Source organism: Sphingomonas sp. (genome assembly GCF_019749955.1).
Classification (GTDB): Bacteria; Pseudomonadota; Alphaproteobacteria; order Sphingomonadales; family Sphingomonadaceae; genus Sphingomonas.
In genome coordinates this window covers 56,390-112,214 of record NZ_JAIEPC010000016.1, presented here as the reverse complement: position 1 = coordinate 112,214, position 55,825 = coordinate 56,390, and the positions used below count along the sequence as shown (strand labels likewise).

Genomic DNA, 55,825 nt, shown 5'->3' with positions numbered 1-55,825 from the left:
CTGTCGAGCCTGAAAGTCGCGATCCACGCCGCCGCGCCCTGCCCGATCCCGGTCAAAGAGGCGATGATCGACTGGTGGGGACCGGTGCTCTACGAATATTATGCGGGGTCGGAGGGCAATGGCCTGACCACGATCGATTCGGCGCAGTGGCTCGCGCACAAGGGGTCGGTCGGCAAGGCCGCTTACGGCCAGCTCCATATCTGCGACGAAGCGGGCAATGAACTGCCGACGGGCGCCGAAGGCCTCGTCTATTTCGGCGGCGGCGGCGTGTTCGAATATCACAACGACCCCGAGAAGACCGCCGAAGCGCGCCACGCCGAGGGTTGGACGACGCTCGGCGACATTGGCCGGATGGACGACGAAGGCTATCTCTACCTCACCGATCGCAAGAGCTTCATGATCATCTCGGGCGGGGTGAACATCTATCCGCAGGAAATCGAGAACCGGCTGATCACCCACCCGCGCGTCGCCGATGTTGCCGTCATCGGCGGCCCCTGCCCCGACATGGGCGAGCGCGTGATTGCGGTGGTGCAGCCGGTCGACATGGCCGAAGCGGGTGACGCGCTCGCCGCCGAACTCACCGCCTGGTGCCGCGCCGAGCTGTCAGGCGTCAAGACCCCGCGCCAGATCGACTTCGCCGCCGAACTCCCCCGCGCGCCGACCGGCAAGCTCTACAAGCGGCTGTTGCGCGATCGCTATTGGGGCAATAGCGAGAGCCGGATTGTTTGAGCGCGTCGATCCAACCGCGTTCGTCCTTGCGATAGGGAAAGGCACCCGATGGAAAACCGCATCCGCATTACCGTTTCGGATCACGTCGCCGATGTGAAGCTGACGCGCGGCGACAAGATGAATGCGCTCGACCCCGAGATGTTCAGCCAGATCGCCAATGCGATCGACCAGATTGCGCATATGCCGCACGTGCGCTGCGTCGTGCTGTCGGGCGAGGGCCGCGCGTTTTGTGCCGGGCTCGACATGGCGAGCATGGCGAGCGGTGGTTCGGGCACGTCGCTCGCCGATCGCACCCATGGCGACGCCAACCTGCCGCAGCACGCCGCCTGGGGCTGGCGCACGCTCGCGGTGCCGGTCATCGCCGCCGTCCATGGCGTGGCTTTCGGCGGCGGTTTCCAGATCATGTCGGGCGCCGACATCCGCATCGCCGCGCCGCACACGCGCTTCTCGATCCGCGAAGTCCATTGGGGTCTCGTCCCCGACATGGCCGGGATCGCACTGTGGCGGGGAATCGCCCGCGACGATGTGCTGCGCGAGCTGACCTATACCGCGCGCGAATTCGACGCCGACGAAGCGCTCGGCTTCGGCTTTGTGACGCGGATCGCCACCGATCCCTATACCGAAGCACACGCGCTCGCGACGCAGATCGCCGCGCGCAACCCGCAAGCGGTGCAGGGATCGAAGAAGCTGTTCAACCTCCAGCCCGACCTCGACAGCGCGGCGATCCTGCAAGCCGAAAGCGATGTGCAACTCGGCGTGATCCGTCAGCCCAATCAGGTCGAAGCGGTGATGGCGAACATGCAGAAGCGCGCGGCGGTGTTCGCGGATTGAGGCTGGGCCGGCCGGTCGTCTGCGCAAATGGCGACCGTTCGACAATCGGGTCGACATGGGGCAACGTCGGGTTACTGCGTGCATCAACCCGTTGGTTTCCTGCAAAACCAACGGTCGTGATCAAGGGCGCAAGGGAGGCGCGCGATGACCGTGGAACCAGTCGTGCTGTTGCTGGGCATTGGCGTCGCGATCGGCGCCGTGATGGGCTATCGCTATCTGCGCGGGGAGCGCAATTCGCAGACGCTGGCGGGGGTGCATTTGCTGTTTGGCGCCGGAGGCCTTGAACTGCTGGTCATGCTGTTGCGCGGCGCGCCGAGCGGCGAGAAGGTGGCGGGCCATGCCACGGGGTCGACCGTCGCGTTGCTCATCGCCGGCGCCCTTTTGACCGGGCTGTTCGTGCCGATCATCGCCACATCGCGCCCCGGCATCATCGGCGGTTCGATCGCCGTGCATGCGTCGGTCGCGACGATCGGCTTCGGCATGCTGCTGCTCTGGGCGTTGGGCGCGATCGGATAGCGGATTAGAGCGGTTTGTGATCTGACGGAATCACTTGAGCCCCTCCCCTTTAGGGGAGGGGTTGGGGTGGGGTATCTCGACCAGCGCACCTCTTGCGGCCGTTCCTACCCCAGTCCCAGCATCGGGCCGGTCCGGCTCCCAGCCGGACCTGAAGCGCGCGGGGCGCGCTTCGCCCGATGCTCCTGAAGGAGAGGGGTGAGTTGGTGTGATCACAAACCGCTCTAGCCCCCCGCCTGCCCCTTTCAATGTCGGAAAACCTCTGCGATTCTCCGGTCAAAGCCCGCTCTTTGACAACCGAATCGCCTGCTCCCCGTCGTCCGCGAGAACGGCGCAGCTCGCAATGAATTCCGCCCCACCCCACCCCCGGGATGGTCGTAACTTTTGACACCTTTCGCGCCGCGCGCCTTCAGCCGCTGCGGACCTGCCACGCCTCCAGCGCCGCGCGATAGGCGTCGGGCAGCGCGGTCAGGCCCGCCTCGCGGTCCATCACCACCACCGTGTCGCAAGTGGCAATGGGGTGCCCGTGCTGGAACGCGGTCGAAAGGATTGTCCAACTGCGCCCGCCAATCGGCCCGATCCCGCTCGACACGACGACATCGGCAGGAAAATGCCCTTCGCCCAGATAGTTGATGATCACTTGCGCGACCAGCCAGCGCTGCTGCTCGCGCCACGCATCGAGTCCCGACGCCTTGTTGAACTTGACGCGCCCGCTCTCCAGGATCGCGGCCATGCCGACATTGTTGATATGCCCCAGCACGTCGAGGTCCTGAAACCGCGTCTGGATCGTCTCATGATGCGGATAGGCGTTGGGCGACAGCCGCCAGGGTTCGGGGCGCGCCATCCGGCTCAGATACCGGCGGCGAACAAGTCGAACTTGCCGAGCGGCACGCCCTTCATCCGCAAAATGCCATAGGCGGTTGACAGGTGGAACACGATGTTGGTCGTCGCGAATACGCTCAGCCACTGGCCGGCGGGGAGCGTCGGCGCCATCGTCGTGTTTGGCCCGAGCTGAACGGTGAGCGCCACATCATCACGACCCGCGAATTGCTCAGGGGTCAGCGTCGCGAGATACGCCTGCGCATCGGCAAAAGCGGCGTGGAAGCCTGCCGCGTCCAGATCAGCGGTGATTGCCTCGGGGATCGGCAGATCGGCGACGCGCGCGGGCCAGCTGCGGCTGAAATTGGCGACGACCATTAGCTGGAACGCCAGTGGGTGCATGTCATCGGCCAGCCGCCAGCCGAGCATCTCGGCCTCGCTGATGCCCTGCTCGGCGGCAAAGGCGCTCCCCTTGGTGAGCAGATGCCCGGCGGTGACGAGATGACGGCGGTAGAGGTCGACAAACGTGAAGAGTGAAACGGTCATGGGGGGCGGTCCTGGTGGGAGGGGGCACGCGACCCGGCAGTAAATGCCGGGTCGTCAGACGGCGCGGGCGCGCCGCTGGCCGCGCTGGGGTGAGTCCGGGCGCGGCGTGCGCCCGGCCACTCGGCGCGTCAGCGTGGCGCCATCCGGATCGCGCCGTCCAACCGCACATCCTCGCCGTTGAAATAGCTGTTCTCGACCATCGTCAGCGCGAGATGCGCGTACTCGGGCGGATTGCCGAGCCGCTTGGGGAAGGGCACCGACGCCGCCAGCGCATCCTTCACCGGCTGCGGCGCGCCGCGCATCAGCGGCGTTTCGAAAATGCCCGGCAGGATCGTGTTGATGCGAATGCCCTCGCCCATCAAGTCGCGCGCGATCGGCAGCGTCATGCCGACAACGCCGCCCTTCGACGCCGAGTAAGCCGCCTGGCCGATCTGGCCATCTTCGGCGGCGACCGATGCGGTCATCACCATCGCGCCGCGCTCGCCGTCTTCCATCGGTTCGAGCGTCAGCATCCCCGCCGCCGATTTGGCGACGCAGCGGAAGGTGCCGATCAGGTTGATCTGGATCAGCCAGTCGAAGGCGGCGAGCGGGAAGTGCTTGATGCTGCCATCTTCCTTCGATCGGCTCGCGGTCTTCACCGCATTGCCAGTGCCGGCGCAGCAGATCAGCACGCGTTCCTGCCCATGCGCCGCGCGCGCCTTGGCAAAGCCGGCGTCGACGCTCTCGTCGCTGGTGACGTTCACTTCGCAGAACACGCCGCCGATCTCGGCCGCAACGGCCTCGCCCTTTTCGGCCTGCAAGTCGAAGATCGCGACCTTGACGCCCTTCGCCGCGAGCGCGCGCGCGGTCGCTTCGCCAAGGCCGGAAGCGCCGCCGGTGACGACGGCGGCAACGGTTGAGTCGAGTTTCATGTGTTTATCCCCTCAATTTATCGCCGTTGGTCCCGAGCGAAGTCGAGGGACCGGCCACAAGCGGTGTGCCAGTGGCCCGTGTCTCGACTGCGCTCGACACGAACGGCTTGTTGGTTTCCCTTGGCTTACAGCCGCTCGATGATCGTTACATTGGCGATGCCGCCGCCTTCGCACATCGTCTGCAAGCCGTAACGCCCGCCGCGTGCCTTGAGCGCATTCACCAGCGTCGCCATCAGCTTGGTGCCGCTCGCGCCGAGCGGATGGCCCAGCGCAATCGCGCCGCCATTGACGTTCAGCTTGGCATGATCGCCGCCGACATGCTTCAGCCACGCCAGCGGCACCGGCGCAAACGCCTCGTTGACTTCATAGAGGCCGATGTCGTCGATGCTGAGCCCGGCGCGCTTCAGCGCCTTGTCGGTCGCGAACAGCGGTTCTTCGAGCATGATCACCGGATCGCCGCCGGTCACCGTCAGGTTGACGATGCGCGCGAGCGGGGTGAGGCCATGCTCTTTCAGCGCGGCTTCGCTGACGATCATCACGGCAGACGCGCCGTCGCAGATCTGGCTGGCGTTGGCGGCGGAAATGCTGCCGCCTTCCTGCAGCAGCTTGACCGAGCCGATCGATTCGAGCGTCGCGTCGTAGCGGATGCCTTCGTCGCTGCGGTGCTGTTCGGTACCCTCGGGGCCTTCGATCTCGATCGTGATGATCTCGTTGTCGAACGCGCCGCTCTGGGTCGCAGCAATCGCGCGGCGGTGGCTTTCGAGCGCGAATGCGTCGAGCATCGCGCGGTCGAAGCCGTGCTTCTTGACGATCATCTCGGCGCCCATGAACTGGCTGAACATGATGCCGGGATATTTCTCTTCGAGGCGCGGCGACTTGTAGTTGCCCATGCCCTCTTTCATGTGGAGCATCATCGTCGAGCCCATCGGCACGCGCGTCATACTCTCGACGCCCGAGGCGATCACGATGTCCTGCGTGCCCGACATCACGGCTTGTGCTGCAAACTGCATCGATTGCTGCGACGATCCGCACTGGCGGTCAATCGAGACGGCGGGGACGCTATCGGGCAGGTTCTTAGCGGCGAGCACGGCATTGCGGCCGACCTGGCCCGCCTGCTGCCCGCCCTGCATCACGCAGCCCATGATCACGTCGTCGACGGCAGCGCCATCGATGCCGGTGCGCGCAATGATCGCGTCGAGCACGCTCGCGGCCATGTCGACCGGGTGAACGCCGGCCAATTTGCCGCCGCGCTTGCCGCCCGCGGTGCGGACCGCGTCGACGATATAGGCTTCTGCCATTGATCCTCTCCCATGCTTGGATTTGGCGGCACCATTGCCTAATCGGCGCGGCTGGGCAAGGCTCAGGCGACATACCCGATCATCGAAAGGTGCTGTTCAATGGACGTTTCGGATGCCGTAGCGGCAAGACGGTCAGTGCGCGGGTTCTTGTCCCGTCCGGTGCCGCCCGAGCTGATCGAACGACTCGCGGTGGCGGCAGCACGGGCGCCGTCGGGCGGCAATCTTCAGCCCTGGCATGTCGATATCGTGACGGGCGACGCGATGGCGCGGCTGAAGGCACTGATGGCGGACAAGCTCGCGTCGGGGTCGCTCGAGGCCGCGCAATACGACATCTACCCGCGCGCGCTGTCGGGCGCGTACAAGGACCGGCGCTTTCAGGTCGGCATGGCGCTCTACGGCGCAATGCAGATCGAGCGCGGCGACACCGACGCGCGGCAGCGCGAGTTTCGCCGCAATTTCGACTTCTTCGGCGCGCCCGCCGCTCTTTTCTGCACTGTCGACCGGATGATGGGGCCGCCGCAGTGGAGCGACCTCGGCATGTATCTGCAAAGCTTCATGCTGCTCGCAGTCGAAGCGGGGCTCGCCACCTGCGCGCAGGAATGCTGGGCGATCTATCCGGAGACGGTCGACGCCTTTCTCGGCACCCCGCCCGAGCGGATGCTCTTTTGCGGGATGGCTGTGGGGTATGAGGACGAGACCGCCGCTGCCAACTCGCTACGTACCATCCGGGCGGATGGGGGCGAGTGGCTGCGGCGGCTCGACTAGAGTTTAGACGGCAGCCGCGCGCGGACCGCCGGGACGACCACCGCGACCACGACCGCCGCGACGGTTATTGCTGCCGGGACGCGCACCCTCGGGACGCGTACCTTCAGGACGCGGACCAGCGGGCCGCCCACCTTCTGGGCGAGCGCCCTGCGGCCGCGCGGCACCTTCCGGACGCGGACCAGACGGACGTGCCGCGCCCTCAGGACGCGGACCAGCCGAACGGCCGGCACCTTCGGGGCGACCGCCCGTCGGGCGCGCATGATGCGTTGCACGCGGGCGCGCAGGCCCGCGCTGCTGGCGCTCTTCACGCGGTGCCGGATCGGCCCCGATCACCTTGGCACGCTGCGCCTTCAGCGTATTGGCCTGCGTCAGGAAATTCTCGGGCAGCGGCTGGATCGTGATCTTTTGGCGCGTCAGCTTCTCGATATCGCGCAGATAGGGCCGTTCATCCTCGGCACAGAAGCTAATCGCGACGCCGCTGGCACCCGCACGCGCGGTGCGGCCGATGCGGTGGACGTACTGCTCGGGTACATTGGGCAGCTCGAAATTGACGACATGGCTGACACCCGACACGTCGATGCCGCGCGCGGCGATGTCGGTCGCGACGAGGATCTTCGCCCGGCCCGACTTGAATTCGCTCAGCGCGCGCTCACGCTGGCCCTGGCTCTTGTTGCCGTGGATCGCGTTCGACGCGATGCCGTTCGCCGCGAGCAGCTTCACGACGCGGTCGGCGCCATGCTTGGTGCGGGTGAAGACGAGCACGCGCTCGACTGCTGGATCCTGCAGCGTCAGCGTCAGCAGCGCCTGCTTCTCGGCCTGCTGGACGAAAGTGACGAACTGATCGACGCGCTCGGCCGTGGTCGCGACCGGCGTCACCGACACCGTCACCGGATCGGTCAGGAACTGGTCGGCCAGCTCGCGGATCGCCTTGGGCATTGTGGCCGAGAAGAACAGGGTCTGGCGGCTCTTCGGCACCAGTTTCACGATTTTCCGCAGCGCGTGGATGAAGCCGAGGTCGAGCATCTGGTCAGCTTCGTCGAGTACGAGGATCTCGATATCGCCAAGCGTCAGGTAGCGCTGCTCGATCAGGTCGAGCAGACGGCCCGGCGTCGCGACGAGAATGTCGATGCCGTTGACGAGCGTCGCGCGATCCTTGCCGACCGAGGTACCGCCGAACACGGTTGCAACCGAAAGCTTGGTGAAGCGGCCGTATTCGCGTGCGCTCACCGCGATCTGGCTGGCGAGTTCGCGCGTCGGCGCGAGCACCAGCATTCGGCACGCGCGCGGGCGGACATGCTCATTGGCGGCGCGCAGCCGCTGGATCGACGGCAGCATGAAGGCCGCGGTCTTGCCAGTGCCGGTCTGCGCGATGCCGAGCAGGTCGTTGCCTTCAAGCAACGGCGGGATCGACTGGCGCTGGATCGGGGTGGCGTCGGTATAGTTTTTGGCGGCGAGTGCGCGCACCAACGGCTCGGCAAGGCCGAGATTGTCGAAGGACATGGGTATACTTTCAATATGCCAGCGAGCCCGAACGGAGTCCGGGCGCGGCGGCGGGGTTTAACCCCCCGCGTGATTTGGGAAGCTTTGGGCTTGGACCGAAGCAGAGCCGGGGCAAGATGCCCGATCACGCTGCATGATGCCTCGATCACCGTTCAGATAGGTTGTGCGCTGCACAAAGTCAATCCCGCGCGAACTACTTGCAAGTTGCGATCATATGCTGATCCTGTCGGCCAGCACCAACGAGTGGAAGGCATGGCAATGGGGAACGACATCGCACCCGATCGGCGAACCGTGTTGAAGGGTGCCGCGTTGGGCGCGGCGGCGGCCCTGCCCGGCATGGCGATGGCCAAGGATGATATGGCGCCCATTCGCGCCGCCATCGCTGCAGGCCATGATGCCGCGATCAAACGGCTGCGCGACTGGATCGCCTTGCCGACGATCGCGGCCGAGGGGCGCAATACCGAAGCAGGCTGCGCCTATATGATGCAGCTCGCGCGCGACGCGGGCTTCCAGAAAGTGGAGCGCGTGCCAACCGACGGTGTCCCGGGTGTCTTCGCGACCATGGACAATGGCGCCAAGAAGACGCTGGCCTTGTATTTCATGTACGACGTCAAGCAGTTCGACCCGGCCGAGTGGAGTTCGCCGCCGCTCGAAGGGCGGATCGTCGATCGAGCGGGAATGGGCAAGGTGATGATCGCCCGCGGCGCGATCAACCAAAAGGGGCCGGAGGCGATCGTGCTCCAGGCGCTGCACGCGATGAAGGCGGCGGGGCGCAAGCCGCCGGTCAATCTGGTGCTCGTGTGTGAGGGCGAAGAGGAAATCGGGTCGCCACATTTCACCCAGATCGTGCGCCGACCGGACATTTTGGCGGCGCTCCGCAAATGCGTCGGCGCGGTCATTCCTTCGGCCTGGCAGAATCCCTCCGACGGTGGCGTGGTCGTCAATCTGGGCGCAAAGGGTATCATCGAATGCGAACTTATCTCATCCGGCGAAAAATGGGGGCGCGGCCCGGCGAAGGATCTGCATTCAAGCAACAAGGCGATCGTCGACAGCCCCGCCTGGCACTTGATCGAGGCGATGCAGACCCTGGTCAGCGATGGCGGCAACACGCCCGCAATCGATGGCTGGTTCGAAAAGGTGCGCGCGCTCACGCCCCGCGAAAAAGCATTGATCGCGGATTCAGCGAGCAAGCGTGACCCAGTGCAGGCGAAAAAGGCCATGGGCATCCAGCACTTTATCGACGACCTGCCCTGGCCCCAGGTGCTCGAACGCGAAGCCGCCATGCCGACGGTGAACATTGAAGGGCTGATTGCGGGCTATACCGGCCCCGGCGGCAAGACGATCCTGCCGTCGCGCGCGGTCGCCAAGCTCGACATGCGGCTGGTGCCTGATCAGACGTTCGACGATTGCGTCGCCAAGCTGAAAGCGCACCTCGCCAAGCGCGGCTACAGCGATATCGAGGTCAAGGTGAGCGGCGGTTATGATCCCACGCAAACCGATGAAAATTCTTCGCTGATCAAGGCCGAGCTGGCAGCCTATACCCGTGCCGGGCTCAAGACATCGGTTTATCCCCGCCTTTCCGGATCATGGCCGGGGTTCGTCTTCACCTCGGCGCCGGTGTCGCTGCCGGCGGGCCAGTTCGGCTTTGGCCATGGCAGCGGCGCGCATGCCCCCGACGAATATCTCGTGATCGACAGCGCCAATCCCAAAGTGCTCGGGATGGACGACGCCGCGATGGGCTTTGTTGATTTCTTCTACCAGATCGCCGCAACTGGCTGATCGCGCGAGTCAGAACAACCCCGGCACCTCGCGCTGGGCAGGCGTGGGATGATCCACCGACAGTAATTGCTGTTCGGGGCTGATCGTATCGGTGGCATTTTGCGAGCCGGTGGTGCCGCCCGGCGCGCTTGAAATCGGCGTGCAGCTTTGCCCGCTCAGGAAGTTCAGCGCCGCTCGAGTCGATGCTTCCTGTGGATCGCCCAGTGGCCGCGAAAAATCATCCGACGCCCGGCAAGTGACCGGAAACACGCTGGCCAGCCCGGTAAAATAATCGCCCTGTCGATCGGCATTCTGGTCCGCAAAGGCCACCACGCGCAGCCGGTCGTCACAAGCGGCAAGGTCAAGGCCGATCTGGCCGACCGGCTTGCCAAAGGTGTTCGCGCCGATCAACGCGGTATTGGTGCGCAGATAGGGCAGCATCGAATTGGCGACCAGTTCGCTTGCCGACGCGCTCGCACTCGTACCGATGAACGCGATCCGCATCGGCGAGATTGACTGGGCCAGTGGCCGGAAATTGCGGGTCGAGTTGTTGCTCGCTTTATCCGGGCGGAATGCAGTGATGTTGAACACCTGCGACGTCGAACGGTTGCCGCCAAGCAGATCGCCCATCAGCTCTGCGGTCGACACCAGCCCGCCGCCATTATAGCGGAAATCGATGATGATGTCGGTGATGCCCTGCGCGCGAAAATTGGCGAAGGCATCGCGCAACTGTTGGTCGGCAGTCGATATGAACGTGCGCAGATTGAGATAACCAACCCGCCGACCGCCGTCATTGATGATCTGCGCGCCGTAACGCGACGACACCGGCGTCAGCGAGAAGTCGGCCTTCGTGACCGTCACGGTGCGCGTACCCGCTGCGTCGGCAATTTGCAGCGCGCGCACCGTCCCGGCGGTGTTCGGGCCGAGCGCGTTGGTAACGGCACTATTGCCGCCGCTTGCGATCAGCGACGCGACCGTCTGGAGCGTGGTTGCGCTGCTGCCGATCGCGACGATCTGCGCGCCGCGATCGATCCCGGCGGCGAGCGCAGGTGCTCCCTCGAAACTTTCTGCGACAAAGAGGCGCGAGGCCGAATCAAACGCAAGGCGAACGCCGAACCCGGCACTCGACCCCGAGCTGAAAAACGCATTCTCGCCCGAGATCGAGGTGATGAAGGTGAAAAAGCGATCACGATTCTGCGACCGCGCGGTCGCCGTCAGCGCGTCGATATAGTCACTGACGGTCGTAAAGGGTGCCGGATCAAGGCTTGGGGGCAGCGTTTCGGGGAAGAGATACCATTCGCGCAATTGCGCGAGCGCCCAATCCTGCCGCGCGCGCAATGTGCAGGTGCCGCTGGTGGGGCTTTGTGAAGGCGAAGGCGCTGGCGCCGATGCGGTGCTGCTGGTCGATCCCCCGCTCGTCGCGGTGGGCCCGCCGCCGGAGCTGCACCCCGCCAAGAGCGCGATCACGCTCAGTGCCGTTGCCAGCCGCTGCTTCCGGATTGCCATCACGCCTTACTCCACACGCGCATCAATAGCGCGAGCCGCACGCCTCAGCGCTCATACGCCTTTGGTAGCGCACCTTCCTGCGGCTGGCGATAGCGTTTGAGCAATTCGCCCTGTCGCGTACCCAAGGGCTGTTTGACGCCATCGACATAGACGCCGACCGCCGCGCTGCTGAGCTCGAGCGGATCGCCGTCCCAGATCACGACATCGCCGCGTCGACCGGGACGAAGCGAGCCGATTTCGCCGCCCAGCCCAACCGCTTCTGCCGGTGCCGAGGTGATCGCGGCAAAGGCGCTGTCCCAGCTCAGCCCCGTCGCACCCGGCACATGATGCAACGCGACCAGATTGCCGGCATATTGCTTTTCCAGCCGTGCCTGACGCGCTTCATTGTCGTTGATCGTGCCGATGCCGACGAGCACACCGGCCGCCTTCATCCGCCCGACATTGGACTGCGTCGCGGCAAGCGATTCAAAGGATTCGGGCAAATCGTTGAGCGCCGACGCGATCACCGGAACCTTGGCGGCGGCAAGTTCGCTCGCAACCATCCAGCCTTCGGAAGCACCGACGAACACCATGCGCAGCGCCGGAAAATCCTTCCGAAGCGCTATCAGCGCGCGCATGTCCGACGCGCGCTCGACATGGATCAGCAGCGGCATTTTCCCCGTCACCACTGCGCCGAGCGCAGCGGCATCAACGCGATTGACGAGTACATCGCGCCCTTGATCGAGATAGGCACCGGGCGCGCGGGCATAGGCTTGCGCCGATTTCAGCGCATCGCGAAACGCCGTCATCGCCGCTGGACGGCTGCCACCGGCGGCACTGGCGCCCGACTCACCATATTCCATGAACTGGAAAGCGCGCGGCGTTGACACGCTATTGTTGTCGGCGCCGAGATCGATGATCGCCCCCTGCCCCGCGAAAATCGAGCCGCGCGTCGTCGGCGCGACCACGGCACGCGTAATCCCCTCGGCGCGGTTCAGCGCGATCGAGCTGGTGCGCGGATTGACCGCCGGGGCGACATCGATCCCAGCGTGGAACGGCGAATTGCTTGCGCCTGCGTCGTTGGTTTCATCAACGCCGTCGACTTCGATGATCCCCATGCGGGTGAAGCCCGCGACGATGCCCGGGGTGACAAAACGCCCGCCAGCATCGACTGTCTCAATCCCTTGCGGGACGGCGACATTCTTGCCCGCCGCAACGACCTTGCCGTCGCGCACGACAACGGTACCGCCTTCGATCGGGGCGGAGCCGTCACCGATGACGAGACGCGCGTTGGTGATCGCGACCGACTGTGCGGCGGCGGGGCTGGCGAGAAACGCCGCGGTGAGGAGCAGCAAGCGCTTCACTTCACATCTCCCGAGCCGGGCTGGCCAAGTTCGAAATCGGATACCGGTCGCCGTTTGGGATCATTGGCATCGTAGAGCAGCGCGCCATCGATCCACACCTTTTCGGGCCGCGCATAGACGCTGAACGGGTCGTTGTTCCACAGCACGACATCGGCCATCTTGCCGGGCTTCAGGCTGCCGGTCTTGTCGGCAATGCCCAGCGCCTTGGCCGGGTTATAGGTCAGCCACGTCCAGGCCTGCGCGTCGCTGATCTGCATGCCCGCGCGCCGGCCCGCCGCCAGCGCCTTGGCGACTTCCTGATTGAGCCGCTGGATGCCGTTGGCGTCGTCCGAGTGGATCATCGCGCAGGCGCCCGCATTTTCGAGCAGCGGCAGATTTTCGGAAATGGCGTCATAGGATTCCATCTTGAATCCCCACCAATCGGCCCAAACAGCGGCGCAAGTGCCGTTCGCCTTGAGCAGATCGCCGATTTTGTAAGCCTCGACCGCGTGATGGAACGCACTGACCTTGTAGCCGAACTCCTTGGCCATATCCATCACGATGGCCATTTCGTCGGCGCGGTAGCAGTGGTTCTGGACAAGAATTTCGCCTGCAAGCACGCCACGCAGCGTATCCATCGCGATGTCGCGCGTGGGGATATCGCCGCCGTCCTTCTCATACTTGTCCCATTTGCGCTTGTATTCGACCGCGCGCGCCCAAGTCTGGCGATCAACCGCGACATTGCCCATCCGGGTCGAGGGCTGACGGCCCTTGCTGCCATAGACGCGCTTGGGATTTTCGCCGCACGCCATCTTGAGGCCATAGGGCGCACCGGGGAATTTCATCCCCTGTTCGGTGCGCGCATAGACATTCTTGAGCACCACTGATCGCCCGCCGAACAAATTGGCCGAGCCGGGCAGGATCTGGAGCGTCGTCACGCCGCCATTGGCGAGCGCGCGGCTGAAACCGGGGTCCTGCGGCCAGACGCTATGTTCAGCCCAGACGTCAGCCGTGACCGGGCCGGTCGCTTCATTGCCGTCCGAATTGGCCTGGACGCCCGGCGAGGGATAGTCGCCCAAATGGCTGTGGATATCGATGATGCCGGGGGTGAGATATTTCTTCGTACCGTCGATCACGGTTGCTCCGGCGGGCGCCTGCACCGTTTGCCCAATCGCGACGATCTTGCCATCGGCGAACAGCGCCTGCCCGCGCTCGATCTTGCCGCCTTCGCCGTCAAAGATCGTCACATTGGTGATCAGCGTCGGTACGCCCGGATAAGGCTTGTAGGTCGAGGGAAAGGGATCGTGGTTGTACGATTTGCCGGGAGTTGGCTTGGGGGTTGGGGTCGCCGCTTCGGCCTTGGGCCGCGCGGCCCCATCGGTCGCGCAGCTCGCGAGCGCCAACGATGCGGCAAGCGCCCCGAGAAGAGCATAACCGCTCGGCAATTTCAGTGCCATGTAATGGATTCCCCTTTGCCCGGACGGCGTTTGTCGCGGGCAACATTCCGCCAACGCCGCCCGCTGTCAATCGCTCGTCAGAGCGACCGCCCGATCAGTTCCTTCATAATTTCGTTGGTGCCGCCGTAAATCCGGCTGACGCGCGCCGCGCGCCACATGCGGGCGATCGGATATTCGTTCATATAGCCAGCACCGCCGTGGAGCTGGAGACACTTGTCCATCACTTCCCATTGCAGCTCGGTGTGCCACAGCTTGGCGGCCGCCCCCTCGGTCGGGGTCAGCTCGCCCGCCAGATGCCGCTTGATCGCCCAGTCGAGATGCGCCCAGCCGACCTGCAGCTTGGCCTTCAGATCCGCGAGCACGAAGCGGGTGTTCTGGAAATCGAAGACCATCCCGGCAAAGGCCTTGCGCGTCTTGGTGAACTCGACCGTTTCGTCGAACGCCTTTTGCGCGCTTGCCTGCGTGCCGACCGCGATCGACAGGCGTTCCTGCGGCAACTGGCTCATCAGATAGATGAAGCCCTTGCCTTCCTCGCCGAGGCAATTGGTCATCGGCACGCGGACGTCCTCGAAGAACAACTCCGATGTGTCGGCGGCGTCCTGCCCGATCTTGTCGAGCTTGCGGCCGCGCTTGAAGCCTTCGCGGTCGGCTTCGACCAGAATGATCGACATGCCCTTGTAGGCGGGCTTGGCGTCGGGGTCGGTCTTGGCGACGACGAGGATTAGATCGGCGTTCTGGCCATTGGTGATGTACGTCTTGCTGCCGTTGACGACATAGTGATTGCCGTCCTTCTTGGCGCTGGTGCGGATTGCCTGAAGATCAGAGCCAGTGCCGGGCTCGGTCATCGCGATGGCGGTGATCGTCTCGCCGGAGACGAGCTTGGGCAGCCACTGCTTCTTCTGCTCTTCGCTGCCGTACTGGACGATGTAATCGCACACGATGTCCGACTGGAGCGAGAAACCGGCCGGCACACCGAGATAGCTCATTTCCTCGTCGACGATCGCGTTATAGCCGAAATCGAGCCCCAACCCGCCGTAAGCCTCGGGCACCGTCGGGCAGAGCATGCCGATTTCGCCCGCCTTGCGCCAGAATTCCTTGGGGACCAGGCGGTTTTCCTCCCATTCATTGACCTTGGGCACGCCTTCCTTTTGTAGGAAGCTGCGCACCGTCTGGCGGAACGCCTCATGATCCTCGTTATAGGCGAAGCGGCCGGGGAGCGTATCGAGCATGTCAGTCCTCTCGTGGTTCTTTTGCCGACAGGTTGCGTGTCGAAACCCACCGGGTCAATCCCTGCTTGCGGCCCCCTTCGATCGTCGATCATATTTCCGTTCGTGCTGAGCTTGTCGAAGCACCGCTCTTCCTTCTAAGCCGGGGCAAGATAGAACAGCCCTTCGACCAGCTCAGGGCAAAACGGCGAGAGGATTTTTCGATGAAATTGGCCAGCCTCAAGCACGGGCGTGATGGAAAGCTCGTCGTCGTGTCGAACGATCTCGCCTGGTGCGCCGACGCGACGCATATCGCGCCGACGTTGCAAGCCGCGCTCGACGATTGGGACAGGCTGCTGCCCGATCTGCGCAATCTGCATACCGATTTGCAGCACGAGATGATCCCGATGCGGCGGTTCCACGAACATGATGCCGCCGCCCCGCTGCCCCGCGCGTACCAATGGGCCGATGGCTCGGCCTATGTGAACCATGTCGCGCTGGTGCGGCAGGCACGCGGCGCCGAAATGCCGGAAACCTTCTGGCATGATCCCTTGATGTATCAGGGCGGGTCGGACGGTTTCCTCGGCCCGCGGGATGCGATCCCGCTCAAGGATGAAGCTTGGGGCTGCGATCTCGAGGCCGAAGTCGTGGCCGTCACGGGCGACGTCCCGATGGGCGCGACCCGCGACGAGGCACTGGCGGCGGTGCGGCTGGTCGGGCTGACCAACGATGTGAGCTTGCGCAACCTCATCCCCGGCGAACTCGCCAAGGGGTTCGGCTTCTTCCAGTCCAAACCGGCGAGCGCCTTCTCGCCCGTGTTCGTGACACCTGATGCACTCGGCACCTGGTGGGCCGACGGCAAGCTTCACCGCAAGTTGATGATCGACTTGAACGGCAAGCCACTTGGCCGAGTCGAGGCGGGTGTCGACATGACCTTCGATTTCGGCACGCTGATCGCGCATGCTGCCAAGACGCGCGCGCTGGGCGCTGGCACGATCGTCGGCTCGGGCACCGTATCGAACCGCGATGCCGACGGCGGGCCGGGCAAACCGATTGCCGAGGGCGGCGTCGGCTATGCCTGTCTGGCCGAAGTGCGCACGGTCGAGACGATCCGCGCCGGTGCGGCGGTGACGCCGTTCCTCAAGGCGGGCGACACCGTCCGCATCTGGGCCGAGGACGACAAGCACCACCCGATCTTCGGTGTGATCGAACAGACGATCGAGGCGGCCTGAACGCGATTGCGCGCCCTTCGCGCATTGTGACATAAGGCGTGCCATTAGAGCCGAATCGAGGACCCCCCATGCTCGACGCCAAGCGCACGCCCGATGACCGTTTTGCCAACCTCCCCGGCTTTCCCTGGGCGCCGCATTATGTCGACGACCTGCCCGGCTATGAGGGGCTGCGCGCCGCCTATATCGATGAAGGCCCGCAGGATGCCGATCGGACATTCCTCTGCCTGCACGGCGAGCCGAGCTGGAGCTATCTCTACCGCCGGATGATCCCGGTGTTCCTCGGAAGCGGCGCGCGCGTGGTCGCCCCCGATTTCTTCGGGTTCGGGCGCTCGGACAAGCCCGTCAATCAGAGCGATTACAGCTTCGACTTTCACCGCAATTATCTGCTCGCGCTGGTCGAGCGGCTTGACCTTCAGCACATCACGCTCGTGGTGCAGGATTGGGGCGGGCTGATTGGCCTGACCCTGCCGATCGCGGCTGAATTTGCCGCGCGGCTCGATCGGCTGATCGTGATGAATACCGCCATCGGCACCGGCCAGCCAGCAGGCCCCGGCTTCATGGCGTGGAAGAATTATGCGCTGTCGACGCCCGATCTGCCGATCGGCGCGCTGATCGCGCGCGGCACCCCGCATCTGACGCCCGAGGAGATCGCCGCCTATGACGCGCCCTATCCCGACGCAAGCTACAAGGCCGGCGCGCAGATCTTCCCGGCGCTGGTCCCGATCGAACCCGATATGGCCGGTGCCGATTATGGCCGCGCCGCCAGCGCGTGGTGGTCGACCGAATGGAACGGCGCGAGCTTCATGGCCGTCGGCGATGCCGATCCGGTGCTTGGCCCGCCGCAGATGGCTGTCTTGCGCAAGCAAATCAAAGGCTGCCCCGAGCCGATGATGATCGCGGGCGGCGGCCATTTCGTGCAGGAATGGGGCGAGCCGATTGCGCGCGCGGCGCTTGAAGCGTTCGGCGGGCGCTGACGCTTCAACATTGCCGTTGAAATTTTATAACAAAGTGCGCAAAGCCTGATCAGGGCTCGCGAAGCCTGAGCGACTCACTCGGGAGAAGATATGGCCGGCGATCACTTGCGCGCCAATTTGCCGCCGCTGACCCTGCATGTCCCCGAGCCGCGTTTCCGCCCCGGCGACGCGGTCGATTTCGCCGAAGTCGCGGTGCCCTCGGCGGGCGCTGCGGCGCGCCCAGAAACCGATGCGCACCCATCGAGCTTCACCGATCTCGCCTATTCGCTGGTCCGCGTTCTCGATGAAGAGGACCGCGCGGTTGGTCCTTGGGACCCCAAGCTTTCGCCCGATATGCTGCGCCGTATGCTGCGCAGCATGGCGCTGGTCCGCGCGTTCGACGAGCGCATGTTCCGCGCCCAGCGGCAGGGCAAGACCAGCTTCTACATGAAGTGTACTGGCGAAGAAGCCGTCGCGGTTGCCGCCGCCTATGCGCTCGACCGTGACGACATGTGTTTCCCTTCCTACCGCCAGCAGGGGCTGTTGATCGCGCGCGACTGGTCGCTGGTCGACATGATGAACCAGATTTATTCGAACAAGGGCGACCGGCTGCAAGGCAAGCAATTGCCGATCATGTACTCGGTGAAAGAGTGTGGCTTCTTTTCGATCTCGGGCAATCTGACGACGCAATATCCGCAAGCCGTCGGCTGGGCGATGGCGAGCGCGGCGAAGGGTGACACGCGGATCGCCGCGACCTGGTGCGGCGAAGGATCGACGGCGGAAGGCGATTTCCACTCGGCCTGCACCTTTGCGAGCGTTTACCGCGCGCCGGTGATCCTGAACATCGTCAACAACCAATGGGCGATTTCGAGCTTCTCGGGCTTTGCCGGCGCCGAATCGACGACTTTCGCGGCGCGTGCGGTCGGCTATGGGATCGCGGGGCTGCGGGTCGACGGTAATGATGCGCTCGCGGTCTATGCGGCGACGGCCTGGGCCGCCGAGCGCGCGCGCACCAATGCCGGACCGACCTTGATCGAGCTGTTCACTTATCGCGCCGAAGGCCATTCGACGTCGGACGATCCCGGCGCCTATCGCTCGGCGGGCGAGCCGACCGCATGGCCGCTCGGCGACCCGATCAAGCGGCTCAAGGATCACCTCATCGGCTTGCGCGAATGGGACGAGGAACGCCACGCCGCGCAGGACCTCGAACTCGCCGAAGCGGTGAAAGCCGCGCAGAAGGAAGCCGAGAAGAACGGCATCCTCGGCCACGGCCTCCACCAGCCGTTCGACACCTTGTTCGAGGGCGTGTTCGAGGAACTGCCCTGGCATTTGAAGGAACAACAGGCGCAAATGATCGCCGAAGAAACCGCGAGCGGCCGGCCATGGGCGCAGAAATGAGCGACACCCTCGCGCCCTCCGGCGACACCACCCGCATGAACATGATCCAGGCGATCAACAGCGCGATGGACGTGATGATGGGCCGCGACCCAAACGTCATCGTGATGGGCGAAGACGTCGGCTATTTCGGCGGCGTGTTCCGCGCGACCGCAGGCTTGCAGGCGAAATACGGCAAGACCCGCGCGTTCGACACGCCGATCACCGAATGCGGCATCATCGGGGTCGCAATCGGCATGGGCGCTTACGGCTTGCGCCCGGTGCCCGAGATCCAGTTCGCCGATTACATTTATCCCGCGCTCGACCAATTGGTGTCCGAAGCCGCGCGGTTGCGCTACCGTTCGGGGGGCGAGTTTACCGCGCCGATCACGGTGCGCTCGCCCTTCGGCGGCGGCATCTTCGGCGGGCAGACGCATAGCCAGAGCCCCGAGGGCATCTTCACCCATGTCTGCGGCGTCAAGACCGTCATTCCCGCGACGCCCTATGACGCCAAGGGGCTGCTGATCGCGGCGATCGAAGACAATGACCCCGTGCTCTTTTTCGAGCCCAAGCGGCTCTATAACGGCCCGTTCAACGGCTATTGGGATCGCCCCGCGCAGAATTGGTCGCAGCATCCGGCGGGCGATGTGCCGACCGGTTACTACCGGATCGATCTGGGCAAGGCGCGGATCGCGCGCGCGGGCGAGGCGCTGACGATCCTCGCTTACGGCACGATGGTTCATGTGTGCGAGGCAGTGGTGGCAGAGGCCGGGGTCGACGCGGAAATCATCGATCTGCGCACGCTCGTGCCGCTCGATATCGACGCGATCGAGGTATCGGTGAAGAAAACCGGCCGCTGCATGATCGTCCACGAAGCCACCCGCACCGGCGGCTTCGGCGCGGAATTGTCGGCACTGGTGCAGGAACGCTGCTTCTACCACCTCGAGGCACCGATCGAACGCGTCACCGGCTTTGACACACCCTATCCGCACAGCCTTGAATGGGCCTATTTCCCAGGACCCGTCCGCATCGGCGAAGCGCTCAAGAAGATCATGAAGGACGCATAATGGCCCGCTTTACCTTCAAGCTCCCCGACATCGGCGAAGGCATTTCGGAAGCCGAGATCGTGACGTGGCACGTTGCCGTCGGCGACCATGTCGCTGAGGATCAGCAGATTGCCGACATGATGACCGACAAGGCGACCGTCGAAATGGAATCGCCGGTTTCGGGCAAAGTGATCGAGCTCGCGGGCGAAGTCGGCGATCAGATCGCAATCGGCGCGATGCTGGTAGTGATCGAGACCGACGGCGATTTCTCTGCCGAGGAAGCGGCAGCTATTGGGCCCGTCGAGACCGAGCTGAAGATGGTGCCGGCAAGCGCGGCGCAAGAAGAAGTCACCGCGCAAGATGAAGCCGAGACTCCGGAGGTGGAGGAACCCGAGTCACCACCCCTGCACTCTTCCCCAAGCGAGAAGGGGAACGCCGTCCTCGCCTCCCCCGCCGTGCGTGCCCGCGCCGCCGATCTCGGCATCGACTTGGGTCAGGTGAAGACCGACGGCGACCGCGTCCGTCACGCCGATCTCGATGCGTACCTCCGCTACGGCAGTGGCGAAGGCTACCACCCGCCGCACGCGAGCCGCGCGCGCGCCGATCAGCCGGTGAAAGTCATCGGCATGCGCCGCCGCATTGCCGAAAACATGGCCGCGTCAAAACGCGCGATCCCGCACTTCACTTATGTCGACGAAATCGATGTGACCGAGCTCGAGCGCGTGCGCGCCGATCTCAACAATAATCGCGGTGGCCGCCCCAAGCTCACGATGCTGCCGCTGATGATCGTCGCCATCTGCCGCGCGATCCCCGACTTCCCGATGATCAACGCGCGCTATGACGATGAAGCGGGCGTGGTGACCCGCCACGGCGCGGTCCATCTCGGCATGGCGACGCAGACCGAAGCCGGGTTGATGGTCCCCGTCATCCGCGATGCGCAGGATCGCAACGTCTGGCAGCTCGCGAGCGAAATCGGGCGCCTTGCCGAAGCTGCGCGGAGCGGCAAGGCGACGTCAGCCGAACTGAGCGGCTCGACGCTCACCGTCACCTCGCTCGGGCCGCTCGGCGGCATTGCGACGACGCCGGTCATCAACCGCCCCGAAGTCGCGATTATCGGCCCCAACAAGATCGTCGAACGTCCCGTCTTTGTGGGCGACGACATTGTCCGCGCCAAGCTGATGAATCTGTCGATCAGCTGCGACCACCGCGTCGTCGACGGCTGGGACGCGGCAAGCTTTGTCCAGGCGCTCAAGAAGCTGCTCGAAACGCCGGTGCTGCTGTTCGCGGATTGACGGATTGCGGCGCGCGCATCCCCAATCCGTCACACGGATGCGCTAAACATTGGAGATGCGCTTCGATCTCCTCCAGTCGCTCAGCATTGCGGGCGATGCCCACACCCCCAATGATGACCGCATCGGCGGCACCGGGCGGCTCGCCTGGGTGATCGACGGTGCGACCGATCTTGGCCCGCCCGGGCTGGTCGGCACACAAGGGGGCGCGGCGTGGATCGCCGATGCTGCGAACACCGCCTTCGCGCAGGTCGACGACGGATCGATCGACGCGATCTGCGCACACGTCTTCGCACAGGTTCAGCGCCGCTATGCCGCCGCGCAGCAGCGTGACGCGCTGGGGCGGTGGGAGCTGCCTTCCGCCGCCTTCCTCGCTGCGCGCGCAGGGCCGCATGGCATCGAGCTCGCCTGGGCCGCCGATTGCACCGCGCTGATCCGGCGCGGCGAAGAGGTGGCCCGCATCGGCCCGCGCGTCGACCGCGACCCCGAAGCTGCGAGCGCCGCCCGCTTCGCTGGCCATGGGCTCGGCGCCAAACAGCGTCCCGCCGAGATCACCGCGATGCTGCGCCAATCGCGGGCGCGGCTGCCACGCCATGTGCTCGGCGTCGAGCCGCTGGCGCGTGAGGACCTCGGCCTCGCGGTGGTGCCCGCAGCGCCCGGCGACGACGTGCTGCTGATGAGCGACGGATTCGCCGCGCTGGTCGACAGTTATGCCGCGCTCGATGCCGAGGAGCTGATGGCGAGCCTCGCCACACGGGGCCTCGTCGAGCTCGCCTTCGAGCTGCGCGCGATCGAGGCGGGCGACGCCGCCTGCACGCGCTTCCCGCGCTTCAAGCGATCCGACGACGCGAGCGCGCTGTGGCTGCGCGTCGCCGCCTGACGGATCGGATGCGCGGCGCCATATGCCTCGCCGCTGCCACCTGCTAAGCCAAGCACGATAACAGCAGGAGGCAGGCCCCATGCGCCGCGACGTCGATTTCACCAACGCCAATGGTCACCGCCTTGTCGGGCGGCTCGAGATGCCGCCGGGCCGCGTGCGCGCCGTCGCGCTGTTCGCGCATTGCTTCACCTGCACCGCCAACAGCCACGGCGCGCGGCGGATCAGCATGGCGCTGGCCGAACATGGCATCGCCACGCTCGCCTTCGACTTCACCGGGCTCGGCAAGTCCGAAGGGCGCTTCGCCGACAGCCATTTCGCGGCGAACGTCACCGACTTGGTCGCCGCCGCCGCGTATCTGCGCGGTACCGTCGGCGCGCCCGCGATCCTCGTTGGCCATTCGCTCGGCGGCGCGGCCGTCATCGCCGCCGCTGGCGAGATTCCCGAATGCACCGCCGTCGTCACGATCGGCGCGCCGTTCGACCCCGCGCATGTTCTCCACCAGCTCGGCGATCAGGTCGCGAAAGTCCGCAGCCAGGGCCAGGCCGAAGTGACGATCGGCGGGCGGCCGTTCGAAGTCTCCAGCGCTTTCCTCGACGCGGTTGAGGGGCATGACCAGGCCGGGCGGCTGGCGAAGCTCAAGCGCGCGCTGCTCGTGCTCCATTCGGCGACCGACGCGACCGTCGGCATCGAGAATGCCGGCAAGATCTTCGACGCGGCCAAGCATCCGAAGAGCTTCGTCTCGCTCGGCACCGCCGACCATTTGCTCACCCAGCCCGCGCCTGCCGCCTATGCCGCCGCGATCATCGCCGCCTGGGTCGAGCCCTTCCTCGCGCCCGCGCAGGCCGTCGATGCGCCGCCCGAAGGCCATGTCCGCGTCACCACCACCGACGCCAAATTCACGGCGATCGTCGATTCATCAGGCCACAGCTTCCTCGCCGACGAGCCGCTGCGCGTCGGCGGCAATGATCTGGGGCCGACGCCTTATGACTTGCTGCTGTCGGCGCTCGGCACCTGCACCGCGATGACAATCAAGCTCGTCGCCGAACGCGAGGGCATTCCGCTCGAGGGCGTATCGGTGCTGCTGCGCCACGACCGCTGCCATTCGGAGGATTGCGCGAGCACCGGCGAGGGCCGCCCGAAAATCGAAGTGCTGAGCCGCGACATCACGCTGGCGGGTGCGCTGACCGAAGCCCAGCGCACGCGGATGCTCGTCATCGCCGACAAATGCCCGGTCCACCGCACGCTGGAAAGCGCGCCGGTAATCAAGACGCGGCTGGTGTGAGGGGCGAAAGGTGTCAAAGGTTACGACCATCCTAGGGGGGGTGCCCCGGTTGGAGGTTGCGCGCGCGAGTGGTGCGACGGGGGTGATAGCAATGCGAAAGAGCGAGTCGGGGAGAGAGTCGCAGAGGTTTTCCTACTTTGGAAGGGGGAGCAGGTCATTAGCGTCCCGGCTGCTTTCAGATTATTTGACCTAATTTACGATTCTGCCGGGGAAAGGACAGGTCAATCTGCCCCATCAATTAAATGGCGTAACGCGCCCGGCTTGCAAGCCGCCATCAAAACCGAAGGCCAAGCTTAACCCCAAACTCATTGGTAAAATTGAACGGCTCGACCAGAACGGCACTCAATTGGGCTGGCTGGCCCGCAGTATTCGTAAACTGTATGATGGAGGTGTCGACCGACGATCTGTCGATGACCCAATGTATGAAATAGGGTTCGAGTGACCAGCGCCGATCCAGATGGACTTTGGCACTTGTCCGCAGCGCTCCTCCCAGCCGCTGATTGAACTTCACGTCGGTGGCGCTCAAAAAGGTGCCCGACGGCGGCAGCTGTGAGAAGCGCGTTTGCTGCCAGCCTTGCAGCAGAACGTCCGCTTCGAGTTTGAATTCAATTTTTCGCTTCAGCAGCGCCGATGTCTGTACGGAAATGCCAAATGGTAGGTAGAGATAGTCCTGCTGACGTTGGCCTTTGAGATTCGAGAGGTGCCGGAAGCCAACCCCGACATAGGGCGAGAGCACCCACCCGCGTTTGACAAAGTCCTTCCCAATCAGGGCCCGACCTTCGACATACCAGTCGCTTACGCCGAACTGTTGAACATCCGGGCCGACGGACCTTGTCACAACGGAACGCGATGGATCGGCAGGGTCGGACATAACCAAGGCGGTTTGAGTCGGAGACGTGTAAATAACGTCTCCTACTAAACCGCGCAAATTGGCAATAAAGAATAGGTGTCTTCTTTCATCAAATTTGAAGGTGCGGGAATAATCTACACCGATTTTCGGGCCTTCAAACCGCACATTTCCGCCCACTCGGTTCACATTAGGCTCTACGTAGGCATAATGGCTCGCCGAAAGCGACAATTCGCTGCCGGACTGAGTTTGCAGATCATTCTGTAGTGCGCGTGCCGGCGGATCTTTCGCTGGTTCACGTGCCGGCGCATCATGCTCGGATGCACGCGCCGAGGAACTGGCAAAAACCAGGATTGAGACAAACAGGAGCCCGAAAGGTCGCATACCGAATCACCTTTGACAGTAGATAATTCATGTCATACATGAATTTTATCGTTTTCAAGGTGATTATATTGTGACAGGCGAGACGTCGCGAACCAGCCCCCGCTCACTGCTGCTTGTCCGCATCGCCCAGGCGATCTGTCTCGCTGGCGCTGCCTTGAGGACAGTGTTCGCCATTCCGCTTGGATTCGACCGCGCCGCGATGGGAAGTTATAATCGTTGGCTGGCGCCAAATTTACCTGAGCTTATCAGCATCGAGACCTGGATTGGTTTCGGCATCGTGCTTTCGCTCGATCTTTTCCTGTCAGTCTGGGTTTTTCTGGAAATGTTCGGCTTGTTCGGCGCATTGGGGCGCGGTGAGACGATGACGACCGGGGTGGAGCGCAGACTGGTCCGGCTCGGCCTGGCGGCCTTTCTGGGAACATTATTCACCGTCTTTGCCGCGCCGCTCTACGCGCTCGCCGCTATGCTGACCGACGTTCCGGCACCATACAAATGGTGGTTCAACTTGCAGCAGGATACGCTTCTAAAGGCAATCGGAACGATCTTCTTGTTCCTCTTCGTGATGATCGTGCGTGAGCTTCACCGCGTCGACGCCGAAAACAAGACTTTTCTTTAAACATGGAAATCATCGTTAGACTCGATGTTATGCTAGCGCGCCGCAAGATGCGCTCGAAAGAGTTGGCTGCGCTAATTGGTATATCCGAGCAAAATCTGTCCCTTCTTAAATCTGGCAAGATCCAAGGGATGCGATTCAAGACCCTGGCCGCAATATGCGCGGCGCTCGATTGTCAGCCCGGCGATATTCTTGAGTTTCAGGCGGATTCTGATGCCGAATAAACGATGGAGACGAACCATGCTGAAAATATCATCTTACTGCCTGTTGCCAATTGCAGTTTTCGCTTCTCCTGCAATTGCGCAGATGACTGCGACTGACTCGACAAGGGTGACCATCCAGCAGGGCCAAATTACGGATTTGCAGGCCCGCTTCGCCAGGTTGCAACAGCTTGTGCGACCAGACGATTTGGCGTTCGAGCTGCAACTCGTCAATGCCGATCAATCCTTGCTCCAGCAACGTCGCGATGGGATAATCCGGCTGCCCCAGGATTGGGTTGCGGCAGCACCAGATCGGGAGACGCTCGACTTTCTGATGCTGTTGGCCCTGTCAGACGCGGTTACGCACGCACCGCCGCCTGCAGGACCAAGCGAGACAACGAAAGTCGTAACCAGTGTGATCGGTTTGATTGCCGTGAATGCGGCAAAAAACCAGGAACGCAGCGCGAGCAGGGATCCTGGGCTACATCTCCCAAGGGCTCGTTTCGCGTCGATCCCCTCGCCGGGGCAATCCGGCACTGCGCTTCGCGCCTTAGGCTGGGCGGTGGCATCGGGCAGCTGCGAAGCAAAGATCGTCTCCGGCCTTCGTCGGCTTGGGGCCGTCCCCGGCGCGATGGGGGTTGCTTCTCGTCAAATCGTCAAGGATCTCGGCCCAGTGGCGTGGACGCCGAATGATCGCTGTGGCCCGGCTGCGAACTGACGCCCGCAAACCCTCCCCGTCAAACCTCAAACAACCCCGCAGCCCCCATACCCCCCGCAGTACACATCGACACCACCACCCACCTAACCCCCCGCTTCCGCCCCTCGATCAGCGCATGCCCCACCAGCCGTGACCCCGTCATCCCGAACGGGTGGCCGATCGCGATCGCGCCGCCGTTGACGTTGTACTTCTCCGGATCGATGCCGAGCGTGTCGCGGCAGTAGAGGCATTGCGAGGCGAAGGCTTCGTTGAGCTCCCACAGGCCAATGTCCGCCACCGTCAACCCCGCGCGCGCGAGGAGTTTGGGGATGGCGAAGACCGGGCCGATGCCCATTTCGTCGGGCGCGCAGCCTGCCGCCTGGAAACCGCGATAGATACCGAGGATTTCCTTGCCCTCGGCCTCGGCGGTCGCGCGGTCCATCACGATCTGCGCGCTCGCGCCGTCGGAGAGCTGGCTGGCGTTGCCTGCGGTGATGTTGCTGCCGGGGCCGGTGAATTCGCCGCCGGGCCAGACGGTGCGCAGGCCGCTGAGGCCCTCGTACGTCGTGCCGGGGCGGATGCCTTCGTCCTGGCTGACCGTCACTTGCTCGCGGCCGGTTTCCTTGCCTTCCTTGTCGAGCAGCGCGCGCTCGACGGTGATCGGGGCGATTTCCTCGATGAAGGCGCCTGCCTCCAGCCCGCGCGCGGCGCGTTGCTGGCTCATCGCGCCGTAGCGGTCCTGCGCCTCGCGGGTGATGCCATAGCGTTCGGCGACGATCTCGGCGGTTTCGATCATCGGGATGTACGCGGCGGGTTCGTTGGCGATCACCGACTGGTTGATGTAGCGCGGGGCATTCTGCGCGGTCATGCTCACGCTTTCCATGCCGCCTGCGAGCGCCACGTCGATCTCGTTGCAGATGATCGAGCGCGCGGCGAGGGCGACGGCGGTGAGGCCGGAGCCGCATTTGCGATCGAGCGAGAAAGCGGGGACGCTTTGCGGCAGGCCTGCTGCGAACACCGCCATGCGCCCGGCATTGCCGCCCTGGCTGCCCCATTGGTTGCCGACGCCCCATAAGATCTCGTCGATGCGGGCGGGGTCGATCCCGGCGCGCTCGACCGCGGCGTTCATGACGTGGCCCGCGAGCACCGGCGCTTCGGTGACGTTGAACACCCCGCGCATGGCCTTGCCAATCGGGGTGCGGGCAGTGGCGACGATCGCGGCTTCGCGCATGGGGGCTCTCTCCTGTTGTGCTTTTGGCGGAGAGGCTAGCCGAGCGGGTCGGGCTTGTCAGGCCCCTTACGGACGGCGGCATACAGATACGCACCGCCGTCCGGTGACCCGGGAGGCCTGAAAGGGCAGGTCACATCCGGGGTTCGCGCGCACCACGGCATTGGTTACAAGCGTCGCGCAGTCGCGCTAAGCACGCCGATCGCACGACGTGTAACCAAGTCACTGGATCAACCGAATGGCTCTATCAGGAGCGCAAGGCAGAGCGAGCGAAGAGCAGCTGAAGGGCTGGATGGTGCGGGGCCTTGATGGCGACGGCGCTGCCCAGAACCGGTTGCTGACCGCGCTCGCGCCGCTGATGCGCGGTTTCTTCGCGCGGCGGCTGCGCGGGGCGGGTGATGATGTCGAGGATCTGGTGCAGGAAACGCTGATTGCCATCCACACGCGGCGCGCAAGCTATGACCGCGACCGGCCCTTCACCGCATGGGCCTATGCGGTCGCGCGCTACAAGATGATCGATCATTTCCGGCGGCAGCGCCAGCATGTGTCGTTCGAAGGGCTGGAGGAAATCCTGGTCGCCGAAGGCTTTCAGGAGGCAGCGTCGGCAAAGATGGATGTCGACGGGCTGCTCAGCGAGATTTCGGCCAAACAGGCCAGCGCGATCCGTCGCACCAAGATTGATGGCCTCAGCGTCGCCGAAGCCGCCGAGGCCGATGGCATCAGCGAAGCCGATGTGAAGGTTTCCGTCCACCGCGGGCTGAAGGCGCTCGCTGCACGACTGAAGGGTAAGTAATGCGTACCGAAGAATTGATCCAATCGCTGTCCGCGCAGACGCGGCCGGTATCTCAGAGCGCCGTCGAACAACGGCTGGCGATCGGGCTGGTCGCGGGCGGCGCGGTGACGCTGGCGCTGGTGGTGCAGACAATGGGGCTGCGGCCCGATCTGCCCGGCGCGATGATGAACGCGCGCTTCCTGATGAAGGCGGCCTATACGATTGCGCTGGGCGTGGTCGCGGTGCTGGCGGTGCATCATGTGGCGCGCCCCGATGCGGCGGGTAGCGGCGGGCTGTGGCGGATCGCGGTGCCGCTGGCGCTGCTGGCGGCGCTGGCGGGGGTCGAACTCGCGGCGACACCGAGCGAGCATTGGCTGCCGATGTGGCTGGGGAGTAGCTGGCGGCAATGTTCGATGCGCGTCGGCGTGCTGTCGCTGCCGATCTTCGCGGGGCTGCTGTGGTCGTTCCGCCAGCTCGCGCCGACCAATTTGCGCGCGGCGGGGGCGGCGGCGGGGCTGGCGGCGGGCGCGTTCGGCGCGGCGCTCTATGGCCTGCATTGCCCCGAGGTTTCGGCGAGCTTTGTGGTGACCTGGTACACGCTCGGCATCGCGATTCCGACCGCGATCGGCGCGCTTTTCGGCCCGCAATTGCTGCGCTGGTAATTGGTTGTAACCAGCGGCCACACCCTCACGAATAGCAGGGCATAGGGTCGCCCGGTGGCCACCTGAACATTTACGGAGTGATGACCATGCGTACGCTTCTTGCTGTTTCGACTGCCCTTTTCCTTGCAGCCTGCTCAGGCGCAACCGCTTCGCCAGCACCGTCGGGTGAAGGCGCTGGCGCGACGCCGACCACGCTCGCTGGCGATCCGGCGCATCCTGTTGTCGTCGAACTCTACCAGAGCCAGGGCTGCTCGAGCTGCCCGCCCGCGATCAAGGTGATCAACCGCCTCGCCGATCGTGGCGACGTGATCCCGCTGACCTTCGCGGTCACCTATTGGGATAGCCTCGGCTGGAAGGACAGCTTTGCGACCCCCGCCTATACCGCGCGCCAGTGGGACTATGCCCACACCGCCGGCCGCAGCCAAGTTGCGACGCCGCAGGTGATCGTCAACGGGCGTGACGCCGTGCTCGGCAGCCGCGAAGGCGAACTCAATGCGGCGATTGCGCGCAATGTCGTCAAGACCGGCCCGGCGATTGCTGCCGCGAACGGCAAGGTCACGATCGGCGACGGCAAGGCGGCCAATGCGACTGTCTGGGTCGTCCGCTATGATCCGCGCACGATCAACGTCGCGATCCAGGCGGGTGAGAATGGCGGCGTCACCCTTCCGCACCGCAATGTCGTCAAGCAGCTCGTCAATGTCGGCAGCTGGTCGGGCAAGGCCGCGAGCTTCGCGCTCCCCGCTGCGCCTGCTGGGCTGAAGACCGCGATCCTTGTCCAGAACGGCAAGGGCGGCCCGATCCTGTCGGCGGCGAAGATCTAACCCCGCTCCCGCCTACCTGCGCGTCCGTTTCCCCCTTTTTCGGGCGCGCAGGACCAACCTGAAAGGCGCGACAGGCATTTGCCGGTCGCGCCTTTTTTGGCGCTGATGTCGCTTGCGAATACAAGGCAGGCCGGTGGCGGCTTTCGCCCCAAACCCGGTAGTTTCGATGATTGCTCTGACCTCTCAGAAGCGGTCGTTTGTTCAGTGATGTCGAGCGCGGACGCTCGGTCCTAAAGCGTGTCGGCAACCCCGCCAGAGGTTCCCAATCGGCAAGGCACCAGTTGCGAGTCAAGCATCGGGCGGTAAACTTCACGCCAGAGTGAGCCGTGTTTTGGAAATGGCTTCTTCATTGCAGGAGAACGGGTTTGTCGTGGTCCAAGTTTGTCGTGCCGTCTGTTCTCGCACTCGGCATTGCCGGGGCAGCCTGCGGGCAGATCAGCAAACCCGATGCATCACAAGCCAAGGAAGTCCTGCCGAAGAACGAACGGCCCGGCGTCTGGCAGCCAACTAACGGCGGGGAGCAGATACCGCTATGGCCTGCAAGTACGCCTCTCGCCAAACCTGATTCTGGCGATCGTCCCGAGGGACTTGGAAACGGCACAGGTCTTGTTGGCGGGCGTAAATGGCACTGGGCGAGCTACGTCACTCGACCGACAATGACCGTTTACCGGCCGAAGGGGCGCAACAACGGCGCGGCGATGCTTGTCCTGCCGGGTGGTGGATTTGAAGTCCTGGCGCTCGATCTGGAAGGCACTGAAATTTGCGATTGGGTGGTGCAGCAGGGAATGACATGCGCCGTCTTGAAGTACCGAGTGCCGCAAGTATGGCCGAGGGAGAACGGCAAGCAAGTGCGGCCGAGGGTGCTTTTGGGGCTGGAAGATGCGCAGCGCGCGATGGGGCTACTGCGGCAGCAGGCAGCGTCATATGGAATCGAACCCCACAAAATCGGCGTAATCGGCTTTTCAGCAGGCGCCTATCTCGCAGCGAACATGAGCAACACTGAAGAGCGGACCTATCCGCTTACGGACGCGGCCGATCACCAATCGCCACGCCCCGACTTCGCGATCGTCGCCTATACAGCCCGTATGCTAGATGACAGCAAGGGTAAGAACAGCCTCGAACTAAAGCCTTGGGTCACTATCAGCCCCAAAGCACCGCCGACGCTGATCCTTCATGCAATGAACGATCCTATGGACAAGGTCCGGCAGCCATTGGCCTATGCGCTGGCTCTGAGCGATGCAGGCGTACCGGTCGATTTGCGCATCTATTCCAAAGGCGGCCACGCTTTCGGGATGCGGCCAACGTCCGATCCGATCTCCCGCGAATGGCCGGGACAGGTCAAGCAGTGGCTTCACAATCTTGGCATGCTGTGATTGCGGATGGCAGCTATCGCCACGTAACTCCTGAAAGCTGCCTGTCCGTTTTCCACCCAATCCCGGTAATTCCCGCTTTGTGTTTGCAAGCGACGCGACCGGCTTTTTTTGGCTCGCAAGCGGTTCGGGTAGAGCGTTCAGCGTCCGCGCGGCGGGCCGCGATGGGGCTTGGTCGGACGCACCGCGCCGCGATGCGCGGGCGGTTGGGCACCACGGCGCGGGCCGGTGTCGCTTGGTCCCTGCGGCGCGGGGACGATCTCGCCGCCGTCTTCGGACACGGTGCGCTTGAGCGCGTCCTGGAACTTGCCCGCAACGCCACGCGGAATCTGGAAGAAGGTTTCGTTCGGCCCGATCCGGATCGCGCCGATTTCCTGCTTGGTGATATGCCCGCGACGGCACAGCAGCGGCAGGATCCAGCGCGGATCGGCATTTTGGCGGCGGCCGATATCGATCTTGAACCACAGCACATCGTCGAAACCGGCGCGGTGATTGGCGGTGCCGCCGGGGCCAGCCTTGCCGGCCGGCGGCGTCGCGCCGCGCTCGATCAATTCCTCAGGCTGCGGCATCGCCGCGCGGTGCGCGCGCACGAGCAGCGCGGCAATATCCTCCGCGCTCTTGGTTTCGAGCAGCTTGGCACCGAGAGCGCGGTCGTCGTCGTCGATCTCGACCGGCGCGAGCAAGGTGGCGAGCAGCCGCTCACGGTCCTTCGCGCGAATATCGTCGGCGGTCGGCGGATCGGTCCATTCGGCGGCGATTTTCGCGCCCGCGAGCATCCGCTCGACCATGCGGCGGCGCTGATAGGGGACGATCAGCACGGCAGTGCCCTTGCGCCCTGCCCGACCCGTGCGGCCCGAACGGTGCTGAAGCGCCTCGGCATCGCGCGGCAGCTCGACATGGACGACGAGCGTCAGATTGGGCAGATCGATGCCGCGCGCGGCAACATCGGTCGCAACGCACACACGCGCACGGCCATCGCGCAGTGCCTGCAAGGCGGCGTTGCGTTCGTTCTGGCTATGCTCGCCCGACAAGGCGACCGCAGAAAAGCCGCGATCGATCAGGCTGGCGTGCAGATGTCGGACATTGTCGCGGGTCGCGCAGAACAGGATCGCAGTCTCGGCCTCGTGCAGCCGCAGCATGTTGACGACGACATTTTCGGTGTCCGACGGCGCGATGGTGACGCATTGATAGGCGATGTCGCCATGCCCGCGATCCTCACCCACCGTCGAGATGCGCAAGGCGTCACGCTGATAGCGCTTGGCGAGCGCGACGATCGGCTTCGGGATCGTCGCCGAGAATAGCAGGGTGCGGCGTTCGTTCGGCGTCGCGTCGAGGATTTCCTCAAGGTCTTCGCGAAAGCCCATGTCGAGCATTTCATCGGCTTCATCGAGCACCGCGACCTTGAGTGCCGACAAGTCGAGCGCGCCGCGCTCGAGGTGATCACGCAGCCGCCCCGGCGTGCCGACGACGATATGCGCGCCGTGGCTCAATGAGCGCCGCTCCTTCGAGGCGTCCATCCCGCCAACGCAGGTCGCGATGCGCGCGCCCGCCTTGGCATAGAGCCACATCAGCTCGCGGCTGACCTGCAGCGCGAGTTCGCGCGTCGGCGCGATCACCAGCGCTTGCGGAGCGATGCCGTGCGTGAGGCCATGCTCGCCGAGCAGCTGATTGCCAATCGCAAGGCCAAAAGCGACGGTCTTGCCCGACCCGGTCTGGGCCGAGACGAGGAGATCGCGCCCAACCGCATCGGTCGCAGCGACGGCGGTCTGGACGGGGGTGAGCGCTTCATAGCCACGCGCGGCGAGCGCATCCGACAAAAGCGGGGGGAGTTCGGAAAGGGTCATCGTCTTCCAGATTGGCAGGCCGCGAACCGGCGGCGGTCAGTTCGGGCCCCTTTAGTCCGGGCAGGGCGCCAAACGAGCAAGGGCGCGGCCATGCGCCCTTTGGGCCGCAGCGTCAAGTTTTGTGGGGTATGCAACCCGTGCGGTCGGCTCGGCGGCAGCGAGGGTCGCTGCTGGCCCGGTCAGTGCTGCCTGTGGTGGAAGTCAAACATAATGTCACCGCGAAACATGACCCGCTGCGCGCTGCACCCGCATCCACACATCATCTGAGATCGAGTTTTGCCAAACACAGCCGAGCGCCCATAGCATCCGGCGATCCCGTCGAGCGTCCGCTTCCACGGCCTCAATGAAAGCAACGCCATGAGCGGCGAGGAGGGTTTCCAGCGGGCCCGCAGCAGTGTTTGCGACGATACGTCGCGCCTCAGTAGCGGCCTCGGTGAAGAGCTCTTCTTCCGTGTAGTACCCGACGATGCACTTGATCGCTTCCCAAGCGAGAGCCGGGTGTAGCCTTGCCAGTTCAATCAGTAGCCACCCGCGCTGGAACACCCTGTCCGGAACCGCGCGAGGGTCGTAACGCGCATATCGAATCCAGCAGGCAGCGATTTGATGGGGCGTGGGGTGCATCCGGTCAATCCGCTTCCAGTTACCGAACCGCAACCGGGCGATTGCCGTTTGGCGGCGCCAATCAAGCCTGGAAAAAAGTGGGGAGCTTCTGTTGCTCGGTGCTCCCCGTACCGCCGTAACTGCTTCTGTTGCCCGGTGCAGCCCAACCGCGCTTTCGTCGTACTAACCTAGACCGTTAAGTCTTGGGTTAGGCCGCAATTGCGAGCGCCTCGTTATCGTTGGCACTTGGTTATGGGCCGTCACGGTGGTCCCATTCCGAGCAAAAGACAGCGCCATTCAACACACGTCGATCCTGGTTCGGCCCCGTCAGAGCCCCTTGGCAAGCCCAAGGGGTTTTGGTGGAGCCGCCGGGTACTGCCCCCGGGTCCGCTGCGCCTAGTCCACGCCATCGTTTATCGCCATAGTCGGGCGAACCCGACAAAAGCACATATAGGCGCTGCGCAATTAATGAAAAGACTGCCTTCCACTCGCCGCAAAGTCGGTTCATAGAGCCGCCATTATGTTGACGCAGCGTTCCCGCTACGCGCTCCGCGCGATGCTCTATCTGGCCGAGGCTCCCGCAGGTGGTCCGCCGATCCCGATGAACCGGATTGCCGAGGCCGCCAATGTCCCGCGCAAATTCCTTGAGCTGATCCTCGCTGATCTGCGCGAAGCAGGGCTACTGCACAGCCACCGCGGCAAGATGGGTGGCTATGTGCTATCGCGCCCCAATCACCTGATTTCACTCGGCGAGATCATCCGCGTGATCGAAGGGCCGCTAGCACTGGTGCCGTGCGTCAGCCGGACGGCCTACCGCCGCTGCGCCGATTGCAAGAGCGAAGCCGCTTGCGCGATCCGTCAGGCGATGGCGCGGGTGCGCGACGAGACCGCGCGGATTCTCGATGGCACCAGCTTGGCGGATGCGATTGCCGAGGATCTGGTTGCGGCCTGAGCGAGAGCATTCTGCAACCACCCCGTTCGTGCTGAGCTTGTCGAAGCACTGTCCTTCTTCTGCGAGCTGCCGGAAAAAGAAGGGCGGCCCTTCGACAAGCTCAGGGCAAACGGGGTGAGCGCGGGGCCAATCGCCCCGGCTCGCCCTAACCTTAATCCCGCTTCACCAGCGCGTCCCTGATCTCGCGCAGCAGCACGACGTCGGCGGGTTCAGCCGCTGGCTCGGGCGCCGCCTCGGCGGGCTTGGCGGTCATCTTGTTTACCGATCGCACGATCAGGAAGATGATGAAGGCGACGATGATGAAATTGATCGCGGCCGTCACGAACGACCCCCAGCCGAGCAGCGGCACCCCCGCCGCCTTCAGCGCAGCATAATCGGTCGAGCCTTGCAGCTTTTCGGGCACGTCGCCCAAGATCAGGAAATGGCTCGAAAAATCGAGTCCGCCGAAGATTTTGCCGATCACCGGCATGATGATGTCGTCGGTCAGCGCGGTGATGATCTTGCCGAAGGCCGCGCCGATAATCACCGCGACGGCGAGATCGAGGACATTGCCCCGCGCAATGAAATCCCTAAATTCCTTCAGCATCGTCACTCCCCCGGTACACGCCGATTTGGCTTGGGGGCGGATGCTGCCTCGCGTAAAGGGCGCTGGCAAGGGTTTGGAGGGAATAGGTCATGAAGTCTCGTACTCGATATGGGTTGGCCGCGTCGGTGCTGCTGCTGTCCGGCTGCGGCCTCAACAGCATTCCGACGGCAGACGAAGACGTGAAGGCGCGCTGGGCCGATGTGCAGAACGACTATCAGCGCCGCGCCGATCTGATCCCCAATCTCGTTGCGACGGTGAAGGGCGCGGGCTTGCAGGAAAAGAGCATCCTGGTGGAAGTGACGCAGGCACGCGCCGCCGCCAACACGATCCGGGTGTCGTCCGAGGATCTGACCGATCCGGCCAAGCTCGCGCAGTTCGACCGCGCGCAAAGCTCGCTCGGCCTGTCGCTCCAGCGGATGCAGGAAGCCTATCCAGAGCTGAAGAGCCAAGCCAATTACACCACGCTATTGAGCCAGCTCGAAGGCACCGAGAACCGCATCACGATCGCGCGGCGCGATTATAATGCGGCGGTGCAAAAGTATAACACCACGATCCGCACTTTCCCGACTGCGATCACTGCCAGCATCGTTTATGGCGCCAAGCCGAAGGCGCCGTTCGCGGCCACGACGCCGGGCGCCGAGGCTGCACCGAAGGTCGACTTCGGCAGTTGATCCGCTTCCTCGCCTTCCTCGCCGCGCTGCTGCTGTTTGGCAGCGCGGCTACGGCGCAGACCTTCCCCAAATTCACGGGGCTGGTCGTCGACGCCGCCAATGTACTGCCGCCGGAAACCAAGGCCGATCTGACCGCGAAGCTAGAGGCGTTGCAGAAGGAAACCGGGCGTCAGCTCGTCGTCGCGACGATCCCCGACCTGCAGGGCTATCCGATCGAGGATTATGGCTATCGGCTCGGGCGCGCCTGGGGCGTGGGGCTGAAGGACGTCAACAACGGCGCGATCCTGTTCATTGCGCCCAACGAACCCAAGGGCAAGCGCGGCCCCCGGATCGAAGTCGGCTATGGGCTTGAGCCCTATCTGACCGATGCCTTTTCGTCGCAGGTGATTTCGACACTGATGGTGCCGCGCCTCAAGGCAGGCGATGTGCCGGGCGCGATGACGGCGGGCACCGACGCGTTGATTGCCCAACTGCGCGCCAACCCGGATGAAGCCAAGGCGCGCACCGATGCCGCAATCAAGGAATTCGACAAGGCTCGCAAAAAGAAATCATCGGGCACTGCGGCGTTCGGGATCGGCGCAGGCGTTGTCTTCTGGCTGCTCGTCGTCGGCTCCATCGTGCTTGCCGCGACGCGGCGCCGGACGGGTCGGGCGTACCGCAGCGGCAACAGCGATTGGGGGTCGGTCGCACTGTGGACCGCGCTCGAAGTCGCGCGCGCGGCGGCCGAGAATAACAATCGCAGCTCGGGCTGGGGCGGCGGGTCAGGCTGGGGCGGCGGTAGCAGCGGCGGCGGCAGCGACGGTAGCTGGGGCGGCGGCGGCTTCAGCGGCGGTGGCGGCGGCTCGTTCGGGGGCGGCGGCGCCTCGGGGGATTGGTGATGCGGCTTAGTCCCGAAGAACGCGATGCGGTGAGTGCCGCCGTGGCTGCGGCGGAGGCGGGCACCGACGGTGAAATCGTGACGATGATCGCGCCGGTTTCTGACGCTTACCGCGATGTGCCGCCGCAATATGGTTTGCTGGCCGCGCTGCTGGTCCCCGCCGTTGTCGCGATTGACCCGGCGTGGCTGCCGTTCACCAGCGATGGCTGGGCCGCGCCCGATGAGCGGCTGGTGCTGCTCGGCGTGATGATCCTGCAAGTCGTCGCGTTCCTGATCGTCCGCTATGCGCTGGTGCGGATGGACTGGCGGCTCGCGCTGACGCCCAAGGCGACCAAGCGCCGCCGGGTGCGCGCGCGTGCCATTGAGCTGTTCAAGGTCGCCGCCGAACAGCGCACCGCCAAGCGCGTCGGCGTGCTGCTCTATCTGTCGACGGCTGAGCATATGGCCGAAATCGTCGCCGACGAAGCGATCCACGGCAAAGTCCCGCCCGAACGCTGGGGCGATGCGATGGCCGCGCTTGTCGCCGAAGTCCGCGCGGGACGGACCGGCGCCGGGATGGTCGCTGCGGTGGCGGCAATCGGCGCGATCATCGCCGAGCATTTCCCCAAGACCGACGCCGATGTGAACGAACTGCCCGATCGACTGATCGAACTGTGAGCGCGCAGACCGTCTGGCAGGGCCGCTTCATGACGATGCAGGTCGACGGCCAATGGGAATATGCGTCGCGCGCGCGGGGGATCGGCGCGGCAGTGATCCTCGCGATCGATAACGGCGACGTCATTCTGGTCGAGCAACACCGCGTGCCAATCGGCCAGCGCTGTCTCGAACTCCCCGCCGGGCTGGTCGGCGACGAGACCGAGGGCGAAGCCGTTGAGGTCGCGGCGGCGCGCGAGCTGGAGGAGGAAACCGGCTATCGCCCCATGCGGGTCGAGACGGTTGGGTCCTTCTACTCGTCCCCCGGCATGGTGTCCGAAGGCTTCACGCTGGTGCGCGCGCTTGATCTGGTCCGGGTCAGCGACGGCGGTGGGGATGCGGGCGAAGACATTACCGTCCACCGCGTGGCGCTCAGCGGGATTGCCGATTTCGTCGCCGCCAAGCGCGCCGAGGGGGTGGCCATCGATGTGAAGCTGCTGATGCTGCTCGGGCCGGGTTTACTGGGGTAGCGGGCAGATTGGCGCGATGTGCCGGGGGTTATGGGCAATCGCAGTCAATCGGCAGTGCGCCCGCAGCGAAGCAACCGCGAGCGCGTCGACCAACCTGATGTGCAGACTGGAGCGTTACCGCAGAAGCGCGACAGTCCGGCAGTGGGTGGGAAGTTGAATGTCCGGATTTGAACGCGTCGGTCGATATGTCGCCGTTCGTTCAGCTGTCGTTGCCGTTCAATTGAATAGCAGAAATGCTGCATGCAGTTGCCCGGTCAACATTACGATCTGGTGCAGCGAACCGTAGTGGCGCGGCGTTAATGGAGGACGTTGCTGGCAGCGACGATCAGCTTTCCATCGTGTTGCGGTTGCAGCAAAAACTTCGGTGTCGCGGGCACTTTCCAATCCCCAATTCGCATACAAAACAGTATCTGCATTGCAGGCAATCGGAAGTCGCCCGTCAATCGTGGTGTCTTGACTAAATGTCGGCGCAAAAGCGAAGACGCCCGCAAATTGCCCCGGAAACCTCGTTGCTAGATCGAGGGCATATAGGCCGGACAGGGAGTGCCCAAGAATATAGCGCCGCTTATCGCTCACCCGGTGCCCTTCAATCAACGGCACCAATTCGCGCATCAAGAATGTGTCGAATGCGCTTGAGCGTCCGACTATCCGAGGTCGCCAATATGTGGGTGCACTTGTGGCAGGTCGAAAATCGCGATCGCGATTAACATTGGAGAATACGGCAATAATTTTAGGAGGTTCATCACCTTGCAAGACGGCTGCGACAGAAAACACTACAGCCGGTGCAAGACTATTCCTGAGAGTGGAGCCGTCGAGTGAGTAGACTATCCGACCTTCGGAATGCGGATTGAAGACGCGGTAGGTTCGAGTCTCTTGCAGGGCCACGGATTCGATCGTGCGAACCAGACTGGTCGACCATTGCCAAGCTGATAACAAGCCCAGCACCAGAAGCATTCCAAGGGCGAACCGCGCTAACCAGCGGAAGTTTAACCTCTGCATTCACTGACCATTCGCGGGACTTCTCCGTTTTCTCGTAGAAACGCAAGAAGCATAAACCTTTATGCGTGCGCTTCCGACGCAAAGTCAGCTTTCAACGCTTCTAATGCTGGGTGCCAAGGTCCGAAAAGCAGTCGTAAGCCGAGGGGCCGCTTTACCAGCCCGCCCCCTACCCCGGCCGCTTCATCCGGAACAGTGCGTCCGCCGTCACTTCGAAATAATCGCCCCAGCCGCCGCCGCGCATCACGCCGCGCGCGGCGAGCGTGCTGAAGGCCTCGTCGACGATCGCCTCCTCGGCGATATGCACCCCCACCACTTCGCCAAACACCACCCAGGCCTCGACCGGATCGCCCGCCGCGCTCGTCAGCTGGAGCGTCTGGCTGTGGCGGCATTCGAACTGCACCGGGCTCGCCGCGACGCGCGGGGCAGCGACGAGGCGCGAGGGTGCTGCCGCCAATCCGGCGAGATCGAATTCGTCGACTTCGGGCGCGACGCTTGCCGACGACGCATTCATGGCCTCGGCGAGATCGCGGCTCACCAGGTTCCACACAAATTCGCCGGTCGCTTCGATATTGGCGATGCTGTCCTTCGGCCCGATCGAGCAGAAACCGATGATCGGCGGCACATAATTGAACAAATTGAAGAAGCTATAGGGCGCGAGATTGCGCACGCCGCCTGAAGACAGCGAACTGATCCAACCAATCGGCCGCGGCGCCACGATCGCGTTGAGCGGATCATGCGCAAGGTCATGTCCGTCGCGCGGCTCGTAGTAGCGAAAAACGCCCAAATCGGTGCCTTTTTGTGCTGTCACTTTTTGTCGAGTGGTATCGTATCTTTCGCTAGCATAGGCATTGGCGCGACAGGCGCACAATAGACGGGGAATGGAATGGACGCAGTGATCGATCCGATGGCGCAGCCGATGCCGGAACCGGCGCCGGTCGCGCCCGCGCCGGCGCCGCCGCGCCACATTTACAAGCATTTGCTGGCGACGCGGATCTGGCACTGGGTGAATGTCGTCACGATTTTCATCATGATCGGCTCAGGACTCGGCATCCTGAACGCGCACCCGCACCTCTATTGGGGTCCGCATGGCGCGCAGCCTGACGTGCCTTGGCTAGAGCTGCCGCACTGGCCGAGCTGGGTTACGATTCCGGCAAGCTATAATCTGTCGCTGTCGCGGCGCTGGCATTTGTTTTTCGCGCTGGTGCTGGCGTTCGGGCTGCTGGGCTTCATGATCACCAGCCTGATCAACCGCCACTTCCAGAAGCAGCTCGTGATCAAACCGTCGGAAATCACGCCGTCGCACCTTTGGTATGACATCAAGGAGCATCTGGCGCTGCGCTTCCATGATCCGAAAAACCCCGGCGCCTTCAACGTGCTGCAGAAGATTGCGTATGCGACGCTGATCTTCATCCTGCTGCCGCTGGTGATCTTTACCGGGCTCGGCATGTCGCCGGGCATCAATGCGGCGTGGCCATGGATTCTCGACCTGTTCGGCGGGCGCGCCTCCGCGCGGTCGCTCCATTTTCTGGCGATGTGCGGCATCGTCGGCTTCATCGTCGTCCATCTTGCGCTGGTGATTCTGGCAGGCCCGATCCGTGAGGTCGGTTCGATGATCACGGGTTACTGGAAAGTCCCTGAGGAGGGTCATTAATGTCTGAGATCATCACGCGCCGCTCGCTGCTTGCCGGGGCGAGCGCTGGCGCCGGGCTGCTGCTGTCGGGCTGCGACAGTGTCATCCACAATCCCGATGTCCTTAAATACATCTACAAGGAAAATGAGGCGCATTATTTCCTGCAACGCGGGCTTTCGAGCTATGCGTCGCTGGCGCCCGAATATCGCCCCGACCAGATGTCGCCGGTGTTCCGCGCCAATGGGTCGCTCAATCCGGGAACGCCCGAATATAGCGCTTGGGTTGCCGACAAATTCACCAGCTATCGGCTGAAAATCTACGGGCTGGTCAACAAGCCGCTCGAACTGTCGATGGCGCAGATCCGATCAATGCCCGCGCGCACCCAGATCACCAAGCATGATTGCGTCGAAGGCTGGACGGCGGTGGGCCAATGGCATGGGCCGACGGTGGGGTCGCTGCTCAAGCTGGCCGACGTCCAGTCGAAGGCCAAATATGTCGTTTTCCACTGCGCCGATCATTATCACGGCGCGGCGCTGCCCTATTATGAATCGCTCGACATGTTCGATGCGTTTCACCCGCAGACCATTCTCGCCTGGGCAATGAACGGGTCGCCGGTATCGGTGCCGCACGGGGCGCCGCTGCGGCTGCGCGCCGAGCGGCACCTTGGCTACAAACAGGCGAAATATGTCATCGGCATGGAATTGGTCGAAGATTTTTCGCACATTCAGGGTGGCCATGGCGGCTATTGGCAGGACAATGTAGATTATGACTGGTTCGCCGGTATCTGATCACTAACGGGCGACCTTATGGCATTGATTGATCTCTTCCTCGCCCGCGCGGTGAAGCGCGGGCAGCTCACCGTTCGTCATTTCGATGGCAGCGAAAAGCGCTTCGGCACGCCCGAGGCGGGCTATCCCAATGTGACGATCCGCTTCACCGACAAAGGTGCGGCGGGATCGATCATCCGCGACCCCGCGCTCGGCGCGGGCGAGGCCTATATGCACGGGCGGCTCGTGCTCGACGAAGGCGGGGTGCTCGATCTCGTCACGCTGATGACGATGAACGATCTGTGGGAAGGTGGCACCAACACGCTGCAACCCACTTTCTTCACGCGCGCCCTCGAAAGCGTCACTCACCGCGTCGGCCGGGTGAACATGGCGCGCGCGTCGAAGCGCAATGTCGCGCATCATTATGATCTGAGCGACCGGCTCTACGATCTCTTCCTCGATGCCGACCGGCAGTATAGCTGCGCCTATTTCACCGACGCCGCCAATGGCCTCGAACAGGCGCAGGCCGACAAGAAGGCACATATCGCCGCCAAGCTCGCACTGAAGCCCGGCATGCGCGTGCTCGACATCGGCTGCGGCTGGGGCGGGCTGGCGCTCTATCTCTACGAGAAAACTGGTGCCGACGTGCTCGGCGTGACGCTATCCGAAGAGCAGATCAAGGTTGCGCGCGCGCGGGCCGAAGCGGCGGGCGTCGCCGACAAGGTCAAGTTCGAGCTGATCGATTATCGTCATGTCACCGGTCAGTTCGACCGCATCGTCTCGGTCGGCATGTTCGAACATGTCGGCCCGCCCAATTACCGCACCTTTTTCCGCCAGTGCCGCGATCTGCTGACGCCCGATGGCGTGATGCTGATCCACACGATCGGCCGCATGGGCCCGCCCGGTGTGACCGATAAATGGACGGTCAAATATATCTTCCCCGGCGGCTATAACCCCGCGCTGTCGGAGATCGTCGCGGCGAGCGAGCATCAGCGGATGTTCCTGACCGATGTCGAAGTGCTGCGGCTGCATTACGCCTATACGCTGCAACATTGGTACGACCGGACCACCGCCGCCAAGGACGCGATTGTCGCGCTGTACGACGAGCCCTTCTTCCGCATGTGGCAATTTTATCTGGCGGGCGCTTTGTGTGCGTTCAAATATGGCGGGCTGGTCAATTTCCAGCTCCAATACGCCCGCAACCGCCACGCGCTGCCGATCACCCGCGACTATATGGGTGAGGCCGAGCGGGTGATGCGCGGCTGATACCAGGTCTCAATGGCTCCGACTCATCTTCTTAAGCCCCTCCCCTTCAGGGGAGGGGTTTGGGGGTGGGGCGTCGCAGTCTCACCGAGGCAGCGCCTAGCGGACAGGCCCCACCCCAACCCCTCCCCTGAAGGGGAGGGGCTATAGGTTTTGCTCCGTAAGACTTGGTATGACGCGCTTGCAATTCATTTACCTCCGCACCATATGACGCGTAAGCTGGCGTCAGGAGATGCGAAATGGCCTCGGTTAGCCTAGTGGAGCGCCCGGTTGAGGGCTTGCAGAGCTTTGCGGCGGACGATGACCGTCGTCGCCTAAGCCCGGTCGCGGTCAAAGCGGTCATCCGCGTGATCGATGCGTGGCGCGGCAGCAATGCCGACGGCGCCGCCCTGCTCGGCGTGTCCGAAAGCACGTGGGACCGGATGAAGGCAGGGAAATGGGACGGCGCACTCAGCCAGGACCAATTGACCCGCGCCTCGGCGCTGATCGGCGTGTTCAAGGGGCTGCACCTGTTGTTCGCCGACAGCATGGCCGATCGCTGGCCCGCGCTCGCCAATCGCGGCCCGGTGTTCGACCGGTTGACGCCCATTCAGGCGATGATCGAAGGCGGCATCCCCCGCATGCTCGAGGTGCGGCAATATATCGACGCGCTGCGTGGCGGGCTCTGACGGCTTCGCGATCGACGGCATCCCGCTTGTCCGCGACGCCTTTGCCCGCACCGTGCGGCTGGTCGCGACCGCGCGGCTGCGCGAGGCAGTGCTCGCCCCGCTCGCCGACAGCGCCGACGATCTCGCCCTGCTGGCGGAAATCGAAGGCGCGACCAGCGCGCGGCTGAACGCCGAAGCGCGCGGACGCAGCGGGTTGTCGGCGGCCGAGCTGGTCCACGGTGTGCCGCACGCCCGCTTCATCAACGCGAGCTTTGCCTATGCCAAGCCGCGCCAGCCGATGCGCTTCAGCTCGGCGGAGCGCGGTGCCTGGTATGCCGCACGCGCGGTCGAGACTTGCCTGGCCGAAGTCGGCCATCATCTGACGCTGGCGCTCGCCGACGCGGGCGATTTCAACGCGGTGGTTGATTATGGCGAGATGCTGGCGAGCATCGCGGGGCTGTTCGCCGATCTGCGCGCGGTGCCTGCGCATGCCAGCCTCGATCCCGACCCGGCGACCGGCTATCCGGCGGGCAATGCGGTGGCGGCAGCGGCGATTGCCGGGGGGCATGTGGGGATCATTTACCCCTCGGTACGCCATCCCGGCGGCACCTGCATCGCGGCGCTATGGCCCAATGCGGTGCAATCGGTGGTGCAGGGCGCGATGTACCGGCTGACTTGGTCGGGGTCGCCTGTGTGGCGGGTGGAGGCGTTGTAGGGTCTTTTCGGGCTGGGCCGCGCCTCGCATTCCCGTTTGCCCTGAGCTTGTCGAAGGGCCGTCCTTCTTTTTCCTGCGGTTCGAAGAAGAAAGGCAGTGCTTCGACAAGCTCAGCACGAACGGATTTGGGCATTCCTTTGAAATCAACGCGCCGCTAAGCTCCATGCCCCGCCAGCCGGTTCTCCCACGCCGTTTGCACCACCGCCTCGAGCACCTCCGCATCCACATCGGCGAGCTTCTTCACATAGAGACACCCCTTCCCGGTCTTGTGCTTGCCTAAGCCCGGCAGCAGCGCGGCGATGTTGGGGGTGCTCGCGCCGACATAGAGGACGGATTCGGCCTTGCGTGGGGAAAAGGCGATGGCGGGCGTGTCGCCCTCGCGCCCGCTTTCGTAGCGGTAGTGGATACTGCCGAAGCCGATGATCGACGGCCCCCACAGCTTGGGCGGCTCGCCGGAAATGTGCGCCATCAAGTCGATCAACACCCGCGCATCTGCCACGCGTTGCGGCGGCTCGACGCGGGCCAGAAAATCCTCGACGCTCACCTCAGTTTCGACGGTCTTGTTTGCCTTGGCCATTCCTTCCCCCTAGTCGCTTGCACCTGTCCCCGCGCCTTCGTAAAGCGCGCCGCTTTCCCGCCTTCAGGAGCTTGCCATGACCGACCAGATCAATCGAGTCGTACTGTCCTATTCAGGCGGGCTCGACACCAGCGTGATCCTGAAATGGCTCCAGCAGACCTATGGCTGCGAGGTGGTGACCTTCACCGCCGATCTCGGCCAGGGCGAAGAACTCGAACCCGTCCGGCGCAAGGCCGAGATGGCCGGGGTAAGACCTGAGCATGTCTTCATCGACGATCTGCGCGAGACCTTCGTCAAGGATTATGTCTTCCCGATGATGCGGGCGAACGCGCTGTATGAAGGGCTGTACCTGCTCGGTACCTCGATCGCGCGGCCGTTGATTGCCAAGCGTACGATCGAGATCGCCAAGATGGTCGGCGCCGATGCCGTCAGCCACGGCGCGACCGGCAAGGGCAATGATCAGGTCCGCTTCGAGCTTGGCTATTATGCGCTCGCGCCCGATATCAAGGTGATTGCGCCGTGGCGCGAATGGGATTTGACCAGCCGCACCAAGCTGATCGAATTCGCCGAGGCCCACCAGATTCCGGTCAGCAAGGACAAGCGCGGCGAAGCGCCGTTTTCGACCGACGCCAATTTGCTCCACACCTCGTCCGAGGGCAAGGTGCTCGAAGATCCGTGGGAGGAAGTGCCCGATTACGTCTATTCGCGCACGGTCAATCCCGAGGACGCGCCCGACACGCCCGAAGTGATCACGATCGATTTCGAGCGCGGCGATGGCGTGGCGCTCGATGGCGAGGGGATGTCGCCCGCGAGCCTGCTGACCGCACTCAACGAGCTGGGCCGCCGCCACGGCATCGGGCGGCTCGATCTGGTCGAGAATCGCTTCGTCGGGATGAAATCGCGCGGCATGTACGAAACGCCGGGCGGGACGATCTATCACCTCGCGCATCGCGGGATCGAACAGCTGACGCTCGATCGCGGCGCGGCGCATCTGAAGGACGAGTTCGCGCCGCGCTATGCCGAGCTGCTCTACAACGGCTTCTGGTTCAGCCCCGAACGCGAGATGTTGCAGGCGGCGATCGACCAATCGCAGGCGAAGGTGACGGGCACGGTGCGGCTCAAGCTGTACAAGGGCGGCGTCTATGTGATTGGCCGCAAGTCGCCCTATTCGTTGTATAGCGAGAAGGTCGTGACCTTCGAGGACGATCAGGGCGCGTACGACCAGCGCGACGCGGCGGGGTTCATCAAGCTGAACGCGCTGCGGCTGCGGCTGCTGGGGCGCCGGGATCAGGGGTAACACTTCGTTATCGCTAGCGTAGCGGGCCGAAATCTGCACCTTGGCCGGAGACGAGCACAACCAACTCTCACCGTTCGCCCTGAGCTTGTCGAAGGGCCGTTCTTTCTTTTCCGGCGGTCGGAAGAAGAAGTACGGTGCTTCGACAAGCTCAGCACGAACGGGTCGAGCGTTATCCACAACCCCAGCCCCCGAAACCCCGCCTTAACCACGGCGCCGCTACCCCGGTGCCATGGGGATTTCGCAGCACCACCGGGCAAATCGCGGCGATGTGCTGCTCGCGTTTGTTTTCTCGTTGCTGCTCGGGCTTGCCTGGGCGGCGCGCGATTGGGGGAGTCTATCGGCGCTCCATTTGCCCGACACCGATGATGCGATGCGGTTGCAGCAGATTCGCGACTGGCTGGGCGGGCAGGCGTTTGAAGATGTGCGGCAGCACCGGCTCGCGGGCGGCCTTGAGATGCATTGGTCACGGCTGCCCGATCTCGTCCCTGCCGCGATCATCACCTTGCTGAGACCGCTGATCGGCGTGCATGCCGCTGAAGTAGCCGCTGTCGTGATCTGGCCGCTGGCCTTGTTCGGCGCGGCGCTGGCGCTGGTCGCGGCGATCACGCGCAAACTCGCGCCCGAGGCGGCGCGCACCGCGATCATCGTTGCGGGGGTTGCCTATCCCGTCACCACGCTATTCGCGCCGGGGCGGATCGATCACCACGGGTTGCAGATTGTGCTCGTGCTGGTCGCGGTGCGCGCGTTGCTCGCCGCGCCCGGTTGGGTGAGCGGGATCGTCGCTGGCGTCGCGACGGGCGCGAGCCTGATCACGGGCATGGAGATGGCGCCGGTTCTGAGCCTCGTCTCGCTGTCCGTCTGGGTCGGCTGGTGGTGGGGCCGCAGCGGCACATCCGGACAGCTAGCCGGGCTCGGAACGGGCCTGAGCGGTACCATCGCGCTCGGTGCCGCAATCTTCGCGACCACCGACTGGGGCTATCCCGCCTGCGACAGCTTCACTCGCACCGTCTGGATGGCGGCGCAAATCGGTGCGGTGGCCCCGCCAGTGCTGGGCCTTGCGACGCCGCTGCTCGGCACCAGATCGCTGCGCGCGGCGGCGAGCCTGATGATCGGCGGAATCGTCGCGCTGCCGCTGCTGCCGATCGCGCATGGCTGTGCGAACCCCTATGGCGCGGTCGACCCGCTGGTGGCGCGACTGTGGCTCGATCATGTCGGTGAAGCGCAGTCGCTGTTCGCAGCACCCTTCGCGACCGCCGTCGCTTATGCCGGACTGCTGATCGCGGGAATTGCCGCGACCTTGTGGCAATTGCGCCGGGGACCGCAGAGCGGCTGGGCGATGCTGCTCGCGCTGCAACTCACCGCCTTCGCCGTCGCCTGTTTCGAACTGCGCGGCGTTTACGCCGGGGTGATCCTCGGAACGCCTGCGCTGGCCGTTGCGATTGGCGAAGCGCGGGCGCGCGGCGCGCTGTGGCTGGCGGGGGCATGGCTTGGCTCGGCCGGGATGCTCTATCCGATTGCCGCGCAGGCCTTTGCGCCGACCGGCACACCGAGCGCCGCGTGCAGCCCGCAAGCAGCGCTCGCCGCGCTGCCGACCGGGACAGTGATGGCGCCAATCGATGTCGGCGCCTATGCGATTGCTGCCGGGCCGCACCGGATGATCGCCGCGCCCTATCACCGCAACAATGCCGGGAACGCGGCGATGTACCGCTTTTTCCTCGGCACGCCCGATGCCGCGCAGGCCATCGCCGCGCGCTGGCAGGTCGATTATGTGCTGCTCTGCCCGAGCGATTTTGGCGAAGTCGACCGTACAACGACCCGCGACCCGCACCGCTTGCTCAGCCAACTTCGCGCCGACAAAGCGCCCGACTGGCTCACCCCGATCGCCACCGCATCGGGGGCGAAACTATGGCGTGTCGCACCCCGCTTGCGGGAAGCCCCCCGCGCAGACTAGAGCGCGCGGATGGCGGGCAAAATCCACTGGTGGCAGACGCGTTGGTTTATCGTCGCAATGGCGGCGATAGCGGCCATCCCGTTGCTGTGGCCGACGATTCCGCCGTTGGTCGATTTGCCGGGGCATATGGGCCGGTACCGCGTGCAATTGTCGGGCGAACAGGCGCCGTGGCTGCTCGACTGGTATGATTTCAAATGGTCGCTGATCGGCAATCTGGGCTTTGATCTGCTGATCGTGCCGCTCGCGCCGATTTTCGGGCTGGAGCTGAGCGTCAAGCTGCTCGTGATCGCGATTCCAGTGCTGACCGTCACCGGGCTGCTGTGGATCGCGCGCGAAGTGCATGGGCGGGTGCCCGCCACCGCGCTGTTCGCGCTGCCGCTGGCGTATAGCTTTCCGCTGCATTTCGGCTTCGTCAATTTCGCGCTGTCGATGGCGCTGGCGCTCAACATGTTCGGGCTGTGGCTGTGGCTCGCGCGGCACAACCGCTTCGCGTTGCGCGCGGTGATCTTCCTGCCGCTGAGCTGTGCGCTGTGGGTGTGCCACACCTTTGGCTGGGGTTTCCTCGGCGTGATGGCCTTTTCAGCGGAGATGATCCGCCAGCATGATCGCTTGCCCGAAACCGCCGATAGCTGGTCCGAGCGTGCAGCGCATTGGGCGGGCGCGTGGGTGCGCGCCGGGATCGGCTGCCTGCCGCTCGCGCTGCCGATCGGGTTGATGGTCGCGTGGCGCAGCGGCGCCGATGTGACGGGCCAGACCGGCGACTGGTTCAACCTGCGCGCCAAGATCAGCTGGCTGACGATGCCGATCCGCGACCGCTGGCAGGCATTCGACATCGCCTCGACCGCCGTGCTCTACCTGATCCTGTTCAAGGGCGTGCGCGACCCCAATATCGAATATTCGCGCAACCTGCTGCTGTCGGCGCTGTTCCTGCTCGCGGTGTTCATTCTGCTGCCGCGCATCGTGTTCGGATCGGCCTATGCCGATATGCGACTCGCGCCGTTCATGCTGGCGATTGCGATGATTGGCCTCCGGCCCAAGCCCGGCCTGTCGATCAGGGGCACGATGACGGTGGCCGCGCTCGGCCTGGCGTTCTTCCTGGTGCGCATCGCGGGCAATACCGCGAGCTTCGCGCTCTACAGCAACAGCTATGACCGCGAGCTGAAAGCGCTCGAGCATTTGCCCGAAGGCGCGCGGCTGGTGAGCTTCGTCGGCGAGACCTGCCATAGCGAGTGGTTCATGAGCCGGTTGCAGCACGTCCCCGCGCTCGCGCTCGAACGCAAGATGGCCTATTCGAACGATCAATGGTCGATGGCCGGCGCGCAGTTGCTGACCACCAAATATCGCCCCGCCGCCCGCTATTCGCACGATCCGTCGCAGCTCGTGACCTATCAGCAATGCCCGCGCGAATGGTGGCGACCGATCGGGCGCAGTCTGGCCCGCTTCCCGCGCGAGGCGTTCGACTATGTCTGGCTGATCATCCCGCCGCCTTATGACAAACGGCTTGAACAAGGACTGATCCCGGTGTGGCGCGACGGCACCAGCGCGCTGTTCAAGATCGACCACGGCAAGCCGGGGCCGGAGCTGACCCGCGACCTGATTACCCCGCCGCCGCCTTCCGAAACGGAGTCATAGCGCCGAGATAGTCGCGGTCGGCAGCGACGGCTTCGCGCTCGCGGACCAGGAAATCGGCCACGGCACGGCGGAAATTGCGATCGGGCAAATAATGCGCCGACCAGGTCGCGACCGGCGCATAGCCGCGCGCCAACTTGTGCTCGCCCTGCGCGCCCGCTTCGACGAATTTCAGCCCCCGCGCAATCGCGGCATCAATCGCCTGATAATAGCAGAGCTCGAAATGGAGGAAGGGCACGTCCTCGGTGCAGCCCCAATAGCGGCCATAGAGCGTGTCGGCGCCGATCAGGTTGAGCGCCCCCGCAATCGGCCGCCCGTCGCGCTCGGCGAGCATCAGCAGCACGCGGTCGCCCATCCGTTCACCGAGCAGCGAGAAGAAGCGCCGCGTCAGATAGGGGGAGCCCCATTTGCGGCTGCCGGTGTCCTGATAAAACACCCAGAAGGCGTCCCAATGCGCCTCGGTCAGGTCGCTGCCGGTGACGTGGCGGATCGTCAGGCCTTCAACAGCGCTGCTGCGTTCCTTGCGGATTGCCTTGCGCTTGCGGCTGGCGAGCGCGGCGAGGAAATCGTCGAAGCACGTATAGCCGTCATTCGCCCAGTGGAACTGCGTGCCCGCGCGGATCAGCCAGCCCGCCGCTTCGAACAACGGGATCTGGTCGGGCGAGGCGAAGGTCGCATGCGCACTCGACATGTCGTGCTGGTCGGTCACGGCTTCGATTGCGGCAATCAGCGCGGGCGCGGCGGCGGGGTCGCGCAGCAACAGCCGCGGGCCGGGCACCGGCGTGAACGGCACCGCCACCTGAAGCTTGGGGTAATAGCGCCCCCCTGCCCGCTCCCACGCATCGGCCCAGGCGTGGTCGAACACATATTCGCCCTGGCTGTGGCTTTTGGCATAAGCAGGCGCAATCGCGGCGGGCGCGCCGTCGGCCCCGTCGACGATGATCGGGATCGCTTGCCACCCGCCACGCGGCGACACGCTGCCCGATTCTTCGAGGATCGAGAGGAAAGCGTGGCTCAGGAACGGATTGCCCGCCCCGGCGCAGGCATCCCAGTGCACAGGGTCAATCCTTCGGACGCCATCGGCGAGTCGGGCAGTCATGGCGCTGGTCACGCCTCCTTAGGTAAGCTGCTCGCGACGAAGGGCAACCACGGCTTGTGGCCAAGGGGCTTGGGTCGATGACGTCAAATCCCCTAATACCAAGTCTCATCGAGCATGACTTATAGCCCCTCCCCTTCAGGGGTGGGGTTGGGGTGGGGCTTATCCGCCAGGCGCACCCTCGGTGAGACTGAGACGCCCCACCCCCGACCCCTCCCCTCAAGGGGAGGGGCTTAAGCAGATGGGTCTGAGCCATGGAGTCTTGGTATAACCGCCAGTTCGTCCCGAGCGCAGTCGAGGGACGGACCACGAGCGAATCGCGCGGTGTCTCGACTACGCTCGACACAAACGGATGTTACGGAGTCGGAAAATGATCGCGCTACATCGACCCGTTCGTTTCGAGCGAAGTCGAGAAACAGGCCACACGCCACGCCCCATGTGCGGGGCCTTTGCTCGACACAGACGGTCAAGCGAGGCTCAACCCGGTCGGAATGGCCCTACCGAAAATTATCCGCGTAAGCCTGCAACTTAAGCGTGCGTTCGGGCGCGGGGATCACGTGGTAGTCGATCCCCTCGCGCGTCGCATAGGCAATCGCCGCCTCGGCGCTGGGGAACGAGAGCCGCAATTGTTGACGGGTGTCGCCCGATCCCGCCCAGCCGGTCAGCGGATCGGGCTGCTTCGCCTCGGCGGGTTCGAATTCGAGCACCCAATCCTGCGTGCGGGCGCGGCCCGATTGCATCGCGTTCTTGGGCTGCTGATAAATGCGTGCGGTCGTCATGACCCCGCCTTATCGCAAGCCTTGCGCGCGTGCATCCGCATTTTTGGTCCTGAGCGTCGCATTGGCGTTCGCTGGGTCGTCGGGCCAGGGGTGGCGCGGGTAGCGGCCGCGCATTTCTTTCGCCACCGCCGCCCAGCTTCCGGCCCAGAAGCCCGGCAAGTCGCGGGTGGTCTGGATCGGGCGCCCGGCCGGCGAGGTGAGGCTCAGCACCAGCGGCACGCGGCCACCCGCAACCATCGGATGCGTCGCGAGCCCGAATAGCGCTTGGGGGCGGAGTTCGACGGTTGGCCCGGCCTCAGCAGTGTAATCGATCGCGTGGCTGCTGCCCGCAGGCGAGTCGAAGCGCGGCGGGGCGAGCCGGTCGATCGCCTGCAGCGCGTCCCAGCCGATGAGGTTGCGCAGCGCGTCGCCCAGCGCGGCGGGGTCGATCTGGTCGAGGCGGCGTTTGCCGTCGAGGATCGGTGTGAGCCATTCCTCGGCGCAGTCGAGCAGCGCGGCGTCGTCGAGCCCGAGTTCGGGCGCGCCGTGCCCGGCGGCGAAGGCGGCGCGCTGGCGCAGCGCCGTGGCTGATTCGGGCCAGGGGAGCAGGTCGAGACCCTGGGTGCGCAGGCCCGTCAGCAGCGCCGCCGCGATGTCGGCGGCATCGGCGCTCGGATCGGGACCGCCACTCAGCCGAATCGCGCCGAGCCGCCGCTTGCGCATCGCCTGCACCCCGCCGGTCGCGGGATCGAAGGTGACGCTCCGGCGCGTTTCGATGCGATCGCCGAACAAGGCCTCGACCGTGACGAGGTCGATTGGCGCGGCGGCGAGGATGCGCGCGCCCGCCGCCATCCCTTGCGTCTCGGCGACGGCAAGCCATTCGGCGCGCGCGAGGCTGGCGGTGGGATCGAGCCTGAAGCCTCTGCCCCCGACCGAGGCCCAGTGTTCGCCGGATGCGTCGCGACGGCGCGCGACGCGATCGGGGAACGCAAGCGCGATGCAGGTGGCGACGTCGAAGCCCCCTCCCCGGCCCTCACCGCCCATGGCGAGCGGGAGTGATTGCGCCCACCTCGCCGCCAGCTTCCGCGCACTCTCCGCCCTTCCCCCGCGCTCGCGGCGCCAGCGGCTCAGCCGCGCGTCGAGGTCAGGGTCATTCCCGCCCAGCCCGCGCTCGCCGAGCAGCACCGCGACTTCCGCCGCCGTCTCGCCCAGCCCCAGCCGCGCGCCTTTGATCAGCATGTGGCCGAGCCGCGGCGGCAGCGGCAGTTTCGCCACCGCCTCGCCGTGCAGCGTCACGCGCCCACCGGCATCAATCGCGCCGAGCGCCAATAGCCGGGTGCGCGCCTCCGCCACCGCTGCGTCGGGCGGTGGATCGATCCAGTTCAACCGACGCGGGTCGCTCACCCCCCAGCGCGCGCAATCGAGCGTCAGCGCGGACAAATCGGCTTCCAATATCTCGGGCGGGTCGAAGCGCGGCAGCCCGGCGGTCGCGGCTTCCTCCCACAACCGGTAGGCGACGCCCGGCCCCTGCCGCGCCGCGCGGCCCGCGCGCTGGGTGACGGCGGCCTGGCTCGCGCGCTCGGTGACGAGCCGCGTCATCCCCGCCGCTCGATCATAGCGCGGGCGGCGCGCCAGCCCCGAATCGATAACGATACGGATGCCGTCGAGCGTCAGGCTGGTCTCGGCAATCGAGGTCGCGAGCACGAGTTTGCGCGTATCGGACGGTGCAATCGCCGCGCGCTGTTCGGCGGGCGGCAGGGTGCCGTGGAGCTTGTGGAGCGCAACCCCGGGCAGATCGCCGAGCCGTTCGGCCACGCGCTCGATCTCGGCGACGCCGGGGAGGAAGGCGAGCACCCCGCCCTCAGCCTCGCCCAGCGCCAGCCGGATCGCGCGCGCCATTTCATCCTCGATCCGCGCTTCGGCCGCGCGACCGAGATAGCGCAGCGCCAGCGGGTAGCTGCGGCCTTCGCTTTCGATCACCGGCGCGTTCCCCATGAGGGCGGCGAACCGCGCGCCGTCGAGCGTCGCCGACATCGCCACCAGCCGCAGATCGGGCCGCAGCGCGCCTGCGACATCGAGCGCGAGTGCGAGCCCGAAATCGCTGTCGAGGCTGCGTTCATGCACTTCATCGAACAGCACTGCCGAGACGCCCGCCAGCTCCGGGTCAGTCTGGATGCGATTGACGAAAATGCCTTCGGTCATGACGGTTACGCGCGTGACGGCCGAGCGCTTGCTGTCCATCCGCGTCGCATAGCCATAGGTGCGCCCGACCGCCTCACCCGCCACCGCCGCCATCCGCTCGGCAGCCGCACGCGCGGCGATGCGACGCGGCGAGAGCAGCAGGATTTCGCCCGAGCACCAATCTTCGTTCAGCAGTGCGGGCGCGACGGCGGTGGTCTTGCCCGCCCCCGGCGGCGCGACCAGCACCGCGCTGGAGGCGGCGCGCAGGACGCCCAGCAACTTCGGCAGCACGGCGTGGATCGGGAGCAGGGTCACGCCCCCACGGCGTCGCTGTCATCCTCGGCGCGGTTGGCGCGCAGCGACGCGTAAAAGGCGAGCGCGATCAGCCCCGCGCCGATCAGCCCGGTCACCGCTTCGGGCACCTCGACCCGCACCGAAATCAGCATGATCACGGCCAGCGCGACGATCGCGTAGAAGGCGCCGTGTTCGAGGAAGCGATAGTCGGTCAGCGTGCCGCGATCGACCAGCATCACCGTCAGCGAGCGCACGAACATCGCACCGATGCCGAGCCCCAAAGCAATCACGAACAAATTGGTCGACAGCGCAAAGGCGCCGATCACCCCGTCGAGCGAGAAGGACGCGTCGAGCACTTCGAGATAGAGAAACGCCGCCAGCCCCGATTTCGCGACCGCCTGCGTCGCCGCCGCGCCACTGCCGTGCTCCGCCCCGCCACGTTCGAGCAGCTCGCCCATCGCGTCGACCGCGATATAGGTGACCAGCCCGATGATCCCGGCACCGAGGAAGGTCATCGCTTCGGCGGGCGCGATCAATTGGGCGATGCCGTACAGCGCAATCAGCACCAGGCTGATCGCCAGCCCCGAAATGCTCGATAGCTGTGCGATCGGCCGTTCGACGACACCGATCCAATGCACGTCCTTGGCTTCGTCGAAGAAGAACGACAGCCCGACCATCGCCAGAAACGCGCCGCCAAAGCCCGAAATCGCGGCATGCGCTTCGGTGATGATCCGTTCGTACGAGACCGGATCGGACATCGCGAGCATCATCGCGTCAACCGGGCCCATCCTGGCGGCAATCGCCACAATCGCGAGCGGGAAGACGATCCGCATGCCGAACACCGCGATAATGATGCCCCAGGTCAGAAAGCGGCGCTGCCACACCGGGTCCATGTCGCGCAGCACCGTCGCGTTGACGACGGCATTGTCGAACGACAGCGACAATTCGAGCACGCCGAGCACCAGCACGATCCACAGCACGCCGGTCGTGCCCATCACCGTGTGCGTCATCGACCAGCCGAGCCACGCGGCGATCCCGAGGCAGACAGCCGTGAACACGATCGATTCGCGGAAATATTTGAGCATCAATCCCCCGAGCGCGAACCACCATCCGACGTCGCTCGGCGGCGACGACCCTGCCGCCGACGTTACCGGGACAGCGGCGCGTTACAACGGTTAGCGACGGCCAACAATCGGCTTTGGCGAGAACGCGCTGAGCGGGATGGCAGAAGGTCGTGCCACCCCCTGCCCGTTAGTGTCGAGCGACGTCGAGACATCGAGAAACCGGAGTGCGTCGCTTGTGGCCTGTTTCTCGACTTCGCTCGAAACGAACGGGTCGATGGACAGATATCAGACCTCAATCAGGATCAGAAAGCGCGCGAGATGGCGAATTCGACCGCTTCGACCATCGCTGCCTTGGCGTCGCTCGCGCCGAACGGGCCGAGCGCGTCGATCGCGCGCTGGCCATAATGGCGCGCGCGGGCGAGCGTGTCGTCGATTGCGCGGGTTGCGCGGATCAGTTCGATCGCGCGCGCGAGATCTTCGTCGCTGTCGCGCCGCCCCTCAACCGCGTCCTTCCAGAATTTGCGCTCGTCAGGGCCACCGCGCGCATAAGCGAGGATCACCGGCAGCGTGACCTTGCCTTCGCGGAAGTCGTCGCCCGCATCCTTGCCCATCGTGCCCGCGTCGGAAACATAGTCGATCGCGTCGTCGACGAGCTGGAACGCGATCCCCAGATTGCGGCCATAGGCATCGAGCGCGCGTTCCTCGGCATCGTTGCGTTCGGCGACGACCGCCGAAATCCGGCAGGCAGCAGCGAACAGCGCCGCCGTCTTGGCGCCGATGATGTCGAGATAGCGTTCCTCGCCCAGATCGACCTTGCGCGCGGCGGTGAGCTGATTGACTTCGCCTTCCGCAATCACGGCGCTGGCCGAGCTCAGGATTTTCAGGACTTTCTGGCTGCCATCCTCGACCATCAGCTCGAACGAGCGGCTGAACAGGAAATCGCCGACCAGCACCGTCGCCGGATTGCCCCAGATCGTGTTGGCGGTGCGCCGCCCGCGCCGCAGATCGCTGCCGTCAACGACATCGTCGTGGAGCAAGGTCGCGGTGTGGATGAATTCGACCGCAGCGGCGAGCCGGTGGTGGCGCGTGCCTTCATAGCCGATCAGCCGCGCGCTTGCGAGCGTGAGCATCGGCCGCATGCGCTTGCCACCGCCCGCGATCAGATGCCCGGCGAGTTCGGGAATCAGCGGAATCTGCGACTGCATGCGATCAAGGATCACCGCATTGACGAGGTTCAAATCGCCCGCGACGAGCGCGATCATCGGATCGAGCGACGCCTGGCGCTGGGGGAAGCGATGGACGGTGGCGGTCATGGTGCGGCGCATCTGGCGCCTTGGCTGCGCAAAGGCAAGGGGCGGGCTTGCGCGCTGCGATGCGGGCACGCAAAAAGGCGGCGGATGGACAAGAGAATGGGACGCGCGATGACCGACGACACGCTGAGCGGCTATCGCAAG

General features: G+C 64.7%; 55 protein-coding genes and 1 other RNA gene (2 of these 56 cut by a window edge). 33 read left to right on the top strand and 23 right to left on the bottom strand.

Annotated elements, in window-relative coordinates; translation table 11 throughout:
• From K2W81_RS05850 to K2W81_RS05840, 3 genes are all read left to right on the top strand, one after another.
• Positions 1-729, top strand: partial view of an acyl-CoA synthetase gene (locus tag K2W81_RS05850; RefSeq protein ID WP_294102178.1) — the final stretch only. 813 nt of this gene lie to the left of the window's left edge; the window shows 729 of its 1,542 coding nt (coding positions 814-1,542); its start codon lies beyond the left edge, outside the window; its stop codon occupies positions 727-729.
• A gap of 48 nt (positions 730-777) precedes the next feature.
• Complete coding sequence (locus K2W81_RS05845; protein ID WP_294102177.1) at positions 778-1,560, top strand: crotonase/enoyl-CoA hydratase family protein; 783 nt, start codon at positions 778-780, stop codon at positions 1,558-1,560.
• Positions 1,561-1,704: 144 nt separating this feature from the next.
• The gene (locus K2W81_RS05840) at positions 1,705-2,076 is read left to right on the top strand and encodes a hypothetical protein (RefSeq protein WP_294102176.1); all 372 of its coding nucleotides are present in this window, start codon (positions 1,705-1,707) and stop codon (positions 2,074-2,076) included.
• Positions 2,077-2,482: 406 nt separating this feature from the next.
• On the opposite strand, the gene K2W81_RS05835 is transcribed toward K2W81_RS05840, so the two are convergent.
• The 4 genes from K2W81_RS05835 to K2W81_RS05820 all read right to left on the bottom strand — a co-directional run bounded on the left by K2W81_RS05835 (position 2,483) and on the right by K2W81_RS05820 (position 5,647).
• Complete coding sequence (locus tag K2W81_RS05835; protein ID WP_294102174.1) at positions 2,483-2,917, bottom strand: thioesterase family protein; 435 nt, start codon at positions 2,915-2,917, stop codon at positions 2,483-2,485.
• 5 nt (positions 2,918-2,922) lie between these two features.
• The gene (locus K2W81_RS05830) at positions 2,923-3,438 is read right to left on the bottom strand and encodes a DUF1993 domain-containing protein (RefSeq protein ID WP_294102173.1); all 516 of its coding nucleotides are present in this window, start codon (positions 3,436-3,438) and stop codon (positions 2,923-2,925) included.
• 128 nt (positions 3,439-3,566) lie between these two features.
• Entirely contained in the window at positions 3,567-4,349 is a 783-nt protein-coding gene (locus tag K2W81_RS05825) for an SDR family NAD(P)-dependent oxidoreductase (protein ID WP_294102172.1), read from the bottom strand.
• A gap of 125 nt (positions 4,350-4,474) precedes the next feature.
• On the bottom strand, positions 4,475-5,647 hold the full coding sequence (locus K2W81_RS05820; protein WP_294102171.1) for an acetyl-CoA C-acetyltransferase: 1,173 nt from the start codon (positions 5,645-5,647) through the stop codon (positions 4,475-4,477).
• 99 nt (positions 5,648-5,746) lie between these two features.
• Here K2W81_RS05820 and K2W81_RS05815 point away from each other — a divergent pair, with 99 nt between their 5' ends.
• Complete coding sequence (locus K2W81_RS05815) at positions 5,747-6,412, top strand: nitroreductase (RefSeq protein WP_294102170.1); 666 nt, start codon at positions 5,747-5,749, stop codon at positions 6,410-6,412.
• Between the two features lie 3 nt (positions 6,413-6,415).
• Here the strand turns inward: K2W81_RS05815 and K2W81_RS05810 are convergent, their stop codons facing one another.
• Positions 6,416-7,912 (bottom strand): DEAD/DEAH box helicase, encoded by a 1,497-nt coding sequence (locus K2W81_RS05810; protein WP_294102169.1) that lies wholly within the window; start codon positions 7,910-7,912, stop codon positions 6,416-6,418.
• A 252-nt stretch (positions 7,913-8,164) separates the two neighbouring features.
• Between K2W81_RS05810 and K2W81_RS05805 the strand changes: the two genes are divergently transcribed.
• Positions 8,165-9,691 (top strand): M20/M25/M40 family metallo-hydrolase, encoded by a 1,527-nt coding sequence (locus K2W81_RS05805; RefSeq protein ID WP_294102168.1) that lies wholly within the window; start codon positions 8,165-8,167, stop codon positions 9,689-9,691.
• Between the two features lie 9 nt (positions 9,692-9,700).
• Here the strand turns inward: K2W81_RS05805 and K2W81_RS05800 are convergent, their stop codons facing one another.
• From K2W81_RS05800 to K2W81_RS05785, 4 genes are all read right to left on the bottom strand, one after another.
• A complete protein-coding gene (locus K2W81_RS05800; RefSeq protein ID WP_294102167.1) occupies positions 9,701-11,176 on the bottom strand; it encodes a S41 family peptidase in 1,476 nt (491 codons plus the stop codon).
• Positions 11,177-11,220: 44 nt separating this feature from the next.
• Positions 11,221-12,519: an amidohydrolase family protein gene (locus K2W81_RS05795; RefSeq protein ID WP_294102166.1), complete on the bottom strand. Its 1,299-nt coding sequence runs from the start codon at positions 12,517-12,519 to the stop codon at positions 11,221-11,223.
• Positions 12,516-13,955: an amidohydrolase gene (locus tag K2W81_RS05790; RefSeq protein ID WP_294102164.1), complete on the bottom strand. Its 1,440-nt coding sequence runs from the start codon at positions 13,953-13,955 to the stop codon at positions 12,516-12,518. The genes K2W81_RS05795 and K2W81_RS05790 overlap by 4 nt, the downstream gene beginning before the upstream one ends.
• Positions 13,956-14,032: 77 nt before the next feature.
• Positions 14,033-15,184, bottom strand: a complete 1,152-nt coding sequence (locus K2W81_RS05785) for an acyl-CoA dehydrogenase family protein (RefSeq protein ID WP_294102162.1) — start codon at positions 15,182-15,184, stop codon at positions 14,033-14,035.
• A 200-nt stretch (positions 15,185-15,384) separates the two neighbouring features.
• Here K2W81_RS05785 and K2W81_RS05780 point away from each other — a divergent pair, with 200 nt between their 5' ends.
• From K2W81_RS05780 to K2W81_RS05750, 7 genes are all read left to right on the top strand, one after another.
• Complete coding sequence (locus K2W81_RS05780; RefSeq protein ID WP_294102160.1) at positions 15,385-16,392, top strand: fumarylacetoacetate hydrolase family protein; 1,008 nt, start codon at positions 15,385-15,387, stop codon at positions 16,390-16,392.
• A 68-nt stretch (positions 16,393-16,460) separates the two neighbouring features.
• Positions 16,461-17,366, top strand: coding sequence for a haloalkane dehalogenase (locus tag K2W81_RS05775; protein WP_294102159.1), 906 nt, complete (start codon positions 16,461-16,463; stop codon positions 17,364-17,366).
• Positions 17,367-17,456: 90 nt separating this feature from the next.
• A complete protein-coding gene (locus K2W81_RS05770) occupies positions 17,457-18,743 on the top strand; it encodes a 3-methyl-2-oxobutanoate dehydrogenase (2-methylpropanoyl-transferring) subunit alpha (RefSeq protein WP_294102158.1) in 1,287 nt (428 codons plus the stop codon).
• Positions 18,744-18,778: 35 nt separating this feature from the next.
• On the top strand, positions 18,779-19,786 hold the full coding sequence (locus K2W81_RS05765) for an alpha-ketoacid dehydrogenase subunit beta (protein ID WP_294102213.1): 1,008 nt from the start codon (positions 18,779-18,781) through the stop codon (positions 19,784-19,786).
• Positions 19,786-21,057, top strand: a complete 1,272-nt coding sequence (locus tag K2W81_RS05760) for a dihydrolipoamide acetyltransferase family protein (protein WP_294102156.1) — start codon at positions 19,786-19,788, stop codon at positions 21,055-21,057. Before K2W81_RS05765 ends, K2W81_RS05760 begins: the two co-directional genes overlap by 1 nt.
• A 55-nt stretch (positions 21,058-21,112) precedes the next feature.
• The gene (locus K2W81_RS05755; RefSeq protein ID WP_294102154.1) at positions 21,113-21,934 is read left to right on the top strand and encodes a protein phosphatase 2C domain-containing protein; all 822 of its coding nucleotides are present in this window, start codon (positions 21,113-21,115) and stop codon (positions 21,932-21,934) included.
• Positions 21,935-22,013: 79 nt separating this feature from the next.
• A complete protein-coding gene (locus K2W81_RS05750) occupies positions 22,014-23,216 on the top strand; it encodes a bifunctional alpha/beta hydrolase/OsmC family protein (protein WP_294102152.1) in 1,203 nt (400 codons plus the stop codon).
• 274 nt (positions 23,217-23,490) lie between these two features.
• Here the strand turns inward: K2W81_RS05750 and K2W81_RS05745 are convergent, their stop codons facing one another.
• Positions 23,491-24,447, bottom strand: coding sequence for a hypothetical protein (locus K2W81_RS05745; protein ID WP_294102151.1), 957 nt, complete (start codon positions 24,445-24,447; stop codon positions 23,491-23,493).
• A 70-nt stretch (positions 24,448-24,517) separates the two neighbouring features.
• On the opposite strand from K2W81_RS05745, the gene K2W81_RS05740 reads away from it, so the two are divergent.
• From K2W81_RS05740 to K2W81_RS05730, 3 genes are read left to right on the top strand one after another with little or no spacing between them, the layout of a single operon-like run.
• The gene (locus K2W81_RS05740; RefSeq protein ID WP_294102149.1) at positions 24,518-25,063 is read left to right on the top strand and encodes a hypothetical protein; all 546 of its coding nucleotides are present in this window, start codon (positions 24,518-24,520) and stop codon (positions 25,061-25,063) included.
• A gap of 2 nt (positions 25,064-25,065) precedes the next feature.
• Positions 25,066-25,284: a helix-turn-helix transcriptional regulator gene (locus tag K2W81_RS05735; protein ID WP_294102147.1), complete on the top strand. Its 219-nt coding sequence runs from the start codon at positions 25,066-25,068 to the stop codon at positions 25,282-25,284.
• A gap of 16 nt (positions 25,285-25,300) precedes the next feature.
• Positions 25,301-25,978, top strand: a complete 678-nt coding sequence (locus tag K2W81_RS05730) for a hypothetical protein (protein ID WP_294102146.1) — start codon at positions 25,301-25,303, stop codon at positions 25,976-25,978.
• Positions 25,979-25,997: 19 nt separating this feature from the next.
• On the opposite strand, the gene K2W81_RS05725 is transcribed toward K2W81_RS05730, so the two are convergent.
• Positions 25,998-27,188, bottom strand: coding sequence for an acetyl-CoA C-acyltransferase (locus K2W81_RS05725; RefSeq protein WP_294102145.1), 1,191 nt, complete (start codon positions 27,186-27,188; stop codon positions 25,998-26,000).
• A gap of 235 nt (positions 27,189-27,423) precedes the next feature.
• Between K2W81_RS05725 and K2W81_RS05720 the strand changes: the two genes are divergently transcribed.
• The 4 genes from K2W81_RS05720 (at position 27,424) to K2W81_RS05705 (ending at position 30,813) form a co-directional block, all read left to right on the top strand.
• Complete coding sequence (locus K2W81_RS05720; protein ID WP_294102143.1) at positions 27,424-27,978, top strand: sigma-70 family RNA polymerase sigma factor; 555 nt, start codon at positions 27,424-27,426, stop codon at positions 27,976-27,978.
• A complete protein-coding gene (locus K2W81_RS05715; RefSeq protein WP_294102141.1) occupies positions 27,978-28,619 on the top strand; it encodes a DUF1109 domain-containing protein in 642 nt (213 codons plus the stop codon). Before K2W81_RS05720 ends, K2W81_RS05715 begins: the two co-directional genes overlap by 1 nt.
• 86 nt (positions 28,620-28,705) lie before the next feature.
• Positions 28,706-29,440: a thioredoxin family protein gene (locus tag K2W81_RS05710; RefSeq protein ID WP_294102140.1), complete on the top strand. Its 735-nt coding sequence runs from the start codon at positions 28,706-28,708 to the stop codon at positions 29,438-29,440.
• Positions 29,441-29,805: 365 nt separating this feature from the next.
• Positions 29,806-30,813, top strand: coding sequence for an alpha/beta hydrolase (locus tag K2W81_RS05705; RefSeq protein WP_294102138.1), 1,008 nt, complete (start codon positions 29,806-29,808; stop codon positions 30,811-30,813).
• A gap of 137 nt (positions 30,814-30,950) precedes the next feature.
• On the opposite strand, the gene K2W81_RS05700 is transcribed toward K2W81_RS05705, so the two are convergent.
• The 3 genes from K2W81_RS05700 to ssrA form a co-directional block, all read right to left on the bottom strand.
• The gene (locus K2W81_RS05700; RefSeq protein ID WP_294102137.1) at positions 30,951-32,654 is read right to left on the bottom strand and encodes a DEAD/DEAH box helicase; all 1,704 of its coding nucleotides are present in this window, start codon (positions 32,652-32,654) and stop codon (positions 30,951-30,953) included.
• Between the two features lie 213 nt (positions 32,655-32,867).
• Positions 32,868-33,275, bottom strand: coding sequence for a DUF6869 domain-containing protein (locus tag K2W81_RS05695; protein WP_294102135.1), 408 nt, complete (start codon positions 33,273-33,275; stop codon positions 32,868-32,870).
• 114 nt (positions 33,276-33,389) lie between these two features.
• Positions 33,390-33,733, bottom strand: a transfer-messenger RNA (tmRNA) gene (gene ssrA, locus K2W81_RS05690).
• A 41-nt stretch (positions 33,734-33,774) separates the two neighbouring features.
• Between ssrA and K2W81_RS05685 the strand changes: the two genes are divergently transcribed.
• Complete coding sequence (locus tag K2W81_RS05685; RefSeq protein ID WP_294102133.1) at positions 33,775-34,206, top strand: Rrf2 family transcriptional regulator; 432 nt, start codon at positions 33,775-33,777, stop codon at positions 34,204-34,206.
• 151 nt (positions 34,207-34,357) lie between these two features.
• Here the strand turns inward: K2W81_RS05685 and mscL are convergent, their stop codons facing one another.
• A complete protein-coding gene (mscL, locus tag K2W81_RS05680) occupies positions 34,358-34,792 on the bottom strand; it encodes a large conductance mechanosensitive channel protein MscL (protein WP_294102132.1) in 435 nt (144 codons plus the stop codon).
• A gap of 89 nt (positions 34,793-34,881) precedes the next feature.
• Here mscL and K2W81_RS05675 point away from each other — a divergent pair, with 89 nt between their 5' ends.
• The 4 genes from K2W81_RS05675 to K2W81_RS05660 are packed head-to-tail and all read left to right on the top strand — an operon-like array spanning position 34,882 to position 37,503.
• Positions 34,882-35,463 (top strand): LemA family protein, encoded by a 582-nt coding sequence (locus K2W81_RS05675; RefSeq protein ID WP_294102130.1) that lies wholly within the window; start codon positions 34,882-34,884, stop codon positions 35,461-35,463.
• Positions 35,460-36,341: a YgcG family protein gene (locus K2W81_RS05670; RefSeq protein WP_294102129.1), complete on the top strand. Its 882-nt coding sequence runs from the start codon at positions 35,460-35,462 to the stop codon at positions 36,339-36,341. Before K2W81_RS05675 ends, K2W81_RS05670 begins: the two co-directional genes overlap by 4 nt.
• Positions 36,341-36,997, top strand: coding sequence for a TPM domain-containing protein (locus K2W81_RS05665; RefSeq protein WP_294102128.1), 657 nt, complete (start codon positions 36,341-36,343; stop codon positions 36,995-36,997). The genes K2W81_RS05670 and K2W81_RS05665 overlap by 1 nt, the downstream gene beginning before the upstream one ends.
• Entirely contained in the window at positions 36,994-37,503 is a 510-nt protein-coding gene (locus tag K2W81_RS05660) for an NUDIX hydrolase (RefSeq protein WP_294102127.1), read from the top strand. Before K2W81_RS05665 ends, K2W81_RS05660 begins: the two co-directional genes overlap by 4 nt.
• 216 nt (positions 37,504-37,719) lie before the next feature.
• Here the strand turns inward: K2W81_RS05660 and K2W81_RS05655 are convergent, their stop codons facing one another.
• On the bottom strand, positions 37,720-38,457 hold the full coding sequence (locus K2W81_RS05655) for an alpha/beta hydrolase-fold protein (protein ID WP_294102126.1): 738 nt from the start codon (positions 38,455-38,457) through the stop codon (positions 37,720-37,722).
• Positions 38,458-38,668: 211 nt separating this feature from the next.
• The gene (locus tag K2W81_RS05650; protein ID WP_294102125.1) at positions 38,669-39,310 is read right to left on the bottom strand and encodes a flavin reductase family protein; all 642 of its coding nucleotides are present in this window, start codon (positions 39,308-39,310) and stop codon (positions 38,669-38,671) included.
• Positions 39,311-39,418: 108 nt separating this feature from the next.
• On the opposite strand from K2W81_RS05650, the gene K2W81_RS05645 reads away from it, so the two are divergent.
• The 5 genes from K2W81_RS05645 (at position 39,419) to K2W81_RS05625 (ending at position 43,524) form a co-directional block, all read left to right on the top strand.
• A complete protein-coding gene (locus K2W81_RS05645) occupies positions 39,419-40,153 on the top strand; it encodes a cytochrome b/b6 domain-containing protein (RefSeq protein WP_294102212.1) in 735 nt (244 codons plus the stop codon).
• The gene (locus K2W81_RS05640; protein WP_294102124.1) at positions 40,153-40,920 is read left to right on the top strand and encodes a molybdopterin-dependent oxidoreductase; all 768 of its coding nucleotides are present in this window, start codon (positions 40,153-40,155) and stop codon (positions 40,918-40,920) included. The genes K2W81_RS05645 and K2W81_RS05640 overlap by 1 nt, the downstream gene beginning before the upstream one ends.
• An 18-nt stretch (positions 40,921-40,938) precedes the next feature.
• On the top strand, positions 40,939-42,165 hold the full coding sequence (locus K2W81_RS05635; RefSeq protein ID WP_294102122.1) for a cyclopropane-fatty-acyl-phospholipid synthase family protein: 1,227 nt from the start codon (positions 40,939-40,941) through the stop codon (positions 42,163-42,165).
• A 236-nt stretch (positions 42,166-42,401) separates the two neighbouring features.
• The gene (locus K2W81_RS05630) at positions 42,402-42,830 is read left to right on the top strand and encodes an antitoxin Xre-like helix-turn-helix domain-containing protein (RefSeq protein ID WP_294102121.1); all 429 of its coding nucleotides are present in this window, start codon (positions 42,402-42,404) and stop codon (positions 42,828-42,830) included.
• Entirely contained in the window at positions 42,817-43,524 is a 708-nt protein-coding gene (locus K2W81_RS05625) for an RES family NAD+ phosphorylase (RefSeq protein WP_294102120.1), read from the top strand. The genes K2W81_RS05630 and K2W81_RS05625 overlap by 14 nt, the downstream gene beginning before the upstream one ends.
• A 154-nt stretch (positions 43,525-43,678) precedes the next feature.
• Here the strand turns inward: K2W81_RS05625 and K2W81_RS05620 are convergent, their stop codons facing one another.
• Positions 43,679-44,101: a DUF1801 domain-containing protein gene (locus K2W81_RS05620; protein WP_294102119.1), complete on the bottom strand. Its 423-nt coding sequence runs from the start codon at positions 44,099-44,101 to the stop codon at positions 43,679-43,681.
• A gap of 76 nt (positions 44,102-44,177) precedes the next feature.
• Between K2W81_RS05620 and K2W81_RS05615 the strand changes: the two genes are divergently transcribed.
• From K2W81_RS05615 to K2W81_RS05605, 3 genes are all read left to right on the top strand, one after another.
• A complete protein-coding gene (locus tag K2W81_RS05615; RefSeq protein ID WP_294102117.1) occupies positions 44,178-45,398 on the top strand; it encodes an argininosuccinate synthase in 1,221 nt (406 codons plus the stop codon).
• 229 nt (positions 45,399-45,627) lie between these two features.
• The gene (locus K2W81_RS05610) at positions 45,628-47,349 is read left to right on the top strand and encodes a hypothetical protein (protein ID WP_294102116.1); all 1,722 of its coding nucleotides are present in this window, start codon (positions 45,628-45,630) and stop codon (positions 47,347-47,349) included.
• Positions 47,350-47,358: 9 nt separating this feature from the next.
• A complete protein-coding gene (locus tag K2W81_RS05605; protein ID WP_294102114.1) occupies positions 47,359-48,981 on the top strand; it encodes a hypothetical protein in 1,623 nt (540 codons plus the stop codon).
• Here K2W81_RS05605 and K2W81_RS05600 read toward each other — a convergent pair.
• The 5 genes from K2W81_RS05600 to K2W81_RS05580 all read right to left on the bottom strand — a co-directional run bounded on the left by K2W81_RS05600 (position 48,947) and on the right by K2W81_RS05580 (position 55,684).
• Entirely contained in the window at positions 48,947-50,077 is a 1,131-nt protein-coding gene (locus K2W81_RS05600) for a GNAT family N-acetyltransferase (protein ID WP_294102211.1), read from the bottom strand. The two genes, K2W81_RS05605 and K2W81_RS05600, sit on opposite strands and share 35 nt — an antisense overlap.
• Before the next feature lie 494 nt (positions 50,078-50,571).
• Complete coding sequence (locus K2W81_RS05595) at positions 50,572-50,853, bottom strand: ETC complex I subunit (protein WP_294102113.1); 282 nt, start codon at positions 50,851-50,853, stop codon at positions 50,572-50,574.
• Between the two features lie 9 nt (positions 50,854-50,862).
• Complete coding sequence (gene hrpB, locus K2W81_RS05590; RefSeq protein WP_294102111.1) at positions 50,863-53,328, bottom strand: ATP-dependent helicase HrpB; 2,466 nt, start codon at positions 53,326-53,328, stop codon at positions 50,863-50,865.
• Positions 53,325-54,392 (bottom strand): DUF475 domain-containing protein, encoded by a 1,068-nt coding sequence (locus tag K2W81_RS05585; RefSeq protein WP_294102109.1) that lies wholly within the window; start codon positions 54,390-54,392, stop codon positions 53,325-53,327. Before K2W81_RS05585 ends, hrpB begins: the two co-directional genes overlap by 4 nt.
• A 281-nt stretch (positions 54,393-54,673) precedes the next feature.
• Positions 54,674-55,684 carry a polyprenyl synthetase family protein gene (locus K2W81_RS05580; protein WP_294102108.1) on the bottom strand — a complete coding sequence of 337 codons (1,011 nt, stop codon included), beginning with the start codon at positions 55,682-55,684 and terminating at the stop codon, positions 54,674-54,676.
• Between the two features lie 108 nt (positions 55,685-55,792).
• On the opposite strand from K2W81_RS05580, the gene K2W81_RS05575 reads away from it, so the two are divergent.
• Positions 55,793-55,825: the 5' portion of a chorismate mutase gene (locus K2W81_RS05575; protein WP_294102106.1), read on the top strand. 246 nt of this gene lie beyond the right edge of the window; only the first 33 of its 279 coding nucleotides appear in the window; it begins with the start codon at positions 55,793-55,795; its stop codon lies off the right edge, out of view.

Coding starts and splice junctions, on each gene's coding strand:
- mscL (WP_294102132.1), bottom strand. CDS start 34,792: ATGCTGAAGGAATTTAGGGATTTCATTGCGCGGGGCAATGTCCTCGAT.
- K2W81_RS05655 (WP_294102126.1), bottom strand. CDS start 38,457: ATGCTTCTGGTGCTGGGCTTGTTATCAGCTTGGCAATGGTCGACCAGT.
- K2W81_RS05630 (WP_294102121.1), top strand. CDS start 42,402: ATGGCCTCGGTTAGCCTAGTGGAGCGCCCGGTTGAGGGCTTGCAGAGC.
- K2W81_RS05835 (WP_294102174.1), bottom strand. CDS start 2,917: ATGGCGCGCCCCGAACCCTGGCGGCTGTCGCCCAACGCCTATCCGCAT.
- K2W81_RS05820 (WP_294102171.1), bottom strand. CDS start 5,647: ATGGCAGAAGCCTATATCGTCGACGCGGTCCGCACCGCGGGCGGCAAG.
- K2W81_RS05800 (WP_294102167.1), bottom strand. CDS start 11,176: ATGGCAATCCGGAAGCAGCGGCTGGCAACGGCACTGAGCGTGATCGCG.
- K2W81_RS05810 (WP_294102169.1), bottom strand. CDS start 7,912: ATGTCCTTCGACAATCTCGGCCTTGCCGAGCCGTTGGTGCGCGCACTC.
- K2W81_RS05825 (WP_294102172.1), bottom strand. CDS start 4,349: ATGAAACTCGACTCAACCGTTGCCGCCGTCGTCACCGGCGGCGCTTCC.
- K2W81_RS05775 (WP_294102159.1), top strand. CDS start 16,461: ATGCTCGACGCCAAGCGCACGCCCGATGACCGTTTTGCCAACCTCCCC.
- K2W81_RS05805 (WP_294102168.1), top strand. CDS start 8,165: ATGGCAATGGGGAACGACATCGCACCCGATCGGCGAACCGTGTTGAAG.
- K2W81_RS05725 (WP_294102145.1), bottom strand. CDS start 27,188: ATGCGCGAAGCCGCGATCGTCGCCACTGCCCGCACCCCGATTGGCAAG.
- K2W81_RS05595 (WP_294102113.1), bottom strand. CDS start 50,853: ATGACGACCGCACGCATTTATCAGCAGCCCAAGAACGCGATGCAATCG.
- K2W81_RS05620 (WP_294102119.1), bottom strand. CDS start 44,101: ATGGCCAAGGCAAACAAGACCGTCGAAACTGAGGTGAGCGTCGAGGAT.
- K2W81_RS05735 (WP_294102147.1), top strand. CDS start 25,066: ATGGAAATCATCGTTAGACTCGATGTTATGCTAGCGCGCCGCAAGATG.
- K2W81_RS05715 (WP_294102141.1), top strand. CDS start 27,978: ATGCGTACCGAAGAATTGATCCAATCGCTGTCCGCGCAGACGCGGCCG.
- K2W81_RS05720 (WP_294102143.1), top strand. CDS start 27,424: ATGGCTCTATCAGGAGCGCAAGGCAGAGCGAGCGAAGAGCAGCTGAAG.
- K2W81_RS05600 (WP_294102211.1), bottom strand. CDS start 50,077: ATGACTGCCCGACTCGCCGATGGCGTCCGAAGGATTGACCCTGTGCAC.
- K2W81_RS05750 (WP_294102152.1), top strand. CDS start 22,014: ATGCGCCGCGACGTCGATTTCACCAACGCCAATGGTCACCGCCTTGTC.
- K2W81_RS05760 (WP_294102156.1), top strand. CDS start 19,786: ATGGCCCGCTTTACCTTCAAGCTCCCCGACATCGGCGAAGGCATTTCG.
- K2W81_RS05635 (WP_294102122.1), top strand. CDS start 40,939: ATGGCATTGATTGATCTCTTCCTCGCCCGCGCGGTGAAGCGCGGGCAG.
- K2W81_RS05790 (WP_294102164.1), bottom strand. CDS start 13,955: ATGGCACTGAAATTGCCGAGCGGTTATGCTCTTCTCGGGGCGCTTGCC.
- K2W81_RS05830 (WP_294102173.1), bottom strand. CDS start 3,438: ATGACCGTTTCACTCTTCACGTTTGTCGACCTCTACCGCCGTCATCTC.
- K2W81_RS05685 (WP_294102133.1), top strand. CDS start 33,775: ATGTTGACGCAGCGTTCCCGCTACGCGCTCCGCGCGATGCTCTATCTG.
- K2W81_RS05610 (WP_294102116.1), top strand. CDS start 45,628: ATGGGGATTTCGCAGCACCACCGGGCAAATCGCGGCGATGTGCTGCTC.
- K2W81_RS05785 (WP_294102162.1), bottom strand. CDS start 15,184: ATGCTCGATACGCTCCCCGGCCGCTTCGCCTATAACGAGGATCATGAG.
- K2W81_RS05770 (WP_294102158.1), top strand. CDS start 17,457: ATGGCCGGCGATCACTTGCGCGCCAATTTGCCGCCGCTGACCCTGCAT.
- K2W81_RS05585 (WP_294102109.1), bottom strand. CDS start 54,392: ATGCTCAAATATTTCCGCGAATCGATCGTGTTCACGGCTGTCTGCCTC.
- K2W81_RS05580 (WP_294102108.1), bottom strand. CDS start 55,684: ATGACCGCCACCGTCCATCGCTTCCCCCAGCGCCAGGCGTCGCTCGAT.
- K2W81_RS05675 (WP_294102130.1), top strand. CDS start 34,882: ATGAAGTCTCGTACTCGATATGGGTTGGCCGCGTCGGTGCTGCTGCTG.
- K2W81_RS05815 (WP_294102170.1), top strand. CDS start 5,747: ATGGACGTTTCGGATGCCGTAGCGGCAAGACGGTCAGTGCGCGGGTTC.
- K2W81_RS05765 (WP_294102213.1), top strand. CDS start 18,779: ATGAACATGATCCAGGCGATCAACAGCGCGATGGACGTGATGATGGGC.
- K2W81_RS05755 (WP_294102154.1), top strand. CDS start 21,113: ATGCGCTTCGATCTCCTCCAGTCGCTCAGCATTGCGGGCGATGCCCAC.
- K2W81_RS05780 (WP_294102160.1), top strand. CDS start 15,385: ATGAAATTGGCCAGCCTCAAGCACGGGCGTGATGGAAAGCTCGTCGTC.
- K2W81_RS05710 (WP_294102140.1), top strand. CDS start 28,706: ATGCGTACGCTTCTTGCTGTTTCGACTGCCCTTTTCCTTGCAGCCTGC.
- K2W81_RS05645 (WP_294102212.1), top strand. CDS start 39,419: ATGCCGGAACCGGCGCCGGTCGCGCCCGCGCCGGCGCCGCCGCGCCAC.
- K2W81_RS05695 (WP_294102135.1), bottom strand. CDS start 33,275: ATGCACCCCACGCCCCATCAAATCGCTGCCTGCTGGATTCGATATGCG.
- K2W81_RS05845 (WP_294102177.1), top strand. CDS start 778: ATGGAAAACCGCATCCGCATTACCGTTTCGGATCACGTCGCCGATGTG.
- K2W81_RS05730 (WP_294102146.1), top strand. CDS start 25,301: ATGCTGAAAATATCATCTTACTGCCTGTTGCCAATTGCAGTTTTCGCT.
- K2W81_RS05665 (WP_294102128.1), top strand. CDS start 36,341: ATGCGGCTTAGTCCCGAAGAACGCGATGCGGTGAGTGCCGCCGTGGCT.
- K2W81_RS05615 (WP_294102117.1), top strand. CDS start 44,178: ATGACCGACCAGATCAATCGAGTCGTACTGTCCTATTCAGGCGGGCTC.
- K2W81_RS05700 (WP_294102137.1), bottom strand. CDS start 32,654: ATGACCCTTTCCGAACTCCCCCCGCTTTTGTCGGATGCGCTCGCCGCG.
- K2W81_RS05640 (WP_294102124.1), top strand. CDS start 40,153: ATGTCTGAGATCATCACGCGCCGCTCGCTGCTTGCCGGGGCGAGCGCT.
- K2W81_RS05745 (WP_294102151.1), bottom strand. CDS start 24,447: ATGCGACCTTTCGGGCTCCTGTTTGTCTCAATCCTGGTTTTTGCCAGT.
- K2W81_RS05605 (WP_294102114.1), top strand. CDS start 47,359: ATGGCGGGCAAAATCCACTGGTGGCAGACGCGTTGGTTTATCGTCGCA.
- K2W81_RS05840 (WP_294102176.1), top strand. CDS start 1,705: ATGACCGTGGAACCAGTCGTGCTGTTGCTGGGCATTGGCGTCGCGATC.